The 44,499-nt window shown below is 65.8% G+C and carries 44 protein-coding genes and 1 riboswitch; of the genes, 16 read left to right on the forward strand and 28 right to left on the reverse strand.

The annotated features are described in order from the left end of the window. Positions 1-54: 54 nt before the first annotated feature. Together purD and I6F17_RS35670 are read left to right on the forward strand one after the other, a co-directional pair. A complete protein-coding gene (purD, locus tag I6F17_RS35665) occupies positions 55-1,338 on the forward strand; it encodes a phosphoribosylamine--glycine ligase (RefSeq protein WP_225132062.1) in 1,284 nt (427 codons plus the stop codon). Positions 1,339-1,543: 205 nt separating this feature from the next. Continuing rightward, positions 1,544-2,446: an alpha/beta hydrolase gene (locus I6F17_RS35670; protein ID WP_225132060.1), complete on the forward strand. Its 903-nt coding sequence runs from the start codon at positions 1,544-1,546 to the stop codon at positions 2,444-2,446. A gap of 144 nt (positions 2,447-2,590) precedes the next feature. On the opposite strand, the gene I6F17_RS35675 is transcribed toward I6F17_RS35670, so the two are convergent. Beyond that, a complete protein-coding gene (locus tag I6F17_RS35675) occupies positions 2,591-3,049 on the reverse strand; it encodes a nucleoside deaminase (protein ID WP_036039974.1) in 459 nt (152 codons plus the stop codon). 117 nt (positions 3,050-3,166) lie between these two features. Here I6F17_RS35675 and I6F17_RS35680 point away from each other — a divergent pair, with 117 nt between their 5' ends. Together I6F17_RS35680 and rsmD are read left to right on the forward strand one after the other, a co-directional pair. Next, complete coding sequence (locus I6F17_RS35680; RefSeq protein ID WP_225132059.1) at positions 3,167-5,185, forward strand: pseudouridine synthase; 2,019 nt, start codon at positions 3,167-3,169, stop codon at positions 5,183-5,185. Positions 5,186-5,325: 140 nt separating this feature from the next. Then, entirely contained in the window at positions 5,326-5,883 is a 558-nt protein-coding gene (gene rsmD / locus I6F17_RS35685) for a 16S rRNA (guanine(966)-N(2))-methyltransferase RsmD (RefSeq protein ID WP_225132058.1), read from the forward strand. Positions 5,884-5,965: 82 nt separating this feature from the next. On the opposite strand, the gene mutL is transcribed toward rsmD, so the two are convergent. Continuing rightward, positions 5,966-7,780, reverse strand: coding sequence for a DNA mismatch repair endonuclease MutL (mutL, locus tag I6F17_RS35690; protein WP_225132057.1), 1,815 nt, complete (start codon positions 7,778-7,780; stop codon positions 5,966-5,968). A 317-nt stretch (positions 7,781-8,097) separates the two neighbouring features. On the opposite strand from mutL, the gene I6F17_RS35695 reads away from it, so the two are divergent. After that, complete coding sequence (locus I6F17_RS35695; RefSeq protein WP_225132056.1) at positions 8,098-8,406, forward strand: hypothetical protein; 309 nt, start codon at positions 8,098-8,100, stop codon at positions 8,404-8,406. A gap of 57 nt (positions 8,407-8,463) precedes the next feature. Here I6F17_RS35695 and arfB read toward each other — a convergent pair whose 3' ends face one another. The 7 genes from arfB to I6F17_RS35730 form a co-directional block, all read right to left on the reverse strand. Further along, the gene (gene arfB / locus I6F17_RS35700) at positions 8,464-8,880 is read right to left on the reverse strand and encodes an alternative ribosome rescue aminoacyl-tRNA hydrolase ArfB (protein ID WP_036009333.1); all 417 of its coding nucleotides are present in this window, start codon (positions 8,878-8,880) and stop codon (positions 8,464-8,466) included. Between the two features lie 119 nt (positions 8,881-8,999). After that, positions 9,000-10,367, reverse strand: coding sequence for a pitrilysin family protein (locus I6F17_RS35705; RefSeq protein WP_225132055.1), 1,368 nt, complete (start codon positions 10,365-10,367; stop codon positions 9,000-9,002). Beyond that, entirely contained in the window at positions 10,364-11,755 is a 1,392-nt protein-coding gene (locus I6F17_RS35710) for a pitrilysin family protein (RefSeq protein WP_036009336.1), read from the reverse strand. Before I6F17_RS35710 ends, I6F17_RS35705 begins: the two co-directional genes overlap by 4 nt. Positions 11,756-11,963: 208 nt before the next feature. Then, on the reverse strand, positions 11,964-12,692 hold the full coding sequence (locus I6F17_RS35715; RefSeq protein WP_225132061.1) for a hypothetical protein: 729 nt from the start codon (positions 12,690-12,692) through the stop codon (positions 11,964-11,966). Between the two features lie 96 nt (positions 12,693-12,788). Further along, on the reverse strand, positions 12,789-13,283 hold the full coding sequence (gene lspA, locus I6F17_RS35720; protein WP_036009258.1) for a signal peptidase II: 495 nt from the start codon (positions 13,281-13,283) through the stop codon (positions 12,789-12,791). 10 nt (positions 13,284-13,293) lie between these two features. Continuing rightward, on the reverse strand, positions 13,294-16,302 hold the full coding sequence (gene ileS / locus I6F17_RS35725) for an isoleucine--tRNA ligase (RefSeq protein ID WP_225132054.1): 3,009 nt from the start codon (positions 16,300-16,302) through the stop codon (positions 13,294-13,296). Between the two features lie 203 nt (positions 16,303-16,505). Continuing rightward, positions 16,506-17,489 carry a bifunctional riboflavin kinase/FAD synthetase gene (locus tag I6F17_RS35730; RefSeq protein ID WP_225132053.1) on the reverse strand — a complete coding sequence of 328 codons (984 nt, stop codon included), beginning with the start codon at positions 17,487-17,489 and terminating at the stop codon, positions 16,506-16,508. A gap of 230 nt (positions 17,490-17,719) precedes the next feature. On the opposite strand from I6F17_RS35730, the gene I6F17_RS35735 reads away from it, so the two are divergent. Then, positions 17,720-18,115 (forward strand): response regulator, encoded by a 396-nt coding sequence (locus I6F17_RS35735; protein ID WP_008567674.1) that lies wholly within the window; start codon positions 17,720-17,722, stop codon positions 18,113-18,115. Between the two features lie 212 nt (positions 18,116-18,327). Here the strand turns inward: I6F17_RS35735 and I6F17_RS35740 are convergent, their stop codons facing one another. Together I6F17_RS35740 and I6F17_RS35745 are read right to left on the reverse strand one after the other, a co-directional pair. After that, entirely contained in the window at positions 18,328-19,182 is an 855-nt protein-coding gene (locus I6F17_RS35740; protein WP_036009268.1) for a TIGR01459 family HAD-type hydrolase, read from the reverse strand. Between the two features lie 15 nt (positions 19,183-19,197). After that, the gene (locus I6F17_RS35745; RefSeq protein WP_225190471.1) at positions 19,198-20,673 is read right to left on the reverse strand and encodes an EAL domain-containing protein; all 1,476 of its coding nucleotides are present in this window, start codon (positions 20,671-20,673) and stop codon (positions 19,198-19,200) included. A 295-nt stretch (positions 20,674-20,968) separates the two neighbouring features. Here I6F17_RS35745 and I6F17_RS35750 point away from each other — a divergent pair, with 295 nt between their 5' ends. Beyond that, on the forward strand, positions 20,969-21,808 hold the full coding sequence (locus I6F17_RS35750; protein WP_036039998.1) for a class I SAM-dependent methyltransferase: 840 nt from the start codon (positions 20,969-20,971) through the stop codon (positions 21,806-21,808). Between the two features lie 47 nt (positions 21,809-21,855). On the opposite strand, the gene I6F17_RS35755 is transcribed toward I6F17_RS35750, so the two are convergent. The 7 genes from I6F17_RS35755 to uvrC all read right to left on the reverse strand — a co-directional run bounded on the left by I6F17_RS35755 (position 21,856) and on the right by uvrC (position 28,113). Continuing rightward, positions 21,856-22,986 (reverse strand): YihY/virulence factor BrkB family protein, encoded by a 1,131-nt coding sequence (locus tag I6F17_RS35755; protein ID WP_225131972.1) that lies wholly within the window; start codon positions 22,984-22,986, stop codon positions 21,856-21,858. Then, complete coding sequence (locus I6F17_RS35760; RefSeq protein WP_036009277.1) at positions 22,986-23,570, reverse strand: phage holin family protein; 585 nt, start codon at positions 23,568-23,570, stop codon at positions 22,986-22,988. The genes I6F17_RS35755 and I6F17_RS35760 overlap by 1 nt, the downstream gene beginning before the upstream one ends. Positions 23,571-23,661: 91 nt before the next feature. Next, positions 23,662-24,621 carry a 50S ribosomal protein L3 N(5)-glutamine methyltransferase gene (prmB, locus tag I6F17_RS35765; RefSeq protein WP_036040002.1) on the reverse strand — a complete coding sequence of 320 codons (960 nt, stop codon included), beginning with the start codon at positions 24,619-24,621 and terminating at the stop codon, positions 23,662-23,664. Beyond that, on the reverse strand, positions 24,621-25,088 hold the full coding sequence (locus tag I6F17_RS35770; RefSeq protein ID WP_225131973.1) for a molybdenum cofactor biosynthesis protein MoaE: 468 nt from the start codon (positions 25,086-25,088) through the stop codon (positions 24,621-24,623). The genes prmB and I6F17_RS35770 overlap by 1 nt, the downstream gene beginning before the upstream one ends. 4 nt (positions 25,089-25,092) lie before the next feature. After that, on the reverse strand, positions 25,093-25,344 hold the full coding sequence (gene moaD, locus I6F17_RS35775; protein ID WP_036040006.1) for a molybdopterin converting factor subunit 1: 252 nt from the start codon (positions 25,342-25,344) through the stop codon (positions 25,093-25,095). Further along, on the reverse strand, positions 25,341-25,958 hold the full coding sequence (gene pgsA, locus I6F17_RS35780; RefSeq protein WP_128264816.1) for a CDP-diacylglycerol--glycerol-3-phosphate 3-phosphatidyltransferase: 618 nt from the start codon (positions 25,956-25,958) through the stop codon (positions 25,341-25,343). Before pgsA ends, moaD begins: the two co-directional genes overlap by 4 nt. A gap of 97 nt (positions 25,959-26,055) precedes the next feature. Continuing rightward, positions 26,056-28,113 carry an excinuclease ABC subunit UvrC gene (uvrC, locus tag I6F17_RS35785; protein WP_225131974.1) on the reverse strand — a complete coding sequence of 686 codons (2,058 nt, stop codon included), beginning with the start codon at positions 28,111-28,113 and terminating at the stop codon, positions 26,056-26,058. A 250-nt stretch (positions 28,114-28,363) separates the two neighbouring features. Here uvrC and I6F17_RS35790 point away from each other — a divergent pair, with 250 nt between their 5' ends. Next, entirely contained in the window at positions 28,364-28,987 is a 624-nt protein-coding gene (locus I6F17_RS35790; RefSeq protein ID WP_225131975.1) for an outer membrane protein, read from the forward strand. A 71-nt stretch (positions 28,988-29,058) separates the two neighbouring features. Here I6F17_RS35790 and I6F17_RS35795 read toward each other — a convergent pair whose 3' ends face one another. The 4 genes from I6F17_RS35795 to I6F17_RS35810 all read right to left on the reverse strand — a co-directional run bounded on the left by I6F17_RS35795 (position 29,059) and on the right by I6F17_RS35810 (position 31,806). Beyond that, positions 29,059-29,274 carry a cold-shock protein gene (locus I6F17_RS35795; protein WP_008544396.1) on the reverse strand — a complete coding sequence of 72 codons (216 nt, stop codon included), beginning with the start codon at positions 29,272-29,274 and terminating at the stop codon, positions 29,059-29,061. A gap of 278 nt (positions 29,275-29,552) precedes the next feature. Further along, positions 29,553-30,413 (reverse strand): 23S rRNA (adenine(2030)-N(6))-methyltransferase RlmJ, encoded by an 861-nt coding sequence (gene rlmJ / locus I6F17_RS35800; protein ID WP_225131982.1) that lies wholly within the window; start codon positions 30,411-30,413, stop codon positions 29,553-29,555. A 123-nt stretch (positions 30,414-30,536) separates the two neighbouring features. Further along, a complete protein-coding gene (locus tag I6F17_RS35805; RefSeq protein ID WP_225131976.1) occupies positions 30,537-31,229 on the reverse strand; it encodes a ribonuclease T2 in 693 nt (230 codons plus the stop codon). Positions 31,230-31,344: 115 nt separating this feature from the next. Beyond that, positions 31,345-31,806: a hypothetical protein gene (locus tag I6F17_RS35810; protein ID WP_036027123.1), complete on the reverse strand. Its 462-nt coding sequence runs from the start codon at positions 31,804-31,806 to the stop codon at positions 31,345-31,347. 183 nt (positions 31,807-31,989) lie between these two features. On the opposite strand from I6F17_RS35810, the gene I6F17_RS35815 reads away from it, so the two are divergent. Continuing rightward, positions 31,990-32,289 (forward strand): hypothetical protein, encoded by a 300-nt coding sequence (locus tag I6F17_RS35815; RefSeq protein ID WP_036027125.1) that lies wholly within the window; start codon positions 31,990-31,992, stop codon positions 32,287-32,289. 45 nt (positions 32,290-32,334) lie between these two features. Then, a complete protein-coding gene (locus I6F17_RS35820; protein WP_036040017.1) occupies positions 32,335-32,865 on the forward strand; it encodes a DUF3617 family protein in 531 nt (176 codons plus the stop codon). A gap of 67 nt (positions 32,866-32,932) precedes the next feature. Here I6F17_RS35820 and I6F17_RS35825 read toward each other — a convergent pair whose 3' ends face one another. From I6F17_RS35825 to I6F17_RS35835, 3 genes are read right to left on the reverse strand one after another with little or no spacing between them, the layout of a single operon-like run. After that, positions 32,933-34,321, reverse strand: a complete 1,389-nt coding sequence (locus tag I6F17_RS35825; protein WP_225131977.1) for an ATP-binding protein — start codon at positions 34,319-34,321, stop codon at positions 32,933-32,935. 20 nt (positions 34,322-34,341) lie between these two features. Further along, positions 34,342-35,073, reverse strand: coding sequence for a response regulator transcription factor (locus tag I6F17_RS35830; RefSeq protein WP_036009315.1), 732 nt, complete (start codon positions 35,071-35,073; stop codon positions 34,342-34,344). Continuing rightward, entirely contained in the window at positions 35,070-35,612 is a 543-nt protein-coding gene (locus I6F17_RS35835) for a MarR family transcriptional regulator (protein ID WP_057027673.1), read from the reverse strand. The genes I6F17_RS35830 and I6F17_RS35835 overlap by 4 nt, the downstream gene beginning before the upstream one ends. Before the next feature lie 338 nt (positions 35,613-35,950). Between I6F17_RS35835 and I6F17_RS35840 the strand changes: the two genes are divergently transcribed. From I6F17_RS35840 to I6F17_RS35860, 5 genes are all read left to right on the forward strand, one after another. Next, complete coding sequence (locus tag I6F17_RS35840) at positions 35,951-37,033, forward strand: branched-chain amino acid aminotransferase (protein WP_036040033.1); 1,083 nt, start codon at positions 35,951-35,953, stop codon at positions 37,031-37,033. A 120-nt stretch (positions 37,034-37,153) separates the two neighbouring features. After that, on the forward strand, positions 37,154-37,678 hold the full coding sequence (locus tag I6F17_RS35845; RefSeq protein ID WP_225131978.1) for a DUF2314 domain-containing protein: 525 nt from the start codon (positions 37,154-37,156) through the stop codon (positions 37,676-37,678). 39 nt (positions 37,679-37,717) lie between these two features. Then, positions 37,718-39,238 carry a histidine--tRNA ligase gene (hisS, locus tag I6F17_RS35850; protein WP_225131979.1) on the forward strand — a complete coding sequence of 507 codons (1,521 nt, stop codon included), beginning with the start codon at positions 37,718-37,720 and terminating at the stop codon, positions 39,236-39,238. Positions 39,239-39,364: 126 nt separating this feature from the next. Beyond that, positions 39,365-39,568: a tautomerase family protein gene (locus tag I6F17_RS35855; RefSeq protein ID WP_025033847.1), complete on the forward strand. Its 204-nt coding sequence runs from the start codon at positions 39,365-39,367 to the stop codon at positions 39,566-39,568. Positions 39,569-39,766: 198 nt separating this feature from the next. Beyond that, on the forward strand, positions 39,767-40,159 hold the full coding sequence (locus I6F17_RS35860; RefSeq protein ID WP_036009365.1) for a thioesterase family protein: 393 nt from the start codon (positions 39,767-39,769) through the stop codon (positions 40,157-40,159). A gap of 18 nt (positions 40,160-40,177) precedes the next feature. On the opposite strand, the gene I6F17_RS35865 is transcribed toward I6F17_RS35860, so the two are convergent. The 3 genes from I6F17_RS35865 to I6F17_RS35875 all read right to left on the reverse strand — a co-directional run bounded on the left by I6F17_RS35865 (position 40,178) and on the right by I6F17_RS35875 (position 43,135). Further along, positions 40,178-41,539, reverse strand: coding sequence for a flagellar biosynthesis protein FlgA (locus I6F17_RS35865; protein WP_128264804.1), 1,362 nt, complete (start codon positions 41,537-41,539; stop codon positions 40,178-40,180). A 67-nt stretch (positions 41,540-41,606) separates the two neighbouring features. After that, the gene (gene proC / locus I6F17_RS35870; protein ID WP_225131980.1) at positions 41,607-42,431 is read right to left on the reverse strand and encodes a pyrroline-5-carboxylate reductase; all 825 of its coding nucleotides are present in this window, start codon (positions 42,429-42,431) and stop codon (positions 41,607-41,609) included. Positions 42,432-42,634: 203 nt separating this feature from the next. Continuing rightward, positions 42,635-43,135, reverse strand: coding sequence for a YbjN domain-containing protein (locus I6F17_RS35875; protein ID WP_225131981.1), 501 nt, complete (start codon positions 43,133-43,135; stop codon positions 42,635-42,637). 433 nt (positions 43,136-43,568) lie between these two features. Then, positions 43,569-43,728: riboswitch (FMN riboswitch) on the forward strand. A gap of 78 nt (positions 43,729-43,806) precedes the next feature. Between I6F17_RS35875 and I6F17_RS35880 the strand changes: the two genes are divergently transcribed. Then, entirely contained in the window at positions 43,807-44,364 is a 558-nt protein-coding gene (locus I6F17_RS35880; RefSeq protein ID WP_036027167.1) for a 6,7-dimethyl-8-ribityllumazine synthase, read from the forward strand. Positions 44,365-44,499: the final 135 nt, after the last annotated feature.

A 44,499-nucleotide genomic window follows, 5' to 3' on the forward strand; every position in this document is an offset into this window, starting at 1 on the left:
ACCCCGATTTATGCGACCTCCGCCCCCAGCAAAACCCCTTATCCTGAGCCTTCGATGCACATTCTCCTGCTCGGTTCCGGCGGCCGCGAACATGCCCTGGCGTGGAAGATCGCAGCCTCTCCCCTGGTGACCAAATTCTGGTGCGCGCCCGGCAATGCCGGCATCGCCAGGGAGGCGGAATGCGTGGCGCTCGATGTCGCCGACCATGGCGCCGTGATCGAGTTCTGCAAAAAGAACGCGGTCGAGCTCGTGGTGGTCGGGCCGGAGACGCCGCTGGCGGCCGGCATCGTCGATGATCTCACCAAAGCCGGCATCAAGGCGTTCGGGCCGAGCAAGGTGGCGGCGCAGCTCGAAAGCTCCAAGGGGTTTACCAAGGCGCTGTGCACCGAGTTCGGCATTCCGACCGGCGCCTACAAGCGATTCACCAATGCCGATGAGGCGCGCGCCTATGTGCAGAGCCAGGGCGCGCCGATCGTGGTCAAGGCCGACGGCCTTGCCGCCGGCAAGGGCGTCGTCGTTGCGAAAACCGTGCGCGAGGCCGAGGACGCCATCGCCATGATGTTCGAGGGCGCCTTCGGCGAGGCCGGCGCCGAGGTCGTGATCGAGGAGTTTCTGCCGGGCCGCGAGATCAGCTTCTTTGCGCTGTGCGACGGCGACAAGGCGATCCCGTTGGCCTCCGCCCAGGACCACAAGCGCGTGTTCGACCACGACGTCGGCCCGAACACCGGCGGCATGGGCGCCTATTCGCCGACGCCGCTGGTCACGCCCGCCATCCACGACGCGATCATGGCGAAGATCATCCTGCCGACGGTGGCGGGCATGAAGCAGCGCGGCACGCCGTTCCGCGGCGTGCTCTATGCCGGCATCATGCTGACGACGCAGGGGCCAAAACTGTTCGAGTTCAACGTGCGCTTCGGCGATCCCGAGTGCCAGGTCTTGATGCTGCGCATGATGAGCGACATCGTGCCGGCGCTGCTCGCCGCCTGCGACGGGGAGTTGAAGCACTTCGACCTGCGCTGGCACAAGGAATCGGCGCTCACCGTGGTGATGGCGGCGAAGGGCTATCCCGGCGACTACCAGAAGGGCACGCGGATCGGCGGGTTAGATGAGGCCGCCAAGGTCGATACCGTCGAGATCTTCCACGCCGGCACGGTGGCCAAGGACGGCGCGATCCTCGCCAATGGCGGCCGCGTGCTCAATGTCTGCGCGCTGGGGACGACCGTGACGGAAGCGCAGCGCCGCGCCTATCAGGCCGTCGACCGCATCGACTGGCCTGATGGCTTCTGCCGCCGCGACATCGGCTGGCAGGCGGTGGAGGCGGAAAAGGCGCAAAATTAGCGCGTCATTCCGGACGGTGCTCCCAAAAGCGCGGATCCGGAATCGCGACGTTGGCGTCACCGCGCCGCCACATCTACAATCCAGAATGTGCAATCAGCAGTTGGGGTTAGTTGCCCCGACCATAATACCGGTACTGTGCATGGGGTTGTTTTCGACGTTTTGTTTGTCGAGCGGCCCCGCGACCGACCTATAAGGATGCAACAAGATGTCCGATCTCGCCGACCTCTATCCGGGCTTTGCCGCCGAATGGATCGATACCTCGTTCGGCCGCGTCTTCGCCCGCGTCGGCGGCAAGGGCCCGCCGCTGCTGCTCCTGCACGGCTTCTCCGAGACCCACGTGATGTGGCACCAGGTGGCGCCTGAGCTGGCCGAGCACTTCACGCTGATCATCGCCGACCTGCCGGGCTACGGCTGGTCCGACATGCCCGCGAGCGATGCGCTGCACATCCCCTACTCTAAGCGCGCCATGGCGAAAGCCATGGTCGAGGTCATGGAGCGCCTTGGCCACGTGCATTTCGCGCTCGCCGGCCACGACCGCGGCGGCCGCGTGTCGTACCGGCTCGCGCTCGACCATCCCGGCCGGCTGTCGAAGCTCGCCGTGCTCGATATCCTGCCGACCTATAATTACTGGGAGCGGATGAACCGCGCCTATGCCTTGAAGATCTATCACTGGACCTTCCTGGCGCAGCCCTATCCGCTGCCGGAGACGCTGATCGCAGGCCAAGGCGAGTTCTTCCTGCGCTTCAAGATGGCGAGCCAGACCAAGTCGAAGACGCTGGAGGCGATCGACCCGCGCGCGCTCGAGCACTACCTCGCCCCGTTCCGCGATCCCGCCCGCATCCACGCGATGTGCGAGGATTACCGCGCCGGCGCCTATTTCGACTACGACCTCGACAAGGCCGATTTCGAGGCCGGCAAGAAGATCACCATTCCGATGCTGGCGCTGTGGGGCAACGCCGGCATCGCCCAGGCCGCCGCGACGCCGCTGGACACGTGGACACAATGGGCCACGAACGTCGACGGCATGCCGGTGGATTCGGGGCACTTTCTGACGGAGGAGAATCCGGATGTGACCGCGAGGGCGTTGCGCGAGTTCTTCTTGGCCTAGGCATCGCCGTCCGCCACACCCTCAACTGTCATCGTCCGCGAAGGCGGACGATCCAGTACTCCGTGACGGCAGTGATAGAACCGACAAGCCGCGGCGTACTGGATGCCCCGCCTTCGCGGGGCATGACAGCAGAGTGCGTGGCACCTAGCGCCGCTCCCGAAAGAACTCCTTGAGCAGCCGCGCCGCCTCGCTCTCGCCGACGCCGGAATAGACGTCCGGCGCGTGGTGACAGGTCGGCGAGGCAAAGAACCGCACGCCCGAGTCCACCGCGCCGCCCTTGGGATCGGCCGCGCCGTAATAGAGCCGCCTCACCCTTGCAAACGAGATCGCGCCCGCACACATGGTGCAGGGCTCCAGCGTCACGTAGAGGTCGCAGTCGACCAGGCGCTCGCTGCCGATCTTCGCGGCGGCCGCGCGCAGCGCGATGATCTCGGCATGGGCGGTCGGATCATGGTCGGTCAGCGTCCGGTTGGCGCCGGTGGCGATGACCTCGGAAGCGCGGACCACCACGCACCCGATCGGAACTTCGCCCGCTTTTCCGGCATTTTCGGCCGCCAGAAGCGCCAAATCCATGAAAGAAGGGGCTTTCATGCCTCGTATCATCGCCAGAAACCTGCTACTAGCTCCGCCTTCAGCAAGAGTGGATACCGATTTTGCCTGAGCATGCGGCTCGCAACGAGCGCGCACAATGCTCGCGCCACCCCTTAAGTGAGATTAGTCATGCCTCGCGACAGCGACAAAGACAACGATTCCCGCGGCCGGCGAGGCCCGGCCAAGGGCCGTAGCGGCAAGCCGCGCGGGCCTGAGAAGAAATTCGCCAAGCGCGGCTTCGAGGGCAAGGGTGGGGGTAAGGGCGCGCGCGACAGCCGTCCGCCGCGTGGCGACCGCGACAGCCGTCCATTCCGCCGCCGCGAGGAGGGCGACGCACCGCGCCGCGATTTCAGCGACCGTCCCCGCTTCAAGCGCGACGACCGCGGCAGCGAGGGGCGCGGCGAGCGCAGCTTCAAGCCGCGCGGCGATCGCCCGTCATTTGGCCGCGACGATCGTCCGCCGCGCAGGGACCGCGACGATGCACGCTCGGCCGGCCGCTCCAGCGACAGGAAGTTCGGCGACAAGAAACCCTACGCGCCGCGCGGCGACCGTCCAGAGCGCAAGTTCGACGGCGAACGGAAATTTTCGCGGGGCGGGCCGGATCGCCAACGCGACCGTGGGGATCGCCAACGCGACCGAGGGGATCGCGGGCCGCGCGAGGATCGTGGCGAACGCAGCTTCAAGCCGCGCGGAGACCGCCCGAATTTCGATCGCGGTGATCGCGCACCGCGCGGGGATCGCCCGCGCAAGAGCTTCGACAAGGATTTCGGCGGCCGCGATCGCGGCGACGAGAAGCCCTGGCGTCAGCGCGACGATCGCCGTGAGGGCGGTCGCGGTGAGGACCGTCCGCGTTTCTCTCGTTCGCGCGACGACCGCGCATCCGGTGACCGCCCGTTCCGCGAGCGGCCGAAATTCGATCGGCCCCGTGACCGCGACAGCGAACGCGGTGACCGTCCGAAGTTCGATCGCCCACGCCAGCGTCCCGAAGGCCGCATGGACTGGCAGGAGCATCCGCGCAACGAGGGCCGCTTCCGCGATCGTCCGCGCCGCGACAACGAGGACGACAGCAGGATTTTCGAGAAGCGCCCGGCCTTCGGCGGCCGCGGCGCCTATCGCGAGCGCGATCGTGATTTCGAGGGCCGGCCGCGCCGCGACGAGGCGCCGAAGCCGAAGAAGGCCGGTGAGCGCATCGCCAAGGTGGTGGCCCGCGCCGGTCTCGCCTCGCGCCGCGACGCCGAGGAGATGGTCACGCAGGGCCGCGTCACCGTGAATGGCCGCGTGATCAACTCGCCGGCGCTCGACGTCACCAAGAACGACGTGGTCATGGTCGACGGCAAGCCGTTGCCGGAGCGCGAGCGCACGCGGCTGTTCCTCTACCACAAGCCGCGCGGGCTGATGACGACGCATGACGACCCCGAGGGCCGTCCGACCGTGTTCGACAATCTGCCCGAAGGCCTGCCGCGCCTGATCAGCGTCGGCCGGCTCGACTTCAACACCGAGGGGCTCTTGCTGCTCACGAACGACGGCGGCCTCGCGCGCACGCTCGAGCTGCCCGACACCGGCTGGCTGCGCCGCTACCGCGTCCGCGCCCATGGCGACGTCACCCAGGCGCAGCTCGACGAGCTCAAGAACGGCATCGAGATCGAGGGCGTCAAGTATGGTCCGATCGAGGCCACGCTGGAACGCGACCAGGGCGCCAATGTCTGGCTGGTGTTCGCGATCCGCGAGGGCAAGAACCGCGAGGTGCGCAATGTCTGCGCCCATCTCGGCCTCGAGGTGAACCGGCTGATCCGCGTCTCCTACGGCCCGTTCCAGCTCGGCGAGATTCCGGAAGGCCAGGTCGAGGAGATCCGCGCGCGCGTGCTGCGCGAGCAGCTCGGCGACAAGGTGATCGAGAAGTCGGGCGCGCAGTTCGACGCGCCCTCGAAATCATCTTCGCGCGCCGACGACGCAGCGAGCGAGAAGAAGCCCGCCAGCAAGCGCGCCGTCATCAACGACCGCAAGGGCCGCCGTGTGCTGGTGCAGCGCACCGGCAGCGAGGAGGCGCGCGAGCGCAACGAGATGGAGGCGAGCGGCTACGGCCCGCCGCGCCGTCCCAAGCGCGGCTATCACGGCAAGCGCGACCTGACGCCGCGGGACGGCGAGTAGGTCCAAATGGGTAGAACGAGCCTGGCACTGCGCAAGCGGTCGTCATGGCCGGGCTTGACCCGGCCATCCACGTCTTGCTTGCGCCTACGGCTGAAGAACGTGGATGCCCGGGACAAGCCCGGGCATGACGGAGTGGTGTGATGCGCGTCGTCGGCGGTCGTTTGAAGGGGCGCAATCTCGCCTCACCGTCTTCGCGTGACATCCGCCCGACGGCGGACCGGTTGCGCGAGTCCGTGTTCAACATCCTCGTGCACGCTTACGACAATCCGATCCAGGACGCGCGCGTGCTCGATCTCTTCGCCGGTACCGGCGCACTCGGCATCGAGGCGTCGTCACGCGGGGCGAAGTTCACGCTGTTCGTCGACAATGGCGCGGAGGCGCGCGCGCTACTGCGCAGCAATGTCGAGGCGCTCGGCCTCGGCGGCATCACCAAGGTCTACCGCCGCGATGCGACGGACCTCGGCCCCGCGCATCCCGTCGAGCCGTTCTCGCTGGTGTTCCTCGATCCGCCCTATGGCAAGGGCTTTGCCGAGAAGGCGCTCGCGAGCCTTCGCGACGGCGGCTGGCTCACGCCCGGCGCGCTGCTCGTGGTGGAAGAGGCGAAGGCCGCGCAGTTCGTGACGCCACAAGGTTTTGAGGAGCTGGAGCGGCGGGCCTATGACGACACGGAGTTTGTGTTTCTGCGTAGGGCGGATTAGCGAAGCGTAATCCGCCACTGTCTCTCACGGCGAAAGCAGAAGAGGTGGATTACGCCTTCGGCTAATCCGCCCTACGGCACCGTCACCGCCGCCCGAACAGCTTCTCCACGTCGCTCAGCTTCAGCTCGACATAGGTCGGCCGGCCGTGATTGCACTGGCCGGAGTTCGGGGTCTCCTCCATCTCGCGCAGCAGCGCGTTCATCTCCTCCGGGCGCAGCCGGCGGCCGGCGCGAACCGAGCCGTGGCAGGCCATGGTCGCGGCGACGTGCATCAGGCGGCGTTCGAGCGGCAGCGCCTCGTCCCATTCGGCCATGTGCTCGGAAAGATCGCGCAACAGGCCGCCGGCATTGGTCTTGCCGAGCAGCGACGGCGTCTCGCGCACCGCGACCGCGCCCGGGCCGAAGGATTCGATGGCGAGGCCGAACGACGCCAGCTCCTCGCTGCGTTCGAGCAAGCGCTCCACAGTGGCCTCATCCATCTCGACGATCTCAGGGATCAGCAGGATCTGCCGCTGCACGCCGTTGGCAGCGAGTGAGGCCTTCAGCCGCTCGTAGACGATGCGCTCATGCGCGGCGTGCTGGTCGACGATGATCAGGCCGTCGCGGGTCTGCGAGACAATGTAGGTCTCGTGGATCTGCGTGCGCGCCGCGCCGAGCGGGCGATCGACGAGATCGACGGCGGGTTGGCTCTCGATCCGCACGTCAGCACTGGGCGCGCCGACGTCGAACGCAGCCTGCGCGCGCTCGGCGAAGGCGGGCGCGGCGGCGCCTTCGAACGACGGCATCGGCGCCACCGGGGCGGCTGGCGAGGCGCGCCAGTCCCAGCTTGCCGGACGTGGCGGCATGAAGGCGGGCCGGAACGAGGACAGCGCGCTCTCGCCGCTATTGGCGGCGGTGCGGCGGCCCTCGCGCGCCAGCGCTTCCTTCAAGCCATGCACGATCAGCGCGCGGACGAGGCCGGCGTTGCGGAAGCGCACCTCGGTCTTGGCCGGGTGCACGTTGGCATCGACCTCGCGCGGATCGAGCGTAACGAACAGCGCCAGCACCGGATGGCGGTCGCGCGGCAGGTAGTCGGAATAGGCCGCGCGCACGGCGCCGAGCATGAGCTTGTCGCGCACCGGCCGGCCGTTGACGAAGAGATATTGGCCGAGCGCGTTGGCTTTTGTGAGCGCAGGCGCTGCGGCATAGCCGGCGACCACGACGCCCTCGCGCTCGGCATGGACCTCGACGGCGTGGCTGCGGAATTCGGCGCCGAGGATGTCGCCGAGCCGGGTCAGCCGTCCGGCCGCGCCGGGCAGCGCGGCGGTCCAGGTCACCGGCGCGCGTTCCTCACCGGCGAGCGTGAAGGCGATGTCGGGCCGCGCCATCGCGAGGCGCCGTACCACTTCGCGGATGGCTTCCGCCTCGGTGCGGTCGGTCTTCAGAAACTTGAGCCGCGCCGGCGTCGCGTAGAAGAGGTCGCCAACCTCGACGCGCGTGCCATGCGCCAGCGCCGCCGGCATGATCCCGGACTTCTCGCCGCCCTCGACCGACAACGCCCAGGCGTGCGGCTCGCTGGCGTGCCGTGTGGTGATGGAGAGGCGCGCCACCGAGCCGATTGAGGGCAGGGCCTCGCCGCGAAACCCGAGGGTGCGGATCTGCAGCAGGTCCTCGTCGTCGAGCTTGGAGGTGGCATGGCGCTCGACGGCGAGCGCAAGGTCTTTTGCGGTCATGCCGCTGCCGTCGTCGGTGATGCCGATTCGCCGCCGCCCGCCGCCGTCGGTGAAGACGTCGATGCGGCTCGCGCCGGCATCGATAGCGTTCTCGACCAGCTCCTTGACCACGCTCGCCGGACGTTCGACCACCTCGCCGGCGGCGATGCGGTTGACGACCTGTTCTGGCAGCTGGCGGACGGGCATGAGGCTCACTCGGCGATTATTCTCAAGTCTAATGCCGCGCAGCGACAAATGCATGGGTCAGGTCGAGCTTCCCACACCCGAAATGGGGGACATTTTCGGCGCGCGTCGTCCGTCGGGAATGCTTGGCATGTTCCGCGCCGCCGCATATGAGGAGCACAATTCCGCGAAAGCGCCGCGAAAACCCTAAACGATCACCACACGACGCGGCTTGCATCACACCGCGCCGTTCGAACTCTCTTCGCGATGAACCGGTCCGGTGCAGGCGAACGGTGCAGAAGGCAGCCGAACGGTTCATCGCGACATTCCAGGAGAAATGGATGAAGTTGGTGAAGACCTCCGCGATCGCTTGCGCTCTCGCGGCCCTCGTTGCAACGCCCGTTCTCGCCCAAGGCACCTCGTCTGGGACGAGGCCTGGCGGCACCGTACAAAGCAAGCCCATGCAAGGCGGCGCGTCAGGCAGCGAGGATGAGGATCTCGGTGCACAACAGGGCGCAGCCGGCGAGAAGGTCGGCATGAAGTCGGGCAAAGGCACGAAGGGGGCCGTCGGGACCACCGGCAGCGCGACGCGCAAGGGCACCGCAGACGATGCGGCGACCGGCGGTGCTGCGGCCGGCAAGCGCTACTGACGCCAGCTTGCAAGCGGCAAACCTCCGGCCGCTCGCGCGACCGGAGGTTTTTTCGCATCAATCGTCGAAGCTCCGGCCGCGGCCGGCCTTGATGTCGCTGCGGCGTTTCTTGCCCTCGAGGCGGCGCTGCTTGGAGGCGAAGGTCGGCCGCGTCGCACGGCGAGGCGTCGGCCGGACCATGGCCTCCTTGAGCATCTCGACGAGACGGTCGATGGCATCCTGACGGTTGCGCTCCTGGGTACGGAAGCGCTGGGCGTGGATCACGATCACGCCGTCCTTGGTCATGCGCTGGCCGGCAATGCGGGCAAGGCGCAGCGCCGCGTCCTCGGGCAAGGTCAGCTTGCGCGTGTCGAAGCGCAGCTGCGCGGAGGTCGCGACCTTGTTGACGTTCTGCCCGCCCGGGCCGGAGGCGCGGACAAAGCCGATCTCGATGTCGTCCTCGTCGATGACGAGATCGCGGGATATCCGCAGCATGCTGGCACCATTCGTGATGTCAGGACATACCGCGGACATCCGTCGTCAGCAATGGCGCTGCCGTGAAACGCAAATGACCGGGATGGCCCCGGCCATTCAGGAAACGTCGAGAAAAGAGATCAGTTCGACTTCGTCGCCGGTGCAGCCGCCGGTTGCGCGGCGGCCTGCGGGGCCCGGCCGACGACGACGGTCAGCAGCCCCTGGCCCCAGAGCCGCTTGGCGGCCGCCTTGGCATCGTCCAGCGTCACGGCGTCGACGATGGCGTTGCGCTTCTCGATATAGTCGATCGGCAGCTTGTCCTGCTGATATTGCAGCAGCGCCTGTGCCAGCTTGGACGAGGTGTCGAGCGCCAGCATCTGCGAGCCCTTGAGATAGGACTTGGCCTCATCGAGCTCCTTCTGCGTCGGGCCCTCCTCGGCGATGCGGCGCACCTCCTGTTCGATGGCCTCGATGGTGTCGCCGGCGCGGTCGGCGCGGGTGCCGGTATTGCCGATGAAAATCGCCGAGTGCTGCATCCAGAGCAGCGACTCGTACACCGAATAGGCCAGTCCGCGCTTCTCGCGCACCTCGCGATAGAGCCGGGACGATAGGCCGCCGCCGCCGAGGATGTGGTTGACGACGTAGGCCGCCATGAAGCTCGGATCACTCCGCTTCACGCCGGGTCCGCCGAAGGTGATCACCGTCTGCGGCACGTCGAGGGTCACGAAGGCGCGTTGCGGCGGCTTTGCAGCCTCGACGTCGGGGACCGGCGTCAGATTGGCCTTGGCCGGCAGGCTGCCGAAGGTGTGGTCGAGCAGCTTTCCGAGCGTAGCCGGATCGACGTCGCCGACGACCGCAATCTTGAGGCCATCCCTGGCAAGGACGCGGCCGACATAATTCCTCAGGTCGGCAATTGTGATGGTCGGCACGCTGTCGAGGTTGCCGTTGCTCTGCCGGCTGTAGGGGTGATCGCCGAACGCGAGCTCCAGAAACTTGCGGCTCGCCAGCGAGGTCGGATTGGTGGTCTCGCGGCGCAGGCCCGAGATGACCTGCGAGCGGATGCGTTCGACGTCGGCCGTGTCGAAATGCGGCGAGGTCAGCGCCATCCTGAGCAGGTCGAAGGCTTCGTCCTTGTTGTCGCGCAGCATGCGAAGGCTGCCCCGGAGGGTGTCGCGGGTGGCGTTGAAGGACAGCTCGATGGCGCGGCGGTCGAGCCGTTCATGGAACGTCTTGGAATCGAGATCGCCTGAGCCTTCGTCGAGGAGAGAGCCGACCAGATTGGCAACGCCCGGCTTGTCCTTGGGGTCCTCCGCCGAGCCCCCGGCGAAGGAATATTCCATGGCAATCAGCGGCACGGTTGCGTCCTGCACGAACCAGGCTTCGATGCCGCCCGGCGAGATCAGGTGCTGGATCTTTGCGGCGGCCTGCGACGGCGAGGCGGCAGAGAATGCGAGGACGGCGCCGGCGGCAACGGAGAATGCAAGGCGGCGAAGGAAGGAATAGGTCACGAGCGCTTCTCCTCGCGCTTGGCGGTTGCAGTGTCCTTGATCAGGTAGCCCGTCACCGAGCGCTTCTTCTCGAGCCATTTCTGGGCGACGGCGCGAACCTGCTCGGCGGTGACGGCGCGGATGCGATCGGGCCAGCTCCTGATGTCCTCGATCGACAGGCCCGTGGTCAGCGCGCCGCCGTACCAGCGCGCCAGCACAGCCTGGTTGTCCTGGGCGTAGATCGCTTCGGCAATGAGCTGGGTTTTGACCCGCTCCAGATCCTCGGCGCGGATCGGGTTCTGTGCGACGTTGGCGAGGACCCCGTCGACCGCCTGCTCGACCTCCGAAAAACTGACGCCGGGTTTCGGTGCAGCCGAGATCGCGAATTGGGTCGGGTCGAGCGAGATGCTCGAATAGCTGGCGCTGGCGGAGACCGCGAGCGGCTTGTCGACCACGAGGGCACGGTAGAGATAGGAATTGCTGCCGCTGCCGATCAGCTGCGCCAGCACATCGAGGGCCGCGCTCTCGCCGGCCGCGGCCGTGGTCGCGGAGGGCACGAGATAATAGCGCCGCATGTTCGGCTGCTCGACGCGCGGGTCGGCCAGCGTGACGGTGCGTGGAGCGGCGGGCTCCGGCTCCTGCGGACGAACGCGCCGCGCCGGGATCGCGGGCTGCGCGGGGATCGAGCCGAAATTGCGCTCGACCAGCGGGCGGATTTCGGCGGCGTCGACGTCGCCGGCGATCACCAGGATCGCGTTGTTCGGCGCATAGAAGCGGCGATAGAAGGCAAGCGCATCCTCGCGATCGAGCTTCTCGATCTCCTGATGCCAGCCGATCACCGGCCGCCCGTAGGGATGGTTGAGATAGAGCGCGGCCATGATCTGCTCGTTCAACCGCGCATCCGGATTGTTGGCGACGCGCATGTTGTACTCTTCGAGCACGACGTCGCGCTCGGGCAGCACGTTCTCGTCCTTAAGGACGAGGCCCGTCATGCGGTCGGCCTCGAACTCCATCATGGTCGGCAGCTGCTCTTTCGGCACGCGCTGATAGTAGTTGGTGTAGTCGACCGAGGTCGAAGCGTTCTCGTTGCCGCCGACACGCAGCACGGTCTGGGAGAATTCGCCTGCCGGATGCTTCGCGGTGCCCTTGAACATCAGGTGCTCGAGGAAATGGGCGAGGCCGGACTTGCCGGGCGTCTCGTCGGCCGAGCCGACCTTGTACCAGATCATCTCGGTGACAACGGGGGTGCGGCGGTCCGGGATCACCACGACCTGCATGCCGTTGGCGAGCGTGAAGCTGGCGGGCGGAGCCGATGTCACCGTGGTCTGGGCAAGGGCGGCGCCGGCCGAAAGGACACTCGTCGAAAGCAGCGCGGCAAGGAGGCAGGCAGCCGATCGGTAAGAGGACATCATGATCCCTGGTTGTGAGGTGCCGAGCCCGGATCTCCGGCTCGGAGGGCACGGCAGGCTACACCGTGCGGCTGAGGCTTCGCGTCACGAAGCAGAGAACTCAACGCTTAGGCAAGTTACTGATAAGCAATTTTGAATGAGGTGGGCGGACATGCACCGCCCGACCCTCGCTTCGCGTGGGTCAGAATGTCGCGACGGGACAGGAACGCTATTGTTCCTTCTCCTTGCCGGATCGGACGTCGAAATAGGTCCGCTTCGAATTATCCGGGCCGGCGCCGTAGGCGTAGTTCGGCGACGGCGTCTGGTATCCCGGCGGCGGCTCCACCAGCGATTGGCGTGGCGGTTCCGACGTAAACTGCTTGGACTCGGGCCCGTTCCCTTTGAACAGTTTCCACAGCCCGCCGGTATATCCGAGTTCGGCAGGGCTCATCGTCGGATTGGCGGTGTTGCTGCCTGGCTGGACCGGATCATTGCCGGTCTTTTCGGCGGCGGCCGTCCTATGGGCGTTCAACTCGGCGGGCGACAGCGGCTGGGCGTTCTTCCAGTACTCCGTTGCCTTGTTACCGGACTTCTTCCGCTGGGCGATGGCCTCCTTGCGGCGCTTCTCGTCGGGGTCCTTCGGCCAGTTCGGCGCAGCCGCAGCCTCGGCTGCGGCAGGCGGTGGCAGGTCGAGCCTGGGCGGCACGACCAGCGGCGAACGCTCGCGGTATTCGATGCCGGGTTTTTCCATGCTCCTGGCGCCAAGGCCGGTCATCAGGTTGTCGATGAGCTTCTCTTCGAAGGTCATGTCGTCGTCGTCGTCATCGTCGGCAGCACGGGCGGCGCCGGTCGACACGACGAGGCCGATGCCGAGCGCGACGGCGGCCAATTTCAGTGCCCGCCAGCCCCCCGATTGGGAGCCCCGAACCATCGAACCGCTGGTTTTCGAGCTGCGCATCACCGTACCTGTTTCATATTGTAGCAGATTGCCGCCCACACGCGGCTTGACCCTTGCAAAAGCCGGGTTCCAGCTGCCGGTCCGTATCGGCCGGGATCAGGGCGCTTTTGCGGCGGGTACCCCCAGGAAGGAATCATACAATAGCGCTGCCACCCCAGCAACGATGGCCACGTCTGCGAGGTTAAACACATACCAATTATAGGTATTTCCGGCGATCTCGATGTGGAACAGGGCGAAATCCACCACCGCGCCATAGGCTAGGCGGTCGATGCCGTTGCCGATGGCGCCGCCGATGATCAGGCCGAGCGCGACGGTCGCGAGCATGGTGTGCGAGCGGGCCATCCAGATCGCCAGCGCAACCACCGCGATCGCCTTGACGGCCATCAGTGCGAACTGCGCGGCCTGGCTGTCGTTCTGGAGCCAGCCGAAGCTGATGCCGATATTCCAGGCCAGCACCAGGTCGAAGAACGGCGTCACCCGCACCGCGCCGCGACGGGCGAGGTCGAACACGTTCAACAGCCAGAGCTTCGAGGCCTGGTCGGCCACGAGCGTGACCATGGCCGCGAGGATGCCGGCGCGGAGCGGGGTCATGGCCGACCGATCAGATGCTCACCCCCAGCGCCTTCCATTCGCGCAGCGCCTTGGCGTCGCGCGGGGTGACGTCGGGGTATTCGGCGTCTTCGCCGACCATCGGCGAGATTTTCCAGGAGCGGGCGCATTTGGTGCCGACCGCCTTCTCCACCACGACTGCAACGCCGGGCACGGCATCGAGGCGGAACGCCGAGGCCGGCGCCTCGCCCTCCCGCACCTCGTAGTTCGAGGTGATGCAGACTTCAGCCAGATCGATGTCGAACAAGGTCGCCAGCATGCCGCGATCGGCGACATAGATCACCGGCGATGCCTCGAGCGAGGAGCCGATGTTCTTGGCGGCGCGTTCCAGCTCGAGTGCGCCGGTGACGACGCGACGCACGTTGCGGATCGTCTCCCATTTCGCGGCGAGCTTGTCGTCGCGCAAGGCTTCGAGATCGCTCGGGAACAGCGTCAGGTGCACGGACGGTTCGGCGTCGGGCCGGTACATGCGCCACGCCTCCTCCGCAGTGAAGCTGAGGATCGGGGCCAGCCATTTCAGGATCGAAGCGCACAACAGATCGATGGTCGTCAGCGCCGCCTTGCGTGTCAGTGACGAGGGCGGATCGCAATACAGCGTATCCTTGCGGATGTCGAAGTAGAATGCGGAGAGCTCGCTGTTCAGGAAGGCCGACAGGATCGCGACCACGGTCTTGTAGTCGAACTCCCGGTAGGCCTTGCCGATCGCGGCGGCGCGACCTGAGAGCTCGTGCAGCATCAAGCGCTCGAGCTCGGGCATCTCGGCCGGCGCGATTGCATCGGCCGGCCTGTAATGATGCAGCGTGCCCAGCATCCAGCGCACCGTGTTGCGCAGCTTGCGATAGGTCTCGACGGTGTTCTTCAGGATCTCGGGGCCGATGCGCTGGTCGTCGGTATAGTCGCTCGACGCGACCCAGAGCCTTAAGATGTCGGCGCCAGATTCCTTGATGACGGCCTGCGGCTCGATGGTGTTGCCGAGCGACTTCGACATCTTGCGGCCGTCCTCGGCCTGGGTGAAGCCGTGCGTCAGCACGATGTCGTACGGCGCGCGGCCACGCGTGCCGCAGCTTTCCAGCAGCGAGGAGTGGAACCAGCCGCGATGCTGGTCCGAGCCTTCCAGATACATCACCGTGTCGGCGCCGCCGTCGACCTTGCGCTTGATGCCGGCGAGCCCGGGAAACTGCACGGGATCTTCGAGCACGAAAGCGTGGGTCGAGCCGGAATCGAACCAGACGTCGAGAATGTCGTCGACCTTCTGCCAGTCTTCGTTCGCGCGGGGCCCGAGGAAGCGCTCGCGCGCGCCCGTCGCGTACCAGGCGTCGGCGCCTTCCTTCTCGAAGGCGTCGCCGATGCGCGCATTGACGGCCTCGTCCTGGAGGATCTCGGCGGAGCCGTCACCCTTCTCGCGCACGAACACGGCGATCGGCACGCCCCAGGCGCGCTGGCGCGAGATCACCCAGTCCGGGCGTGCCTCGATCATGCCGTTGATGCGGTTCTCGCCGGACGGCGGCACCCATTGCGTCACCGAGATCGCCTGCAGCGCGCGGGCGCGCAGCGTGTCGCCGCTCTTCGTCTTGCCGCCCACCGCGATGTCTTTATCCATCGCGATGAACCATTGCGGTGTGTTGCGGAAGATCACCGGCTTCTTGGAGCGCCAGGAGTGCGGATATTGATGCTTGAGCCGGCCGCGGGCGAGCAGCATGCCTTTCTCGACGAGCGCCTTGATCACGGCCTCGTTGGCATCGCCCTTCTCGCCCTTGTCGGTGATGACGCGCTTGCCGGCAAAGCCCGGCGCATGATCGGTGTAGGCGCCGTTCTCGTCGACAGTGTAGGGGATCGCGGTGTTGATGCCGCGCGCGGCGAGATCGCGCGCCTCTGCCATCCAGACATCGAAGTCCTCGCGGCCATGGCCGGGCGCCGTGTGCACGAAGCCGGTGCCGGTGTCGTCGGTGACATGGTCGCCAGGCAGCAGCGGCACGATGAAGTCGTAGCCACCGCCGACGCCCTTGAGCGGATGGGCACACTCGATCGCGTCCATGGTGTCGCCGGGGACGTCGCGGACCTTCTCATAAGCCGTCACGCGCGCCTGCTTGAAGACGTCTTGCGCGAGCGCGTCGGCGAGGATGAGGAGGTCGCCGTTCCTGGCCCAATTGTCGGCGGGGGCGTCCGTCACCTTGTAGAGGCCATAGGCGATCTTCGGCGAGAACGAGATGGCGCGGTTGCCTGGCAGCGTCCAGGGCGTGGTGGTCCAGATCACGACGCTCGCCGAGGCGAGCGCACCGTGCGCGGGCGAGGTCACCGGGAATTTCACCCAGACCGTATCGGACGTGTGGTCCTCGTACTCCACCTCGGCTTCGGCCAGCGCGGTCTTCTCGACCACGCTCCACATCACCGGCTTGGAGCCGCGATAGAGCGTGCCGTTGGCGGCGAACTTCATCAGCTCGCGCGCGATCTGGGCTTCGGCCGGATAGCTCATGGTGGCGTAGGGATGGTCCCAATCGCCGATCACGCCGAGGCGCTTGAACTCCTCGCGCTGCACGCCGAGCCAGTGCGTGGCATAGGCGCGGCACTCCTTGCGGAAATCGATCATCGCGGCGCTGTCGCGGAAGTCGGGCTTCTGCTTGCCCTTCTTGCGATAATGCTCCTCCTCGACCTTCCACTCGATCGGCAGGCCGTGGCAGTCCCAGCCCGGCACGTAGTTGGAATCGAAGCCGAGCATCTGCTGGCTCTTGGTGACGAGATCCTTCAGGATCTTGTTCAGCGCCGTGCCGATATGGATGTTGCCGTTGGCGTAGGGCGGACCGTCATGCAGCACGAACTTGGCGCGGCCCTTCGCACTCTGGCGCAGCTTCTCGTACAGGCCGATCTCGTACCAGCGCTTCAGGATCTCCGGCTCGCGCTGCGGCAGGCCGGCGCGCATCGGGAATTCGGTCTGCGGCAGGAACAGGGTCTGCGAATAGTCTTTGGCTTCAGACTTTTGGGACTTTTGCGGCTTTTCGGACATGAGGCTGACTGGCTCGGAAGGGCGCGGGAACGGATGGCGATGCGGAATCGCGGGTGAAACGACGAAATCCCGGTCTTGCGCCGAGCCTTCAGGCTCAGGCGGAAGCCGGGCCGCTAATCCCTATGATGCGCCGCGCAAACATGGGCTCTCCATAGCAGGGGGGCGGAGGAAGCGCAAAGGTCCGGGTGGCCCGGCTTCGCCTCTCAATCGATCACGCCCAGGCGCGGAAACGCGTCCGGGGCGGCGGCGAGCATGGCGCGGGCGCGGGCGGAATCGTCGTCCATCTGGTGGATCAGGGCCTCTAGACCATCGAATTTCAGCTCCTCGCGGATGAAGCCGATGAAGGCGCAGTCGAGCGCCTGCCCGTAGAGGTCGCCCTTGAAGTCGAACAGGAAGATTTCGAGCAGCGGGGCGCCATTGTCGAAGGTCGGGCGACGGCCGAAGCTGGCCACGCCGTCTAGACGCACTTGAGCCTTTCCCTGGCCGCGGCCGACCCGGACCGCGTAGATGCCGTGCTTGAGGCCGCAATTGGCGTCCAGGCGGATGTTGGCGGTGGGATAGCCGAGGTCGCGGCCGCGCTTTTCGCCGTGGATGACCTCGCCGGTGATGAACCAGGGCGCGCCCAGCATGGTCGTGGCCTCGTCGAGCTGGCCCTCGGCGAGAGCGATCCGGATCGCGCTGGAGGAGACCGGCCGCTCGTCGATATCGACATGCGGCTGGACGTCAACCTCGATGCCCAGCCGGGGCGCCTCGTTGACCAGGAGGCTGGGCGAGCCGACGCGACCCTTGCCGAAATGGAAGTCGTAGCCGACCGCGATGCCGCTGACGCCGAGACGCCCGATCAGGTCATGGTGAATGAAATCTTGCGCGCTGGTTCCGGCACGGGCCTTGTCGAAGGTCATGACCACGGCGCCGGCAAGCCCGGTACCGGCCAGAAGCCGCAGCTTGGCCCGCTCGTCCGTCAGGCGGAATTGCGGGGTGTTGGGGCTGAAGAACCGTCGCGGATGCGGCTCGAAGGTCAAGGCCAGCGCAGGCCGGCCATGCGCCCTGCCCATCTCCAGGGCAGCCGCGATGACGGCGCGATGGCCGAGATGCACGCCGTCGAAATTGCCCATGGCAACCACGGCGCCCCTCGGAATCGCGGAATCCGGCGTTGTATCGCGGATGACGGTAAAAGGCGGAGCCATCAGGGGAATTCTCGAACCGGGCAGGACCGGCCCGGACCGTGGCGCGACCGGCACCGCGAAGTCAAGCGGCGGGGCGGGCAGACATTGAGCACGATTTCAAGCCTTCGGAGCTGACCGCAGTTAACGCGCTGTTTAAGCCCTTGATGCTAGTCCTTGAGGCGTGGAACTGCCGGGCGCCGGCCTGGCAGGTCCGATCGTAATATTCCTGGGTTTGCGTTGGGGGAGTCGAGATGGCGGTTGATTTGTCGATGCCGGTTCTGGTGGTGGATGACTACAGCACCATGATCCGTATCATCCGGAATCTGCTGAAGCAGCTTGGCTTCGAGAACATCGATGATGCCAGCGACGGTTCGGCAGCGCTGAACAAGATGCGCGGCAAGAAGTACGGGCTCGTGATCTCCGACTGGAACATGGAGCCGATGACGGGCTACGACCTCTTGCGCGAAGTCCGCGCGGATCCGAACCTCGCCACCACGCCCTTCATCATGATCACCGCGGAATCGAAGACCGAGAACGTGATCGCGGCCAAGAAGGCCGGCGTGAACAACTACATCGTCAAGCCGTTCAACGCGGCGACGCTGAAGACCAAGATCGAGGCGGTCTTCCCGGACATGGCGAGCGCGTAAGGGCGCTCTTCGCCGGACAACAATTTTCCGTTTGGAACGTCATGCCCGGGCTTGTCCCGGGCATCCACGTTCTTGGAGAGCTGAGGAAAGGCCTGGATGGCCGGGTCATAGGCGAGCGCAAGCGACGCCGTCCTTCGGACGGCTATGCCCGGCCATGACGGTGTGCGGGCCTCGAGAGTCGCCTAAGCCGACGCCCTTTCAAGCCGCAGCCGTCACCACTTCAATTCGCGCATCAGCGCCTTCGGCGGGTGGCCGAACAGCTCCATGACCGAATTCGGGTCGAGCTGGTCGAGGCCCTCGAACTCCTCGGCATGGATGCCGCGGGTGACGAACAGGCAGTCGATGCCGAATTCGCGGGCGCCGGTTAAATCGGTGCGCACGGAATCGCCGATCGCCAGCACCTTTTTCCGGTCGATCTGGTAGCCTTGGCGTTCGCCGGCAAGCGCCATGGCGCGCTCGTAGATCGGCCGGTGCGGCTTGCCGTAGAAGATCACCTCGCCGCCGAGCTCGCGGTAGAGCTCGGCGATGGCGCCGGCGCAGTAGATCAACCGGTCGCCGCGTTCCACCACGATGTCGGGGTTGGCGCAGACCAGCGTCAGCTTGCGCTCGCGCGCCTGCAGCATCATGCCGCGATAGTCTTCCGCCGTCTCGGTCTCGTCGTCGTAGAGGCCGGTGCAGACGATGTAATCGGCTTGCTCCAGCGGCGCGGTCACCGCATCGAGGCCGCGATAGATCGAGTTGTCGCGCTCGGGGCCGAGCCAGAACATCTTGCGGCCAGGATGCTCGGCGACGTAGAGCCGGGTCAGGTCGCCTGAAGATACGATCGCGTCATAGGTCTCGTCGGGGACGCCGAGCTTGCGCAATTGCCGCTGCACGGAGTCCGCCGGGCGCGGCGCGTTGGTGATCAGGATTACCGTACCGCCGCGGCTGCGATAGGTGTGCAGCGCCTCGCAGGCTTCGGGGAAGGATTCCAGCCCGTTATGGACCACGCCCCAGATATCGCTGAGCACGACCTCCACGCCGCCCACGAGCTCGCGCAGGCCTTCGGCAAAATGCAGCGCGGTCATGACGTGCGCGGCCGATCAGATGCGGCGCGCGAGCGCTGCGTTGCCGGTGATGCGCTGGGGCGGAGGCGCCGAAGAGGTCGCGCCTGAGCTGGGTGTGGCGGAGCCATTGGATCCCTGAATGTCCTTCGCCTGGTTCGGCGAGGCCCCGCCGGTAGCAGATGCCCCCTCCGGCCGCAATGGCCGGGGCGGCGCGAACAGGAAGCCCTGTCCAAACCGCACGTCATAGTCGAGCAGGTCGACCACGGCGCGCTCGCCTTCGATCCGTTCGGCGATCAGATCGATGCCGAAGCGGCCGAGCAGGTCGGAGAGGTCGGACGGGTGGATGTCGGAGGCGGAGGCCTGCTTGGGATCGAGCAGCAGCGCGGCCGGCACCTTGATGAAGCGAACCCCGCGATCGGCCAGCTCGCGCGGCTCGATGCGCAAATCCGTGACATGGTCGATCGAGAAACGGAAACCGCGCTGGGCAAGCGCCGCGAGGTTCTCGGTCTCGGCGGGGCCGAGATTGCGGAACGTCGACTGCTTGAACTCCAGCACCAGCGAGGGCGCCAGCGCGCGGTTGGCTTCCAGGAAATCGAGACATTGCGCGAAGGTGGTGGAATTGCCCAGCGTGGACGCCGCGACGTTGCAGAACACGCCGACGTCCTTGTTGCGCACCATCAGACGCCGCAGCACCTGCACGCATCGCAGCATCACCATGTTGTCGATGCGCCCGATCAGGCCCGAGGCTTCCGCGATGCTGATGAACTCCTCGGCGGCGATCAGCTGGTCGCGCTCGTCGCGCAGGCGCGTCACCGCCTCGTAGAACCGCACCTTGCGCTGCGGCAGCGTGACCATCGGCTGCAGGAAGATATCGATGCGGTTCTCGTCGACCGCATTGCGCAGCGTCGCCAGCAATTGGGTCTGGTTGCGCCCATTGGCGGTCTGAACCGGGGGGGCAGCCTGGATCTGCACCGTCGGCGGCGCCGGCCGTGGCGGGGGCTGCGGAAGCGGAGGAGCGAGCGGCTTCTCCTCGAAGGGGGCAGCCAGATCGATCGGCGTTTCCGGCTCGGGCCTTGAGACCGGGGCGGGTGCGGGGGCCGGCGCGTTGCCGGCGAGCAGATCCTCATGGACCGCCACGGTGGTGGCGAGCTGCCTGACCAATCCGCCGAGTTCGTTGATCTCGCCGATGACCGACTGGATGCGGTCGGAATTGGTCGAATTGGACGCGGCGATGCGGCTCTCGACCGCAGCCAGCCGGCGGCCGAACTCGGCCACCTGGCGGGCGAGGTCGGCGGTGCCGCGCGAGAGATCGGCGATCTGGCCGCCGACGTCGCTGCGGTCGCGCAGCCGCATCGACACCGCGTTGTAGAGGATCAGGAAGGTCAGCGCGGTCAGCGCCACGATCGCCGATTCCGTTCCGCTGATGCCGGCGACCGAATAGAGCACGAGCCCGAGCGAGGCCGCGACCAGGACCATGCAGATGGCGATGAAGATCGTCGAAATGCGAATCATGCCGCGCGTTATGCCTTCAAGAGCTGACTGCCTCACCCGGGGAAAACACGGGTCGCTCGACCTCGTCACGCCTCATGCTCCCCCAAGCTTCGATCAGCCTAACATCATTGTTGATTCGAGGGGATAGGACTGTGTCGGAGCCTATTCAGGCCCGCGCGCCCAAAGCGTTTCGTCACACGTCTGCCGGCTCAGGTGCGGAAATCAAGACGCTCTCAGCGGAAAATCATGCCGCCCTCAAGGCCAGCGCGCCGCATGCGCCCTATCGTCCCGGCGTTTTCAACCACAGGAGATTGCCATGTCGACATCCGCCGCCCTCAAGCCAGCCGCCCTCGAACCCGATCTTGCCGCCGTCAAGCAGCGCCAGCACGGCGCCTGGTCGTCCGGCGATTATGCCGTGGTCGGCACCACCTTGCAGATCGTCGGGGAACAGCTCTGCGAGGCCATCGACCTGCGCGCCGGCAGCAAGGTGCTGGACGTCGCTGCCGGCAACGGCAATGCGACGCTGGCGGCGGCGCGGCGCTGGTGTGACGTCACATCCACCGACTACGTGCCGGCGCTGCTCAAGCGCGGGCGCGAGCGCGCCATGGCCGAACACCTCGCCATCGAGTTCCGCGAGGCGGATGCCGAGGCGCTGCCGTTTGCGGATGCCGCCTTCGACGTCGTGCTCTCGACTTTCGGCGTGATGTTCACACCGGATCAGGACAAGGCCGCTTCCGAGCTCGCGCGGGTCTGCAGATCCGGCGGCAAGATCGGCCTTGCCAACTGGACGCCGCAAGGCTTCATCGGCCAGCTGTTCAAGACCATCGGCAAGCATTTGCCGCCCCCGGCGGGCGTGAAATCGCCGGCCATGTGGGGCACGACGGCACGGCTCGAGGAGATGTTCGGCGGCGTGGCCGCGGAGATCGCCGCCGAGCCGCGCATGTTCGTGTTCCGCTATCGCTCGCCGGACCACTGGCTCGACATCTTCAAGACCTACTACGGTCCCACGCTGAAGGCGTTTGCCGCGCTCGACGCAAGCGGCCAGGCCGCGCTGACGCGCGATCTCCTGACGCTGCTCGAAGAGTTCAACCACGCCGATGACGGCACGATCGTGGTGCACAGCGAATATCTGGAAGCGGTGATCACCAAGCGCTGATAGCGCCCGAGATGCGGTCGGGCCAGCTTCGGCCCGACCGCATGCGATCAAAATGGCGCGGTGGCGCCGACGGTGTCGGCGGAGACGGCGTCCCGGGTGCCGAGCGGCTTCGCCCGCCCGGTGGTGGTGTCGCGCAGCGTCTGCCGCTCGATCTCCGAATTCAGCTCGGCGCCGAACATGATGACGATCGCCGACATCCACATCCACGTCATCAGGCCGATTGCAGCGCCCAGCGAGCCGTAGGTCGCGTTGTAATTGGCGAACTCCGAGAGATACCAGGATAGCAGGGCAGAGCCCGCGATCCAGAGGATCGCGGCAATCACGGCGCCGAGGCTCAGCCATTGCCAGCGCGGCGCATCGCGGCTGGGCGCGAAGCGATAGAGGATGGCGAGTGCGACCAGCAGGATGATGAACAGCAGCGGCCATCGTGCCAGCGCCACGATCAGCTTGCTTTCGGGAGCCATGCCGAGATGGTTGAGCGCAAGCGGGAAGGCGACGACGGCTCCCACCATCAACAGCAGCGCCACGATGCCGCCGACGGTGAAGGCCAGCGAGACCATGTTCAGCCGGATGAAGCTGCGCTTCTCGCGTTCCTCATAGGCGACGTTGAGGGCGTCGAAGATCGCCTTGACGCCGGCATTGGCGCTCCAGATCGCAAGCAGCAGGCCGACCAGGAAGGTAAGGCCGAGCGTCGCATTGCCGTTCGACACCACGCGCGCGACCTGGTCCTCGACGATCTGGAACGAGCCCTCCGGCAGCATGGTGGCAAGCGTGTGCAGATTGGCGCTGATGGTGGCGGGGTCGGCGAACAGGGCATAGGAGGAGACGAGCGCGGTGACTGCGGGGAAGAGCGCGAGCAGTCCGAAGAAGACGACACCGCCCGCCGTCGCGAGCAGGCGATCCTCGTCGATGCGTTGATAGGTCCGCCAGAAAATGTCCTTCCAGCCAGCCCAAGGGATCTCGAACGGGCTTTTCGCCCGGCGGCCGCGGCCCGGCTGCATCGCCGCACCGGCCGGGTGCGTTTCCGGGGAATTCGCTTCGCCCTTGCGGTGGTGTTGCGGAGGCCCGGGCCTCGCCAGGCCGGAATCCTGAAAGTAGCGCTCCGCGGTCAGCACGAACACGGCCGTCGCCGCCACCAGCAGCCAGGAATCGATCTGTTCGGGGCGCCGCGCCAGCATCACGCCTCCAGACTATGCCTGTTGCGTCGCCGCCGGGCGGCCGTCAGCCCGACCAGGCCGACCGCCGCGAGCATCAGGCCGAGCTGCACGGGACGGTTGGCGCGAGCCGGCCAGGTCTTGATGCCACCGCGCTCGCCCGGTGCGAGCGGCGCGAGGGGAATCGTCGTTGCGACCTCCTTCACCGCCTCCTTGACCGTTCCACGCGGGATCCGGGGCGTGGCGATCGCCACGCGCAGACGGCTCGCGAGCGGCACGACCGGCTTGGCCTTGCGTTTCATCTGGGCCATGGCCACCCCGGCACAGACCGCAGCCAGCACCAGCAGCACTGCGGCGACGGCGCCAAATCCCCAGAACTGCCCGTAGGTGATCCCGACCCAACGGTACAAGGCGATCAGGCCGACGAAAAATGCCGCGACAACGAACAGGCCGGCGACAGCGAACAGCCCGCCGGCCACCGCGTAGGATGTCACCTTGCCTGTGGCCTGGCTGGTCTGGTCACGCAGATAGGATTGAGCAGCGCGTTTGACGTGATTGAGCTTGAGCGCCATCCCGGCGCGCAGCAATTCGCCCGATGGCGCGAGCATGCGGACATCCTCCCAAGACGAGAAAATTCATCGGGGGATGAACGTGGCGATATTTGACTTGTTCCGACGGAGCGTGATCGGCCGCGATGAATCAGCCGAGATCGGCGGCCGCGATCCAGAACACCTCGCCCTCGGAATCTTCGGTGTCCAGCCAGAGCAGCGGCAGTTCCGGAAAGGCCTCGTCGACCAGCTCGCGGCCGCGGCCGATCTCGCAAATCAGCCCGCCATCTGGGGTCAGGTGATCGGGCGCATCGCGCAGGATCCGGCGCACCACGTCGAGACCGTCGGCGCCACCATCGAAGGCGAGCTTCGGCTCGGCCCGGCACTCCGGCGGCAATGCCGCCATGCCCTCGGCGTCGACGTAGGGCGGGTTGGTGATGATCAGGTCGTATCTGTTGCCGCCGAGCGGGGCGAACAGATCGCCGCGATACAGGCTGATGCGGTCCTCGAGCCCGTATTCGCCGACATTGCGCGCAGCGACCTCGAGCGCGCCTTTGGAGATGTCGACGGCGTCGATGGCGGCGTTCGGGAAATGATGCGCGGCGAGGATCGCGAGGCATCCCGAGCCCGTGCAGAGATCGAGCACGCGCTCGACCGCCGTCGGGTCGTCGATCAGCGATCCGGCCTCGCCGTCGGCGCCGAAATGCGACTCCAGGAGCTCGCCGATGAAGGAGCGCGGAACGATGACGCGCTCGTCGACATAGAAGGGCAGGCCGCGCATGTAGATCTTGTTGACGAGATAGGCGGCCGGTTTGCGCGTCGTGACGCGCTGATGGATGAGGTCAAGGAGGGTCTTGCCTTCCGCGGCGCTGACGCGCGCGTTGGCGAAGATCTCGAACTGGTCGGGATTGAGATGCAGCGCCTCGCAGACCAGGAACGCGGCTTCCGCGACGGGATCGGTCGTGCCATGAGCAAAGGAAAGCTTGGCCTCGACGAAGCGGCTCACGGCATAGCGGACGAAGTCGAGCAGCGTGAGAAGCTCGCCGGGTCCCACCTTCGCGAGGTCAGGCGCGGCGCGGCCGCGCGCGGTCTTTTTCGTTGGCTTGGCCATCAGGATTTGGTCCAGCGTGCGGCGGCTTCGTCGTCACGGGCATGGGCCTCGACCCAGCCGGTGCCGGTGGCGCTCTCTTCCTTCTTCCAGAACGGCGCGCTGGTCTTGAGATAGTCCATCAGGAACTCGGCGGCTTGGAACGCCGCCTGTCGGTGCTGCGAGGCGGTCACCACCAGCACGATGTTTTGGCCCGGCATCAAGCGGCCGACGCGGTGGATCACCGTGATGCCGTTGAGCGGCCAGCGCGAGACGGCCTCGTCGGCGTGGCGCCTGATCTCTTCCTCCGCCATGCCGGGGTAATGTTCGAGCGTCAGCGCGGCGACCTTGGCGCTGTCATCGTCGGTGCGGCAGATGCCGGAAAATGTCACCACAGCGCCGATATCGGTCCGGCTGCTCGTCAGGACCGAGATCTCGCGCGCGATGTCGAAATCGTCTTCCTGGATACGGATGGTGAGGGGGCAGGTCATGAGGCTAGCCGCCGGTCATGGGCGGGAAGAACGCGATCTCGCGGGCGCCTGCGATGGCGGCGTCCTGCTTGACGTGAGCGCGGTCGATCGCGGCGCGGATCACCTTCGGCTTCTCGAACGCGTACGCATAGGCTTCGCTTTGGCTGGAGAGCCAGGCGATCAGCTCCTCGATGGTGCGCACGCTCGCGGGAGGCTCGATCGTCTCTTCGGCCTTGCCGACGCGCTCGCGTACCCAGGCGAAATACTTCACCTTCATCCCTCGTCCTCCTTAATGAGGTGATGGATGCCGGCGCGGAAATAGTCGTAGCCGGTGTACATGGTGAGGATCGCCGAAGCCCACAGCAGTGCGAGCCCAATCATCGAGACCACCGGCACCACCTGATCGCCGGCTGGGCCGGCGATCAGGAAGCCGATCGCAACCAGCTGGACCGTGGTTTTCCACTTCGCAAGCTTGGTCACGGGCACGCTGACACGGAGCGCAGCCAGATATTCGCGCAGGCCCGAGACCAGGATCTCGCGGCACAGGATCACGATGGCGGCCCATAGCGACCAGCCGTGAATGATGCCGTCCGCGGCCAGCATCAACAGGCAGGAGGCGACTAGCAGCTTGTCGGCGATCGGATCGAGCATGCGGCCGAAAGCCGATTGCTGATTCCAGATCCGCGCGTAATAGCCATCGAGGTAATCCGTCACCCCTGCGGCGATGAAAATGGCGACCGCGAGCCAGCGCAGCCAGAGCGGCTGATCCAGAATCGACTGCGCATAGATGCATCCGACCACGACCGGGATCGCGGCGATCCGGCCATAGGTCAGGATGTTGGGGAGGGACATCGCGCGGCTGGTCGTCCCTCGTGTGGTGGCGATGTTCATCCGTCCTACCAATACCGCTGCTGCCTGAACGTCAACCGTCCCGCGCCCCAAATGAGGTGCGGACACGACGATCATATGACTGCGGTCCCCCTTTAGTTCATCCCGGCTGGGGATGGAAATACTCGAAAATCCTGCGCGCACTCTCGGCGCTCACCCCCGGAACCTTGCCGAGATCGGCAATCGAGGCCCGTTCGATCTCCTTCAGGGTTCCGAAATGGTGCAGCAAGGCACGTTTGCGTGACGGGCCAATGCCCGGAATCTCCTGCAAACCAGCCTCGCGGATGTCCTTCTTGCGCAGCTTGCGGTGCGAGCCGATGACGAAGCGATGGGCTTCGTCACGCAGCCGCTGGATGAAATAGAGCACGGGATCACGTGGCTCCAGCTTGATCGCCTCGCGCTCCGGCATGAACAGGGTCTCGCGGCCGGCATCCCGGTCCGGTCCCTTGGCGACTGACATCAGCGACACCTGGGTCAGGCCGAGATTGGCGAAGATCTCGCGCACGGCGTTGAGCTGGCCGCGTCCGCCGTCGATGATCACGAGGTCGGGCCATTGCGGGAAATCGTCGTCCTTGGCCTTGGCGGCATCCTCGGGTGGATTGATCAGGCGCTTGAAGCGGCGCTCCAGCACTTCGCGCATCATGGCGAAGTCGTCGCCGGGCGTGATCCCTTCCGACTTGATGTTGAACTTGCGGTACTGGTTCTTCACGAAGCCATCTGGGCCCGCGACGATCATAGCGCCGACCGCATTGGTGCCCTGGATGTGGCTGTTGTCGTAGACCTCGATGCGCTTGGGCACGTGCGGCAGGCTCAGCGTCGCGGCCATGGCCTCGAGGAGCCGGCTTTGCGTCGCGGTGTCCGCGAGCTTGCGGCCGAGCGCCTCGCGCGCATTGGTCAGCGCGTGGGTGACCAGCTCCTTCTTCTCGCCGCGCTTGGGCGCGGTGACCTCGACCTTGTGGCCAGCCTTGATCGACAGCGCGTTGGCGAGCAGCTCGCTCTCCTCGATATCGTGCGAGAGCAGGATGTTCCTCGGCGGCGGCTTGTCGTCGTAGAACTGCGCCAGGAAGGACCCCAGCACCTCCTCCGGCGTAAAGCTCTTCTCCGCGCGCGGAAAATAGGCGCGGTTGCCCCAGTTCTGTCCGGTGCGAAAGAAGAACACCTCGACGCAGGAGAAGCCGCCCTCCTGGTGGATGGCGAACACGTCGGCTTCCTCCACCGTGCGCGGATTGATGCCCTGCTGCGACTGGATCGCCGACAGCGCGGCGAGGCGGTCGCGGTACAGTGCGGCGCGCTCGAATTCGAGCTCGCTCGAGGCCTTCTCCATCTCGCCGGCGAGCTCCTGCTTCACCGCATGGCTCTTGCCGGAGAGGAAATCGCTCGCCTCGCGCACCAGCGTCGAATAGCCGCCGAAATCGATCTCCCGGGTGCAGGGTCCGGCGCAGCGGCGGATTTGGTGGAGCAGGCAGGGCCGGGTGCGGCTCTCGAAGAAGGAATCAGTGCAGGAGCGGATCAAGAACGCGCGCTGCAGCGCCGTGATGGTGCGGTTGACCGCGCCGGCGGAGGCAAACGGGCCGAAATAGCGCCCGGGCCGGGTCTGCGCACCGCGATGTTTCAGGATCTGCGGCGCCCAATGGTCGCCGGTGATCAGGATGTAGGGGAACGACTTGTCGTCGCGAAGCTGCACGTTGAAGCGCGGCCGCAGCTGCTTGATCAGGTTGGCTTCCAGCAGCAGCGCCTCGGTCTCGGTCGTGGTCGAGACGATCTCCACGGTGACGGTGGCCGCGATCATGCGCAGGATGCGGGCCGGCAGCGGCGCACTCTGGCGCGCATAACTGGACAGGCGCTTTTTGACGTTCTTGGCCTTGCCGACATAGAGCACGTCGGCGTTCGCATTGAGCATACGATAGACGCCAGGCGAGGTCGGTGCGAGGCGAACCGCGCGCTCGATCGCCTCGTGACCGGTCGCGAGCGGGCCTTCGCCGACGGCGCCGCTCTCTTCCAGGATGTCCGGCAGCAGGGCATCGTCCTCGTCATCACCCCCTGCCGCCGCGGGATCTACGTCCGGCCCGGCCAGCCGCTCGGGCGGCGTGTCGCTCGCAGCAGCCGGCGGCGCCTTTCGCGCGCGGTCGTCCGGATTGTCGGGGGAATCGTGAACCATGGGACGAATTTAGGCGCTGGGGGGACTGATTTGAAGTTCCGGCCATGCGGCACGCACAGAGGTTGGCGGGCAGCTCCCGGTAACGCTTCCTTAAGTCTGTTAAGCGGGCGGTAACCCGGCTTAACAGCCCTTTAACTTAAAACTCTCGATAAATCCTACGCGAAAAGCTCTTGGTTCCGTAACCATCCGGTTTTGCTCGCGCGGCGGCGCGGGCATCGCTCGGGTTGCGATAGTTGCGTTGGAGTGAGTGATGAAGAGGCTCGTAGTGGGCGCAGCCGCGTTGGTTGCAGCTGGCTGGACAGCTTCGGCAGGGGCCGCCGATCTCAGTTACGGGCAGCGTGCGCCCTACACCGTCAATCAGCCGCTCAATGCCTATAGCTGGGCGGGTCCCTATCTCGGCGGCAACATCGGCTATGAATGGGGCTCGGTCGACAACAACCCCACCAAGCCGTCCGGCTTCGTCGGCGGTGTGCAGGCCGGCTACAATTTCCAGAACGGCCCGTGGGTGTTCGGCGTCGAGGGCGACATCCAGGCTGCCGGCGCCGACGACACTTTTGCGCCGTGGAAATTCTCCAATCCGTGGTTCGGCACCCTGCGCGGCCGCGCCGGCTATGCGTTCAACAACGTGCTGTTCTACGGCACCGCCGGTCTCGCCTTCGGCGAGCTGCGCGCGCAAACCTTCGGCTGGACGGAGTCGCACACCAGCGCCGGCTGGACCATCGGTGCCGGTGCGGAAGTCGGCCTCGCGCCGAACTGGAGCGCCAAGCTCGAATATCTCTACATCGATCTGTCGACCAGCCAGTTCGCAATCACGGGCGTGTCAAACGGCTATAGCGCCAACGTTGTGCGCGCAGGCGTGAACTATCGCTTCTGACATCCAAAGAAGAAAATACCGGACCAGCCTCCCGGCCGCTCGCGGCCGGGATTTTTTTTGTGCCAGGCTCGCTAGGAGAGGATCACCAGATTGACCGCCTTCGGTCCCTTCCCCTTCTTGTCCGGTTCGACTTCGAAAGTAATACGCTGTCCTTCGGCAAGGTCCTTCAGTCCCGCCCGCTCCACAGCGGTGATGTGAACGAAGACATCGCGACCGCCGTCGTCAGGCTTGATGAAGCCGTAGCCGCGCTCGCCGTTGAAGAACTTGACCGTTCCCGTCATGGCCATCGGGAAACTCCCCCTCATTGCTCCTCCGTCGCGACGCAGACTCACGTCGCGACATGACCGGGCCTTACGGAGCCCGGGAGCTGGCCATCCTTGGACGGACCTGATCGGTCCGGCGGGATCTTTCTTAGGGCCTTCACTCCGCCGCAACCATTCGCGGAAGCGGAACGTAAAGCCAGTCACGGAAATAGCATAATACGGTTCTTTGCAGATTGACTACCGGTCCTGCATATTTTTCCCAAGAATGCCGGAGTGTTACGGCTTGGCGCCAATGCTTGGCGCTAAGGCTTGGGCACCTCCAGTCGGAATCTGGCAGCCCCGCCCTGGCCGAGCGGTATTTCCAGCTCCGGCAGAATGGTCTTGAGCTCGCCGTGCAGCGTGTAGGGCGGGTTGACGATCAGGAGACCGGTGGATGTGAGGGCGGCGCTGTCGGCTTGCGGCGCGGCGCTGAATTCGAGGCGCAGGCATTTTCCAGGCGGCTTTGCTGCAGCTGCGAGCCGCGCCACGGTTTGCGCCAGCGTGTCGGTGGCGCGCCGGTTCTTGGCGGGATACCAGATTACGTAGATACCGGTCGGCCATTTCGCGAACGCCGCCGAGAAGGCTTCGCCAAGCCGCTCGAACTCGTCCCTGGCCTCGAAGGGCGGATCGATCAGCACGAGGCCACGCCGCTCCTTCGGCGGCACGAAGGCCGGCAGCGCCACCCAGCCGTCGAGATCGACCACGCGGGCCTGCTCGTCGCGGCGCAGCGCATCGATCAGCGCTTTCCGTGCCTTCGGCTCGAGCTCGCAGGCGACGAGCCGGTCCTGCGGCCGGAGCAGGCCGCGCGCGATCAACGGCGAGCCCGGATAGGCCTTGAGCTCCCCCTTCGGATTGAAGGCGCGGACGATGTCGAGATAAGGCTTCGTCAGCGCCGCGCTCTTGTTCGACAGACGGGCCTGCAGCAGCCGCGCAATGCCGGTCAGCCATTCGCCGCCGCGGCGCGCCTCGTCGCTGTCGAGATCGTAGAGGCCGGCGCCGGCATGGGTGTCGATGACGCGGAACGCTGCCGGCTTGTCCTGCAGATAAGTGAGGATGCGCGCCAGCACGATGTGCTTGATGACATCGGCGAAGCTGCCGGCGTGGAAGGCGTGGCGGTAGTTCATGGCGGAGAGGACTACGTTGTCTGGCGCGATCCTAACCCCTGTCATTGCGCGCGCAGCGAAGCAATCCAGAAATGCGTCCGCGGAGGCACTCCGGATTGCTTCGCTGCGCTCGCAATGACTGAGCTACCCGCCCCTGATCGGCGGCATCGTCACCTGGTCGCGGCGGCAGGCGCGGTGCTCGATCTCGTCGCAGGCGCGGAATTGCAGGTCCTTGCTGAGGCAGATGCGGACCTCGGACAGCCGTGTCCTGTTGCAGGTGACCGAGACGGCGGCATTGCTGAGACCCGGATTGGCCTTGATGAAGGCTTCCTCGACCTCCGCCGGCGCGACGGTCTTGGCCTGCGCCAGATCGAGATATTCGGCCGGAATCTTGATCGCAGCGCGCGCCTTGCGGATCATCTCAAAATAGCCGCGGCCCTCCAGCCCGGAGCAGGTGCCGTGCTTGTCCCATTCGTTGAAGATCAGGCCCGGCGCCGGCATCAAATCGAGCATCGAGGAAACGATATTGCGGTTCAGCCGCGGCGCCGGCCGTTGGCAATATTCGGGGAAGCCGTTTTCATATTGCGGCCACAGCCCATGCACCACGAAGGCGTAGGGCCGTCCGCCGCATTGCATCTGGGACCGGCCGCCGCGTTCGGCTGCTTCCTCGCAGAACGAGGGCGACCACGATAGCGCCAGCACATAGAAATCGAACTCGCCGGGTGCGTTCTGCCGCTTGTCCTGCGCCTTCGCACCGCCGGCGAGGCTCGCCAGCCCCGCAGCGAGGATCAGCGAGATCATCAAACGGGACAACGAACGCAATCTGGAGTAAAACATGGCGACGCCCCTCAACTAGACTGTGCACACAGCCTAGCAGGCGATGGGAACATTTCAAGAACAAAATTGGAGCTGTCGTCGGCCGGCTGATCAGCCCAGCCAGCCGCTGCTGGAATCAGGGCTTGGCGGCGCGGCACGCCGGGTTATAGGCCCAGTTGCGATCCACCCCGACGACGCACCATTCGACGCCGTTGCCGTAGGAGGCGAAGCCGCCATCCTCGATGATCGAGAAATGCACCTTGCGCGGCTTGCCGTCATTGAGCATGGCCTCGCCGGTGCAATAGCGGCGCGGAATGTTGTCGGACTGCCAGGGCCGGAACGCGGTTTCGCGAACGGCGGAGAAGCCGGTGATCTGCAACGAAGAATTCCAGAACTTGGATTCCTTTTCGGCGAATTCGTGCACGATCCTCGGCAGAGCCCAGTCGCAAGGGGCGACGGCGCCGTCATAGCGCGGCCCGCTCAGCCAGAAATTCAGCTCCAGCGGATTGGCGGCCCTGGCCTCGCCGAGTGACAATGCTCCGAACATGAGGCCGAGCACGGCGGCGAAACGGAGCGATTTCTCGAAGGGGGCGCGCATGATCAATCCGGGCAGCTAAGGTCTTGCGAAGGCCGGACGGTGCCGCGAAGGTTGGGGGAGGTCAAGTGCAGCGCGGCAACACTTCGCAAGGACTTGACCAAGTGTCGCGGCCAACAGGGGTTCGGTTCTTTTCACGTGCGTCGCGGCACCGTAAACTGGCGCCAGCCAATTGGAGTGACGGGAATGCGAATCATTGCGGCCGCGGGCCTTCTTGCCAGCCTGGTTGTCTCAGGCATGATGGCGAGCCAGTCGGCGCGCGCCGATTACGTGCCGCCGTTCAAGGGCAACGACACCGGCGGCATCATCGCCTATTCGATGGCGACCCGGGTCGATGCGCGCCAGGTCGCGGTCGATCATTGCGCCCGCTACGGCAAGGTGGCGAAATTCCTGGCCGTGCAGGGCTATGAGGGCGGCTACATCTCGTTCTCGTGCCGCTGGGTGCCTTATGGCGCCGCCGACCGGCCGATCCGCACGCTGTACTGAGCGCTGTCGGAAGGCCGTACTTCTCTATAGCCGGGAGCTTCCCTCATGACGCGCAAACTTGCTTTGCTCGGCTCAATGCTTTGCCTCGCATTGTCGGCAGGCAATGCCCGCGCCGACGACCTGCCGCTGCGCAAGGCAGGTCTTTGGGAGATGAAGCTGGTCACATCAGGCTCGCCCGTGCCCGAGATGATCATGCAGCACTGCACCGACGAGACCGTCGACAAGGAGATGAGCAACAACGTCTCCCCGATGGCCAAGCAGGTCTGCGCCAAGCAGGAGATCAAGAAGACGGCGACCGGCTATGTCAGCGATTCCGAGTGCAGCGTCGCCGGCGTCAGCACCACCTCGCATGCCGAGATCACCGGCGACTTCAACTCGGCCTACACGGTGAAGACCACTTCGCACGCAAAAGGCGGCATTGCTGGTGCGGCAGGGCGCGACAGCACCACGACGCTGCAAGCCAAGTGGCTCGGGGCCTGCAAGCCGGATCAGAAGCCCGGCGACATCGTCATGCCCGGCGGCTTCAAGATGAACACGCGCGACATGGACAAGCTGAAGGCGCTGTTGCCGAAGTAGGTGTGCTCTTTCCCTCTCTCCTTGTTGTGGGAGAGAGTGGCTCGCCGCGTTAGCGGCGAGACCGCACCTACACCGGGATCCTCACGCTCGCCCTCAATCCCCCCATCGGGCTGTCGCCCAGCGTGATGTCGCCGCCGTGCGAGCGGGCGATGTCGCGGGCGATCGCGAGGCCAAGGCCGGTGCCGCCTTCATCCTGGTTGCGGGCGTTGTCCAGCCGCAGAAACGGCTTGAACACCTCGTCGCGCAGGTGCGCGGGAATGCCCGGGCCGTCGTCATCGACGGTGACGGTCAAATAACGGTGATCGCGCTGGCCGGTGATGGCGATGTTCTTGCCGTAGCGCGCTGCGTTGGTGACGAGGTTGGCGAGGCAGCGCTTGAACGAGGCCGGCTTCACCGTCACCACGGGCAGGCCGTTGAACGCGACGGTCGCGGTATGGCCGTGGCGTTCGGCATCGCTGCGCAGCTCTTCGAGTGCCTGCGCCATGTCGGTCGGCTGCGACTGTTCGCCGGAATCGCCGCGCGCAAACGCGAGGTAATCCTCCAGCATCATCGACATCTCGTCGACGTCCTTGCGCATGCCCTCGAGCTCGGGACTGTCGCCGATCAGTGCCAGCTCGAGCTTGAAACGGGTCAGGATGGTGCGCAGATCGTGGCTGACGCCGGCGAGCATCGCGGTGCGCTGCTCCATCGTGCGCTCGATGCGCGATTTCATCTCCAGGAAGGCGACGGCCGCGCGCCGCACCTCGCGCGCGCCGCGGGGGCGGAAATTCGGGGCCTCGCGGCCCTTGCCGAAACTCTCGGCGGCGTCGGCGAGGCGCAGGATCGGCTTGATCTGGTTGCGCAGGAACAGCACCGCGACGATCAAGAGGATCGAGGATGTGCCGACCATCCAGAACAGGAAGATCTCCGAGTTCGAGGCATAGGCGGCGCTGCGCTGCGCGAACACGCGCATCACGGCGTCGTCGAGCTGGATGCGGATCTCGACCAGGTTGGAGCGGCCGACCGTGTCGATCCAGAACGAGCGGCCGATCTGGCGGCCGAGCTGCACCGACAGCGTCTGGTCGAGCAGCGAGAAGAACGGCTTTGGTCCCGGCGGCGGCATGTCGCCGGCAGGCAGGAAATCGACCACGAGGCCGAGCCGCTGCTGCGCGATGCGGCGGATCTCGTTGCGGTCCTTATCTTGCGGATAGCCCTTGTAGACGTCGATCAGTGCGGCGATGTCCTGAACCACTGCGGCCGACAATCGGCGCGTCACCGTGTTCCAGTGCCGCTCCATGAACACGAAGGCGACGACCGATTGCAGGATCACCATCGGCACGATCATGATGAGGAGCGCGCGGGCGTAGAGGCCGGTCGGCATCCAGCCCTTGAACGCGTTGCCCATCCAGCCGTTGGCGGCCGAGACGCGGCCGGCGGCGCTCTTCAGCAGCGTCAGGCCGGTATCGATCGTGCTCATCTGGCGCGCTTCACTGCGGTTCAGGGCGAGGCCACCAGGCGGTAGCCGATGCCGCGCACCGCCTGCAGGAACAGCGGATTGGCGGGATCGGTCTCGATCTTGCGCCGGAGGCGGTTGATCTGCACGTCGACGGCGCGCTCGTTGACGCTGCCATTGCCGGTCAGCGCGCTGCGCGGCACGGTCTCGCCCGGCGTCTCCGCGAGAATCCTCAGCATCTCGCGCTCGCGGTCGGTGAGGTGGATGACCTCCTCGCCCTGGCGCAATTCGCCGCGTTCGAGATGGTAGACATAGGGGCCGAAGGCGATCTTCTCGATCGTCGTGGCCTGCGGCGGCGGCGCGGCGCGCTTGAGGATGTTGTTGATGCGCAGCGCCAGCTCGCGCGGCTCGAACGGTTTTGCGACGTAATCGTCGGCGCCGATCTGCAGGCCCTCGATGCGGGCTTCCGCCTCGTGGCGCGCCGTCAGCATCACGATCGGCACCGACGACGAGGTGCGGATGAAGCGGGCGAGGTCGAAGCCGGTCTCGCCGGGCATCATGACGTCGAGGATCAGGAGATCGAAATGCAGGCCCATCAGCTTCGAGCGCGCATCACCGGCGCTCGCCGCGGTGGTGACGCGGTAGCCTTCACTTGCAAGAAAGCGCGAGAGCAGGTCGCGGATGCGGCGGTCATCGTCGACCAGCAAGAGATGCGGGGCATCGTCGGCCGGTTGCACCGGCGGGCGCGCGAGCGTGGCTGCGAGCGGCACGGTCACTCCTTGGCGTCTTGTTTGACGGAAGCGAAGATCGTCTCCAGCACCTTGTCCGGATCGTCGCGGTCGATCATCGCGCGCAGGAAGCGCTTGACCGTCTCGGCGTCCTGCGGACCCATCTCCGCGAGCGCCCTGGTGATCCGCGTGGTCTGCAGCCCGGCGAGCTTCTGCACCAGCGCCTCGCCCTTCGGCGTCGCGTAGAGCAGGCGCTGGCGACGATCATTGTCGCCGGTCTTCTGCACGATATAACCCTCGTCCAGGAGCTGCTTCAGCACCCGGCCGAGCGACTGTTTGGTGATGCGCAGGACGTCGAGCAGGTCGGCGACCTTGAGCCCGGGATAGCGGTAGACGAAATGCATGACCCGGTGATGGGCCCGGCCGAAGCCGAACGCCTCCAGCTCCTGGTCGGGGTCGCCGACGAAATCGCGATAGGCGAAGAACAGCAGCTCGATGATATCCCAGCGCAAATTGCCTCCATCGCCTGCGGCCGGCCGGGGCGCGGCAGCGTCTTGAGAAGGAGTCGCGAAATTTATGTCAGGCATATTGACGTATCTTGGGTTCAATGTTACAAAACGATCGACCCGGACGAAATTTTAGATCGTTTCGCGCCGGGTGGCATCGGAGCAGGACGGCCGGAGAGAGCCGGACAGGCGGCGACGGCCGAAGCAGATCTACCGTGCGATTGTCGAGCGGCATTTCGGCAAAACATACTGGACTTCCGCCTTCCGCAAAAGCATGTCCTGCCCGACATGGTGGCCGCGGAAACCGGCCGTAACATGGCTGGCGGCGGTCCGGCCAGAAACCAATCAAGCCAGCCGGGCCCGAACGGGCAGGGCGGGCGCGAGCAACAGCGCCGCCACCGGCAGCGGGAGGCAAGGACATGAGCATGACATTCGACATCCAGCCCGCATCCAATCCGACGCCTGAGAAGGATCGTGTCGCCAAGCTGGTGGATCCCGGCTTCGGACGGGTCTTCACCGATCACATGGCAATCGTCCGCTACAACCAGGCCAAGGGCGGCTGGTACGAGGCGAAGATCGAGGCGCGCGCCAACTTCCAGCTCGATCCCGCCGGCGCGGTCCTGCACTACGCCCAGGAGATCTTCGAAGGCCTGAAGGCCTACAAGCGCGACGACGGCGGGGTGAACCTGTTCCGTCCCGACGCCAATGCGCGCCGCTTCAAGGACTCGGCCGATCGCATGGCGATGGCGCAGCTGCCCGAAGACGTCTTCATCGAGGCGGTCGAGCAGGTCGTGCGCATCGACCGCGCCTGGATGCCGGGCGGCGAGGGCAGCCTTTACCTGCGCCCGTTCATGATCGCGAGCGAGACCTTCCTCGGCGTCAAGCCGTCGTCCGAATACATCTTTGCGGTGATCGCCTCGCCGGTCGGCTCCTACTTCAAGGGCGGGCCCGCGCCGGTCTCGATCTGGGTGTCGGAGAACTACACGCGCGCCGCGATCGGCGGCACCGGCGCGGTCAAATGCGGCGGCAATTATGCCGCGAGCCTGCGCGCCCAGGCCGAAGCGATCCAGCACGGCTGCGACCAGGTCGTCTTTCTTGATGCAGTCGAGCGCCGCTACATCGAGGAGCTCGGCGGCATGAACGTGTTCTTCGTGTTCGACGACGGCTCGCTGTCGACGCCGCCGCTCGGCACCATCCTGCCCGGCATCACCCGCGACTCCATCATCACGCTCGCCCGCGACGCCGGCAAGACGGTGCGCGAAGAACCCTATACGCTCGAGCAGTGGCGCAAGGACGCGGCCTCAGGCAGGCTGAAGGAAGCGTTCGCCTGCGGCACCGCCGCCGTGATCTCGCCGATCGGCAAGGTGCGCTCGGTCAGCGGCGATTTCGAGATCTCGGGCGGCGCCGCCGGCCCGGTTGCCATGGGCCTGCGCAAGCAGCTCGTCGACATCCAGTACGGCCGCACCAACGATCCGCACAACTGGATCCGCAAGGTGTTTTGATCTCTTCACCCTCCAGGGGAGGGTAAAAAGCGCAACGTTTGTGGCTTATTGCGCACTGAACGTGCTGCTGCCGACATGCGACAAAGCCAGGACACAACAAGCGTCCTGGACATCGCGATCATGGCAATGAAACTCTCCCGACCCATGAAATGGGTCGTTCTCGCCGCCATCACCGGCGTTTGCGTTTTTGGCATCCTGACCATCGGTCCGACCCAGGAGGTCGCAGCGCAAGACCGCTCGCCGATCGTCGACGTGCGCACCGGCGATCCCGAGATGAATGCGGCTATCGAGCGGGGCCGCGCTACGCTCCCGACCTTCTGGGCCTCCTACGCATCGCCGAAGCCGTCGGAAACCGGGCACGCCTTGAAGGTGCGCTTCTCGACCCGCAAGGGCGGCGAGCACATCTGGGTTGGCGAGGTGAAGAAGCAGCCTGACGGGACCTTGACCGGCGTCTTCGCCAACGAGCCGCGCGATCTGCCGGGCAAGCGAGCCGGCGATAAGGTCAAGTTCGCGGAGGCCGACATCTCGGACTGGATGTTCATGCGCAACGGCAAGATCGTCGGCGGCGAGACCATCAAGCCGACGCTGAAATCGCTGCCGAAGGCCGACGCGGACGCGCTCCGGGCGCGACTGGAGCAGCCGTAGGGCAGTTGCCGCCCCGCGCCGCGGCTGGTAAACGCCCGCATGGCCGAAAAACCCAAAAAACCCCAGAAACTGAAGGCGCGCCTGCCGCGCGGGCTCGAGGATCGCGACCCTGCCGCGATCCGGGCGACGCGCGAGATGGTCGAGAAGATCCGCGCCGTCTACGAGCTCTACGGTTTCGAGCCGGTGGAGACGCCGGCGATGGAATACACCGACGCGCTCGGCAAATTCCTGCCGGATCAGGATCGTCCGAACGAGGGCGTGTTCTCGTTCCAGGACGACGACGAGCAATGGATCAGCCTGCGCTACGATCTGACCGCGCCGCTGGCCCGCTACGTCGGCGAGCGCTACGGCACCGACGGGCTGGTTCTGCCCTATCGCAGCTATCGGGTCGGCTACGTCTTCCGCAACGAGAAGCCCGGCCCCGGCCGCTTCCGCCAGTTCATGCAGTTCGATGCCGACACGGTCGGCTCGGCGACGCCGGCGGCGGACGCCGAGATCTGCATGATGGCGGCGGACACGATGGAGGCGCTCGGGATCGCGCGCGGCCAGTACCTGGTGAAGGTGAACAATCGCAAGGTGCTCGACGGCGTTCTGGAAGCCATTGGCCTCGCGGGTGAGGAAAATGCGGCGCGCCGACTGACCGTGTTGCGTGCGATCGACAAGCTCGACAAGTTTTCCGCGGATGAAGTGCGCAAGCTGCTCGGTCCCGGACGCTGGGATGGCGGCGAGGAAGGCAAGGGCGACTTCACCAAAGGCGCCAATTTGAGCGCGGCGGAAGCCGATGTTGTTCTCGCCATCACCAAGCCGCGCGAGGATTGGAAAGAAGCAATTGCCGCGGCAGAAACCTATCTCACCAAGAGCGAAGTCGGTCAGGCCGGCGTCAGCGAGCTGGAAGAGATTGCAAAACTGGTCACGGCCTCGGGCTATGGTGCGGATCGTATCAAGATCGATCCCTCGGTCGTGCGCGGCCTCGAATATTACACCGGTCCCGTCTACGAGGTCGAACTCCTGCTCGATACCAAGGACGAGAAGGGCCGCCCGGTGCGCTTCGGCTCGGTCGGTGGCGGCGGGCGTTATGACGGCCTCGTCTCGCGCTTCCGCGGCGAGCCGGTGCCGGCAACCGGCTTCTCGATTGGCGTATCGCGGTTGCAGGCGGCGCTGACGCTGCTCGGCAAGCTCGACACGCGGCCCGAATTCGGCCCGGTAGTCGTCACCGTGTTCGACCGCGACCGCGTCGCCGACTACCAGAAGATGGTGGCGAGCTTGCGCAGCGCCGGAATCCGCGCCGAGCTCTATCTCGGTAATCCCAAGAACATGGGCAACCAGCTCAAATATGCCGATCGCCGCAACTCACCTTGCGTCATCATCCAGGGCTCGGATGAAAAGGTGCGCGGCGAAGTGCAGGTCAAGGACCTGATCGAGGGCGCCAAGGCGGCCGCCGCGATCGCCTCCAACCAGGAATGGCGCGAGACCCGGCCGGCGCAGTTCTCGTGCAGCGAAGCCGATCTCGTCGCAAAAGTGCGCGAGGTCCTGGGCCGCCATGACGTGAAGTGGGGCTAGCTATTCGCAGGCCGCGTCATGCCCGGGCTTGTCCCGGGCATCCACGTCTTGTTTGATAGAGAAGAACGTGGATGGCCGGGACAAGCCCGGCCATGACGACAGCAGCAGGGCAGCAGGGAGAGAAGAATGCCTGAGATCACCATCAGCATGGCCGAGGGCCGTACCGACGAGCAGAAGGCCGGCATGATGCGCGACATCACCCAGGCGCTGGTGAAGAATCTCGGCGTCGATGCCGATGCCGTCGTCATCCAGATCAACGAAGCTCCGCTCCGCCACAAGATGAAGGGCGGCAAGACCTTCGTGGAGCGTGCGGCGGCGGCGAAGAAATAGCCAGCGCGGTTGCGGCAAACGCCGCTATCGTCCCGGACAAGCGTCAGCGCAGATCCGGGACCCATAACCACAGGAGGTGGTTGTGGGTGAAGCGGTCACTCCGAGTCCCCGCAACCACGACGTCCTGTGGTTATGGGTCCCGAATCGGCGCGCGCTTAAGGCGCGCTTGTCCGGGACGACACTGAGTGTAAGGGGTCCATGGACGCACGCGACTTCATCACAACAGGCATGAGCGCCGAGCGCACGCTGGTGGTCCCGGTGGAGCGCACCGTCGGGCATTTCGTATCAGGCATGCCTTTTGTCTATGCGACGCCGATGATGATCCTGGAGATGGAGATGGCATCGGGCGATGCGATCCGCTCAGCGCTTCAGCCGGGCTGGGTCACTGTCGGCACCGAGGTCGACATCCGCCATCTTGCCGCCGCGCTCGTCGGCGCGACCGTGCGGACCACCGCAAAGGTGGTCGCGGTCGAGCGCCGCGTCATTCGCTTCGAGGTTGAGGCATTCGAGGGCCCGCGCAAGCTCGGCGAAGGCCGCCACGCCCGCGGGCTCGTCAATGTCGAGATGTTCAACAAGCGGCTCGGGGCTTAACGCGGCCGTGGACTTCGCCTAATCCACCTTCCGCGCTTTTGGAGACGAATACGACGTTTCCTGCTCCCTGCGGAGACGCACGGCAGGCAGCCTCTCGTCAATCGCCACATCCGCCCAGGTGATGCAGGCGTCTTTGGCTACCGCCTTGGTCAATCGCACATTGTGCGCAAGCCCGAGTGGCAGATAGCGCTTTTCAAGGGAGGTGCTGGCGGGCGTCAGTTTGCCGAAGACGGTGTAGCCGCCTTCTCCGTCGAGCATGTCTCCCTCGCGCAAGTCCTTCTTGGCTGTGGCAGCAACATCGGCGTTGAACGTCGTGGCGACGCCTGTCGCCTCATTGCGCAGAGCGATCGAGGCAACTGAAATTCCAAGCTCCAGCCCTATGAGATGCCACTTCTTGTAGGAGCTCATGTAACGACCGCTCGGATCGGTGACGACGCTGTATTCCTGGAAACAGTTGCGGATGTAATCGCTGTCGCCTTCGAAACAGACCCACACGCCCTTGCGGATGTCGTTGGGGATGGGTCTGCCTTCGGCCGTCAGGCAGGATACGACCTCGACCTGGCCCTTGGATTCCAGGATGCCGCCCTCCGAACGGGGGCGCATCAGCGTGGGGATGTCGTCGACCGATCCCGGTGGGAATGCAAGGCCATGCGAGGGCGCCTCCAGGCCGGTTGCGTTCGCGATCGCGGCAGATTCAATCGCAGGCTTGGAGCCGTCGAGGAACGCGTTGAACATTTTTGGATTCATGCCCCCGCGCGCAGCTTGCTCTGCAGACAATCCCCAGTGATCCCAGACCGTTTCGGGCGTCGATTCCCGGTAATGCGGCAGCCATTTGTGGCCGCGGCCCGCTGCCACGACGGGAAAACCGCAGGCCCTCGCCCAATCTACGAGGTCGCAAGCGAGAGCCGGCTGATCGCCATAGGCCAGGCTGTAGATCACGCCGGCCTGCCTGGCTCTCTGCGCGAGGATCGGTCCGCAGAAGGCGTCGGCTTCGACGGTCACGTTGATGACGGCCTTGCCTGCAGAAAAGGCGCCGAGGCAGTGCTCGACCGCCGCGACAGGATTGCCGGTGCACTCTGCGATCACCTCGATGCCTTCGCACTTCACAAGCGCTTCCCAGTCGTCGGTCAGGAAGGTCGTGCCGTACTTGAGAGCATCCCCGAGTGAGGTCGCGGCGAACTGCTCCGGGCGCCACCCCACCCGGTACAGGTTTTCGCGGGCACGCGATGGGGACAGGTCAGCAATTCCAACGAGATGGACGCCCGGCGTACGCAGGACTTGATGGAGATACATTGCGCCGAACTTGCCCGCCCCGATCAGTCCGATTTTGATGGGGCGCCGCTCGGCCTGTCGTTCGAGAAGTTTCGCGTAGAGGTTCACGATTGCTCTCCCTATCGGCAACGACCGGGATCGCCGCGCATTCGGCCGCCGAAGCGCTCTGATCCGTCTACTTCGCCAATTCCTTCGACCGCTGCGTGGCCGCCGCGATGGCGCGGACCATGAGATCGCGCAGGCCCGCCTCGCCCATCAGCACACTGAGCGCTGCGGCCGTGGTGCCGCCGGGCGAGGTGACGTTCTGGCGCAGCGCGCTGGACGGCAGCTCCGACTGGTGCAGCAGCTCGCCGGAGCCGGCGACGGTCTCGCGGGCGAGCTTGGTCGCCAGCGCCTCCGGCAATCCCGCTTCGACGCCGGCGCGGGCGAGCTCTTCGGCGAGCAGGAACACATAGGCCGGGCCCGAGCCGGACACGGCGGTGACCGCGTCCATCAATCCTTCATCCTCGACCCATTCAACCGAGCCGGTGGCGCGCAGCAGCGCATCCGCCACCGCGCGCTGCGCGGCGCTGACGTTGTTCGCGGCAACAGCGACGGTGATGCCGCGGCCGATCGCTGCCGGCGTGTTCGGCATCGCGCGCACCACGGCGCCGCCACAGACCTCTTGGAGCGCGGCGATCGTGGTGCCCGCCATGATCGAGACCACCGACGTCTGGTCCGAGACGAACGGCTTCAGCCTGGCGCCGGCCTCGCGGAACATCTGCGGCTTCACCGCCACGACCAGCGTCTCGACGGCGCCCGCGGTGCTCACATCAGGATTGAGCACGACGCCCTTGGCGGCCAGCGCGGAGATCTCGGGCGCAATGTGCGGCTCGATCACCGCGACGCGGCGCGGATCGAGCCCGCCCGAAAGCCATCCGGTCAGCATCGCGCCGCCCATCTTGCCGGCGCCGGCAAGCAGGATTGTGCCGGTGACGTTTTGGAGGGTGCTGTTCGCCATCGGTGTCGCCAGATACTCGGTGTCGTCCCCGCGAAGGCGGGGACCCATAACCACAGGCCGTTCTAATGGACGGAGGGCAGAGCAACAAGCGTTGTGCCACAAGCGAAATCACGCGGTCTGGATCCCGGATCTGCGCGCGCTTTGGGGCCGCTTGTCCGGGATGACGTGGGGAGGGAGCTGCCGCCCTCGCGCCTTGGGAGGCCCTACGCCTCGCCCACCGTATCGAACATTGCCGCGTCCATCGCCTCCGCCGTGCTCTTGCCGGCCCATACCACGAACTGGAACGCGGGGAAGTAGCGCTCGCAGGCATGAATGGCGCCGGCAAGCATGACCTCGCATTGCGCCGGCGAGGCGGTGAGGCCCCCCGGCAGCACCAGGGCCTGGCGGTGCATCACCATGCCGGTGGCGGTCCACAGGTCGAAATGGCCGACCCACAGCTGTTCGTTCACGGCGGCAACGAGCCGCTGCACCTCGCCGCGGCGCGCGGGCGGAATCTTCATGTCGAAGGCGCAGGCCAGATGCAGCGCCTCGATCTCCCCCATCCAGGTGAAGGAGAGCTGGTAGTCGGTCCATTGTCCCTTGGAGACAATCGTGAGCTCGTCCTCGCCGGAGCGTTCGAACGGCCAGTTGTTGCTGGCGGCGATGTCCTCGACCACCGCGAGCGGATGGTTTCTGGAATCGATAGTGCCTTCGAGCAGGGACATGCCGTCTCGACCTCTTGCCTTCTTGTTGTCTTTGATACGCACGCGGTTGGGCCCGGCGCGCACTCCCTAAAACGTCGCTGCGGCGTCCCTCGGATCAGCCTTTGCAATCCCCTCGGAGTCGCTGTTGCGATCCCTCGGATCAGCGCGGGCCTGTCGCGGATCAAGTGATGTGATTTGCGGAATCTGCGCAACGGGGTCGCGAGTCCGTCCACAAGCCAGGACTCGTTCGTCCACAGCTCATCTCCGCCACAATTCTTAACGGACGAGAACAAACCGGAATCGGATTCGGCAAAAAAGCTCGCCGCAAATTCCGTGGGGCGAGGGCCGAACCGCCGCCGCGGCATGGCACCATGCGCTTGGCCCATGCGGAACACGCTTGCCGCGACTGCCCGGCGGCGGCATATTTCCTGATAGGCCGTTCATCCCGGACGGCCGATGTTCTCAGGGCGGGGTGAAAGTCCCCACCGGCGGTAAGGGCCGACAGGCCCAAGCCCGCGAGCGCCTTCCGCAAGGGTTTATCCCGAACGGAAGGGTCAGCAGATTCGGTGCAACTCCGAAGCCGACGGTTAAAGTCCGGATGAAAGAGAACGGTCGCTGGCAGACGCATCGAGACGATGCGGCTGTTTGTCGTTCCGTGTGCCCTGATTCTGGTCCTTGAACCGAGGAAAGCCATGAATCAGATGCTGCAAGACCCCCAAACCGAAACGTCCCAAACGCCGCCGCCGGTTCCCGTGGATCCGGCCCCCGCGCATCCGCGCTTCGCCAAGCCGCAGCGGGTGGCCTTCGTGCAGGCCTGCTGGCACCGCGACGTGGTCGCGGAAGCCCGCATCGCCTTCATGAAGGAGGCGGAAGCCCGCCACCTCACCCATGTCGACGTGTTCGAGGTGCCGGGCTCGTTCGAGATCCCGCTGCACGCGCAGGTCCTCGCCAAGACGCGGCGCTACACCGCGATCGTCGCGGCCGGCCTCGTCGTCGACGGCGGCATCTACCGCCACGAATTCGTCGCCGACACCGTGATCAAGGCGCTGATGGACGTGCAGCTGCGCACGGAGGTGCCGGTGTTCTCGGCCGTGCTGACGCCGCAGCAATTCCACGAGACCGAGGTGCACTACGATTTCTTCCGCAAGCACTTTGCGATCAAGGGCGTCGAGGTCGCGACCGCCTGCGCGGAGACGTTGCACGGCCTGGAGCGCCTGCGCGGCCAGGTCGCCGCGGGGATCGTGGGGTAGGCAGACTGTCGTAGCAACCATTAAAGCGGGCGCCCGATTGCCTTGAGCATGACGCCGCGCTTGCGACCGTCAAGGCGTGGCCTGGCGGCAGCGGGTATGAGGCGAGAGCAGAGCGACGGCCAGCCTTGACGGCCG

This window comes from Bradyrhizobium sp. NBAIM18, assembly GCF_020193825.1.
GTDB classification, from domain to species: Bacteria; Pseudomonadota; Alphaproteobacteria; order Rhizobiales; family Xanthobacteraceae; genus Bradyrhizobium; species Bradyrhizobium yuanmingense.

Excerpts from the sequence above, each read along its gene's own strand:
- I6F17_RS35675 (WP_036039974.1), bottom strand. The coding sequence starts at position 3,049 with ATGATACGAGGCATGAAAGCCCCTTCTTTCATGGATTTGGCGCTTCTG.
- ileS (WP_225132054.1), bottom strand. The coding sequence starts at position 16,302 with ATGTCCGAAAAGCCGCAAAAGTCCCAAAAGTCTGAAGCCAAAGACTAT.
- I6F17_RS35825 (WP_225131977.1), bottom strand. The coding sequence starts at position 34,321 with ATGAGCACGATCGATACCGGCCTGACGCTGCTGAAGAGCGCCGCCGGC.
- prmB (WP_036040002.1), bottom strand. The coding sequence starts at position 24,621 with ATGGCCAAGCCAACGAAAAAGACCGCGCGCGGCCGCGCCGCGCCTGAC.
- I6F17_RS35670 (WP_225132060.1), top strand. The coding sequence starts at position 1,544 with ATGTCCGATCTCGCCGACCTCTATCCGGGCTTTGCCGCCGAATGGATC.
- I6F17_RS35755 (WP_225131972.1), bottom strand. The coding sequence starts at position 22,986 with ATGCTGGCGCGGCGCCCCGAACAGATCGATTCCTGGCTGCTGGTGGCG.
- I6F17_RS35770 (WP_225131973.1), bottom strand. The coding sequence starts at position 25,088 with ATGACCTGCCCCCTCACCATCCGTATCCAGGAAGACGATTTCGACATC.
- I6F17_RS35735 (WP_008567674.1), top strand. The coding sequence starts at position 17,720 with ATGGCGGTTGATTTGTCGATGCCGGTTCTGGTGGTGGATGACTACAGC.
- I6F17_RS35795 (WP_008544396.1), bottom strand. The coding sequence starts at position 29,274 with ATGGCCATGACGGGAACGGTCAAGTTCTTCAACGGCGAGCGCGGCTAC.
- I6F17_RS35760 (WP_036009277.1), bottom strand. The coding sequence starts at position 23,570 with ATGCTCGCGCCATCGGGCGAATTGCTGCGCGCCGGGATGGCGCTCAAG.
- mutL (WP_225132057.1), bottom strand. The coding sequence starts at position 7,780 with ATGCCCGTCCGCCAGCTGCCAGAACAGGTCGTCAACCGCATCGCCGCC.
- hisS (WP_225131979.1), top strand. The coding sequence starts at position 37,718 with ATGGCCGAAAAACCCAAAAAACCCCAGAAACTGAAGGCGCGCCTGCCG.
- I6F17_RS35860 (WP_036009365.1), top strand. The coding sequence starts at position 39,767 with ATGGACGCACGCGACTTCATCACAACAGGCATGAGCGCCGAGCGCACG.
- I6F17_RS35810 (WP_036027123.1), bottom strand. The coding sequence starts at position 31,806 with ATGCGCGCCCCCTTCGAGAAATCGCTCCGTTTCGCCGCCGTGCTCGGC.
- I6F17_RS35875 (WP_225131981.1), bottom strand. The coding sequence starts at position 43,135 with ATGTCCCTGCTCGAAGGCACTATCGATTCCAGAAACCATCCGCTCGCG.
- I6F17_RS35840 (WP_036040033.1), top strand. The coding sequence starts at position 35,951 with ATGAGCATGACATTCGACATCCAGCCCGCATCCAATCCGACGCCTGAG.
- I6F17_RS35750 (WP_036039998.1), top strand. The coding sequence starts at position 20,969 with ATGTCGACATCCGCCGCCCTCAAGCCAGCCGCCCTCGAACCCGATCTT.
- arfB (WP_036009333.1), bottom strand. The coding sequence starts at position 8,880 with ATGCTGCGGATATCCCGCGATCTCGTCATCGACGAGGACGACATCGAG.
- I6F17_RS35805 (WP_225131976.1), bottom strand. The coding sequence starts at position 31,229 with ATGTTTTACTCCAGATTGCGTTCGTTGTCCCGTTTGATGATCTCGCTG.
- pgsA (WP_128264816.1), bottom strand. The coding sequence starts at position 25,958 with ATGAACATCGCCACCACACGAGGGACGACCAGCCGCGCGATGTCCCTC.
- I6F17_RS35745 (WP_225190471.1), bottom strand. The coding sequence starts at position 20,673 with ATGATTCGCATTTCGACGATCTTCATCGCCATCTGCATGGTCCTGGTC.
- I6F17_RS35680 (WP_225132059.1), top strand. The coding sequence starts at position 3,167 with ATGCCTCGCGACAGCGACAAAGACAACGATTCCCGCGGCCGGCGAGGC.
- proC (WP_225131980.1), bottom strand. The coding sequence starts at position 42,431 with ATGGCGAACAGCACCCTCCAAAACGTCACCGGCACAATCCTGCTTGCC.
- I6F17_RS35740 (WP_036009268.1), bottom strand. The coding sequence starts at position 19,182 with ATGACCGCGCTGCATTTTGCCGAAGGCCTGCGCGAGCTCGTGGGCGGC.
- I6F17_RS35715 (WP_225132061.1), bottom strand. The coding sequence starts at position 12,692 with ATGCGCAGCTCGAAAACCAGCGGTTCGATGGTTCGGGGCTCCCAATCG.
- I6F17_RS35815 (WP_036027125.1), top strand. The coding sequence starts at position 31,990 with ATGCGAATCATTGCGGCCGCGGGCCTTCTTGCCAGCCTGGTTGTCTCA.
- I6F17_RS35880 (WP_036027167.1), top strand. The coding sequence starts at position 43,807 with ATGAATCAGATGCTGCAAGACCCCCAAACCGAAACGTCCCAAACGCCG.
- I6F17_RS35695 (WP_225132056.1), top strand. The coding sequence starts at position 8,098 with ATGAAGTTGGTGAAGACCTCCGCGATCGCTTGCGCTCTCGCGGCCCTC.
- purD (WP_225132062.1), top strand. The coding sequence starts at position 55 with ATGCACATTCTCCTGCTCGGTTCCGGCGGCCGCGAACATGCCCTGGCG.
- I6F17_RS35820 (WP_036040017.1), top strand. The coding sequence starts at position 32,335 with ATGACGCGCAAACTTGCTTTGCTCGGCTCAATGCTTTGCCTCGCATTG.
- I6F17_RS35835 (WP_057027673.1), bottom strand. The coding sequence starts at position 35,612 with ATGCCTGACATAAATTTCGCGACTCCTTCTCAAGACGCTGCCGCGCCC.
- I6F17_RS35845 (WP_225131978.1), top strand. The coding sequence starts at position 37,154 with ATGGCAATGAAACTCTCCCGACCCATGAAATGGGTCGTTCTCGCCGCC.
- I6F17_RS35710 (WP_036009336.1), bottom strand. The coding sequence starts at position 11,755 with ATGTCCTCTTACCGATCGGCTGCCTGCCTCCTTGCCGCGCTGCTTTCG.
- rsmD (WP_225132058.1), top strand. The coding sequence starts at position 5,326 with ATGCGCGTCGTCGGCGGTCGTTTGAAGGGGCGCAATCTCGCCTCACCG.
- uvrC (WP_225131974.1), bottom strand. The coding sequence starts at position 28,113 with ATGGTTCACGATTCCCCCGACAATCCGGACGACCGCGCGCGAAAGGCG.
- I6F17_RS35790 (WP_225131975.1), top strand. The coding sequence starts at position 28,364 with ATGAAGAGGCTCGTAGTGGGCGCAGCCGCGTTGGTTGCAGCTGGCTGG.
- rlmJ (WP_225131982.1), bottom strand. The coding sequence starts at position 30,413 with ATGAACTACCGCCACGCCTTCCACGCCGGCAGCTTCGCCGATGTCATC.
- moaD (WP_036040006.1), bottom strand. The coding sequence starts at position 25,344 with ATGAAGGTGAAGTATTTCGCCTGGGTACGCGAGCGCGTCGGCAAGGCC.
- I6F17_RS35730 (WP_225132053.1), bottom strand. The coding sequence starts at position 17,489 with ATGGCTCCGCCTTTTACCGTCATCCGCGATACAACGCCGGATTCCGCG.
- I6F17_RS35855 (WP_025033847.1), top strand. The coding sequence starts at position 39,365 with ATGCCTGAGATCACCATCAGCATGGCCGAGGGCCGTACCGACGAGCAG.
- lspA (WP_036009258.1), bottom strand. The coding sequence starts at position 13,283 with ATGACCCCGCTCCGCGCCGGCATCCTCGCGGCCATGGTCACGCTCGTG.